Below are 56,889 nucleotides of genomic sequence, written 5' to 3' on the forward strand. Positions count from 1 at the left end.
CAGCACCCGGTCGACCAGTTCGGCCACCTCGTCCGCCGGGGGCGGGTCGGTCCAGCCGAGCGGTGCGCCGGCCCGGACCAGGTCCGCCAGGATCCGGTGCGCCGACGCGGCGAAGTCCGCCGCCCGCTCCGGATCGGCGGTCAGGCGTATCGCGTCGAGGAGGTCCGGCTCGGGGCCCGGCCCGCCGGGAGTCGCAGAAGTCATGACCGGCAGCGTAGGGCGTGCCGGTACGTCCGGTCCGGCTCGTCGGCGAACCGGTACGCGGCTCGCGGGGGCGGCGGGCCGACGGGCTCCGGCCGGACGGGTCGTACGGGCACGGCCCGGGTCCGGTCAGGGGGCGCTCGCCCAGCGGTAGCGGTGTTCGGGGCGGCCGGTGTCGCCGTATTTCAGGGTGAGGGTGATGTGGCCGCTGCGTTCGAGGTGTTTGAGGTAGCGCTGGGCGGTCGAGCGGCTGACGCCGGCGCGTTCGGCGACCTCGTGGGCGGACAGCGGGTGCGCGGCCGCGTCCAGGACGCGGCGGACCAGGTCGACGGTCGCCGCCGAGTGGCCTTTGGGGAGCTCCGTGTGCGGGGCGTCGGTGGTCCGGAAGGCGCCGAAGATCCGGTCCACCTGCTCCTGGCCGGCCTCGCCGCGGCCGCCCACCCCCTCCACGGTCCGGCGCAGCGCCGCGTAGCCGTCGAGTTTGGCGCGCAGCCCGGAGAAGCCGAACGGCTTGACCAGGTACTGCAGCGCGCCACAGCGCATCGCGTCCTGGACCGTGACGACATCACGGGCCGCCGTCACCATGATCACGTCGGCGCGGTGGCCGAGCTGCCGCAGCCGGCGCACCAGCGCCAGGCCCGTTTCGTCGGGCAGATAGTGATCGAGCAGTACCAGATCGACGGGGGTGCGCTCCAGGGCGGCCAGCGCCTGCGCGGCGGTGTGGGCACGGCCGGCGACCCGGAAGCCGGACACCTGGGACACGTACGCGGCATTGATCTCGGCGACGTGGAAGTCATCGTCCACGACCAGGACATCGATCATCGTGCGGCTCCGCTCGGCAGGGGTCTTCGCTCCGGCGGCGCCGCGCGCTCGCGGGTCTCCGGCCATCGTGGCACTCCGGTCATCGTCGTCCTCCGGTCACCGTGGATCTTCCGCCTCACCGTGGCTCTCCCGCGGCGCTGAGCCGGCGGCCGGCCGGCTCGTCGTGCCGCGCGAGGGCCTCGGGGAGGACGACGGTGAAGACCGCGCCGCCGCCCGCACGGGCGGTCACCCGGGCCATCCCGCCGTAGCGCTCGGCGAGCCGGCGCACCAGCGCCAGGCCGATGCCCCGGCCGCGCGGGGAGGGCACCGGAGGCGCGGACGGCCCGGCTCCGGTGGCGGGCGGGACGGCCTTGGTGGAGAAGCCCTCGGCGAAGATCCGCTCCCGTAGTCGCGGCGGCACCCCCGGCCCCGTGTCCGAGACCCGCAGTACGGCGGTGGTGTGCTCGGCCCGCAGCTCCACCTCGACGAACGGCTCGTCGCGGCGGTGCCCGCCGGTGGCGTCCAGCGCGTTGTCGATGAGGTTGCCCAGCACGGTCACCAGGTCGCGCGGGTCGACCACGGCGTCGGGCAGCAGGGTCGTCGGGGACACCCGCAGCGACACCCCGCGTTCGGCCGCGACGGCGGCCTTCCCGACGAGCAGGGCGGAGAGCAGCGGATCGTGCACCCGCTCCGCGATCTGCTCCGCCGAGGCCCGCTGCGCACTGGCCACCTCGCTGACGAACTCCACCGCCTTGTCGTACCGGCCGAGTTCCAGCAGCCCGCGCAGGGTGTGCAACTGGTTGGCGTGCTCGTGGTCCTGGGCCCGCAGGGCGTCCAACAGCCCCTGGGTGCCGTCCAGTTCGCGGCCCAGCAGCTCCAGCTCGGTGCGGTCCCGCAGGGTCACCACCGCCCCGCCGTCCGGCGTCGGCATCCGGTTGGCGACCAGCACCCGTCCGCCGCTGACGGCCAGCAGATCCGTGCCGTCCACCCGCCCGGCCAGCACGTCCGTCGTCCGCCCCGGCGGCAGCACCTCGTCCAGCGCCCGGCCCGCGGCCCCCGCGTCCAGGCCCAGCAGCCGCGCGGCCTCGTCGTTGACCAGCCGGATGCGGCCGCGCCGGTCGAAGGCGACGACGCCCTCCCGGATGCCGTGCAGCATCGCCTCCCGCTCGTCGAGCAGCGCGGAGATGTCGGCGAACGCCACCCCGTGCGTACGGCGTCGCAGCCTCCTGGAGAGCGCGACCGCGGCCAGCACCCCGACGGCCAGCGCCGCACCCGCGTACCGCAGCAGCCCGGGGATGGTGCCGAACAGCCGCCCGCGGACGCTGTCGTAGGCGATGCCGACCGACACCGCGCCGACGATCCGGCCGCGGTGGTCGCGCAGCGGCACCTTGGCGCGGGCCGACCGCCCCAGCGTTCCGGTGTCGATCTGCCGCACCTGCCGCCCGGCGAGGGTACGGCTCGGGTCGGTGGAGACATGCCGGCCGATCTCGTCGGTGTGGGTGTGCGACCAGCGCACTCCGCGGGTGTCCAGCACGACGATGTACAGCGCCCCCGTCGCGGCGCGGATCCGTTCCGCGTCGGCCTGTACCGGCCCGTGCGCCGTGGGTTGGGTGGTGACCAGTTCCTCGGCGAGGTCCGGATCGGCGGCGGTGGTCTGGGCGATGGACAGTGCCCGGCGCATCGCCTGGTCGTCCAGCTCGGAGCTGAGCGGGGCGAGGAACAGGCCGGTGGCCAGCACCATGACCCCGGTGGTCAGGGCGACCTGCGCGGTGAGCACCTGCGCAAAGACCCGTCGGGGCCAGCGGATCCGCATGCGCTCTCCCTCTGTGTCCGGCCCCCCGCACCCGAGCGGAACCGACTCTTCCTTTTCACCTCGCGGTGATCGCACCGTAAGCCGAGGGTGAGCGGACGCCTACCCCTCGGGCACGACCTAGTCGTTCTAGCGTGAGCTAAACGAGCACAACAGGGTCTGCGCGCAGAAAGGCGGCTTGCGCCCACAAGGCTGCCGCTGCGGCCCGGCTCGCTCCTAGCCTCCCGGCCATGAACAGCCACACGAGCCCCGCGATCGAACTGCGGGGTACGAGCAAGTCCTTCCGGACGCCCTCGGGGGCGCTGCACACGGCCGTCCGGGACCTGGATCTGGTCGTCGGACGCGGTGAGTTCGTCGCGGTCGTCGGCCCCACCGGGTGTGGGAAGTCCACCACGCTGACCCTGGTCAGCGGCCTGGAAGAGCCCACGGAAGGCGAGGTACTGGTCGCCGGCGAGCCGGTGCGCGGCATCGGGGACAAGATCGGGTTCGTGTTCCAGCAGGACGCGGTCTTCCCCTGGCGCACCGTGCTGTCGAACGTGATGGCCGGCCCCCGGTTCCGGGGTGTGCCGAAGGCCGAGGCCCGGCAGCGGGCCCGGGAATGGCTCGCCCGGGTCGGTCTCGCGGCCTTCGAGGACCGCTATCCGCACCAGCTCTCCGGCGGCCAGCGCAAACGGGTCGCCCTCGCCGCGACCTTCGTCAACGACCCCGAACTCCTGCTCATGGACGAGCCGTTCTCCGCCCTCGACGTGCAGACCCGGGCGCTGATGTCGGACGAGCTGCTGGAGCTGTGGTCGGGGACCGGCGCCTCGGTCGTCTTCGTCACCCACGACCTGGAGGAGTCCATCGCCCTCGCCGACAAGGTCGTGGTCATGACCGCAGGACCGGCCACCGTCAAGGAGGTCTTCGCGATCGACCTGCCGCGCCCCCGCAAGGTCGAATCGGTCCGGCTGGAGCCGCGGTTCATCGAGATCTACCGGGAGATCTGGTCCTCGCTCGGCGAAGAGGTCCGGATCACCCGCGAGAGGGGTGTCACCGATGCCGCCTGAGACCGCTGCTCCGGTCGCGTCCCCGGCCGGGGCGGACCGTACGGACCGTGCGCAGGCCAGGGCCCGCGCCGCGCGCCGTCACCAGCTCCTGGTGCACGGCACCCGGGTGCTGCTGCTCGTCGCCCTGATCGGGCTGTGGGAGGGGCTGGCCCGCGCCGCCGTCATCGACCCCTTCAACTTCTCCATGCCCTCCAGGATCTGGCACCAGATGAGCCAGTGGGCGCTGCACGGCACCCCGCAGGGCCCGCTGTGGGAGCAGGTCTGGTACACGCTCTACGAAGCGCTCCTGGGTTGGGTCATCGGCGTCGTCGGCGGTGTGGTGCTGGGCATCGCGCTCGGCCGGATCCGCTTCCTCGCCGATGTGCTCGGCCCGTACATCAAGGTGCTCAACGCGCTGCCCCGTATCGTCCTCGCCCCCATCTTCCTCATCTGGTTCGGCCTCGGACCGGCCTCCAAGGTCGCCTCCGCCGTCGTCCTGGTCTTCTTCCCGGTCTTCTTCAACGCCTTCCAGGGCGCACGGGAGGTCGACCGCAACCTGGTCGCCAACTCCCGGATCCTCGGCGCGAGCAACCGCCAGGTGACCCTGCAGGTGGTGATCCCCTCCGCCACCTCGTGGATCTTCACCAGCCTGCACGTCAGCTTCGGCTTCGCGCTGATCGGCGCGATCGTCGGCGAGTACATCGGTGCGACCAAGGGCCTGGGCCTGCTGGTCTCGGCGTCCCAGGGGACCTTCAACGCCGCCGGTGTGTACGCCGCCATGGCGATCCTCGCCGTCGTCGCCCTGCTCGCCGAGGGGCTGCTGGCCTTCCTCGAACGGCGGCTCTTCCGCTGGAAGCCGGCCGACGCCGGCGACGGCCGCTGACCCCGACCCCCTACCCCGTTCCTCCTCACAAGGACGTGACCATGCGCACCTCACGGAAGACCGCGGCCGCCGTCGTCGCCGCCACCCTCGCCCTGACCACCCTCACCGCCTGCGGCGGCTCCCAGGGCGCCGGGTCCGACGACGGGAACGGCAAAATCAAGATCATGGTGGGCGGCCTCGACAAGGTCATCTACCTGCCCGCGAGACTCACCCAGCAGCTCGGCTACTTCGAGGACGAGGGCGTCCATGTCACGCTGCTGACCGAACCGGCCGGCGTGCAGGCCACCACCTCGCTGGTCTCCGGCGACGTCCAGGGCGTCGTCGGCTTCTACGACCACACCCTCGATCTTCAGGTCAAGGGCAAGCAGGTGGAATCGGTGGTCCAGCTCGCGCACGCCCCCGGCGAGGTCGAGGTCGTCTCGGACAAGGCGTCCGGCGACCTCACCTCGGCCGGGGACTTCAAGGGCAAGAAGCTCGGTGTCACCGGGCTCGGCTCCTCCACCGACTTCCTGACCAAGTACCTCGCGGTGAAGAACGGGGTGCGGACCGACGAGTTCACGCCGGTGGCGGTCGGGGCCGGCCAGACCTTCATCTCCGCCCTCCAGCAGGGCTCGATCCAGGGCGGGATGACGACGGACCCGACGGTCGCCCAGATCCTGGACAAGAAGCTCGGAAAGGTCCTCATCGACATGCGCACCCCCGAGGGCTCCGAGAAGGCGCTCGGCGGCCCCTACCCCTCGTCCAGCCTCTACATGAACACCGACTGGGTGAACGGCCACAAGGAGACCGTACGGAGGCTGGCCCGCGCCTTCGTGAAGACCCTCAGGTGGATGTCCACCCACACCGCCGAGCAGATCGCCGCGAAGATGCCGTCCGACTACGCCCAGGGCGGCAAGGAGCTCTACGCCCAGTCGATCAAGGACACCCTGCCGATGTTCACCAAGGACGGGGTGATGCCGGCCGACGGCCCCGCCACCGTCGCACGCGTCCTGAAGGCCTTCAACCCCAACCTCAAGAACGCCACGGTGGACCTGAGGAAGACCTACACCACCGAGTTCGTCAAGAAGTAGGGCCGTTCCCGAGGGCCCTGCGCGAAGGCCCGTCACGAGCGGAGAAGGCCCTCGGGCGCAGTGCCGTGCCCGCCCTCGCTCAGCCGTGCCGCAGCACGATGTCGTCGAGAGACCGGAGCCGTCGCCAGCGCTCCTGCGGGGTGCGGGCGGCGGGCAGCAGATCGGCGGCGGGCAGCGGCCCCAGGTCGAGCGAGGTGAGCTCGGTGACGTCCGTCACCGGCACCTGGAACGTCCGGAAGGCGCCCAGCGGCGGCGGCGCCCCCGGTGTCGCGCCGGCCAGGGCCCGTTCGGCGTCCCAGAGCAGGTCCGGGCTCTGGTCGAGCACGTAGGCCGTCGCCGCCGGCACGCCGTCCTGCCGGCGGAACACCGCCACCTTCCAGAAGCGCAGGGGTACTTGGATTCCCCGGTAGGGCGGGTCCGAGTCGTGCAGTACCGGCCCGGTGAGGACGGCCAGCCGGCGGTCGTGCCCGGCGGCGTGGTCGAGGAGGTGGTCCTCCAGCTCCTGCCAGACCTGTCTGGCCGGGTTGAAGACATCCGCCTGCGGGGCGGCGTTCGGGTAGTGAAAGGTGTCGGCACGGGCCCGGTCCGCCTCCGCGGCCTCGCCCCACCCGGGTGCGAGCCGGTGCACCAGCTGCCCCTTGTCCAGGGAGTTGTCGCGGTACACGGCGTCGCCGGCCTGGCGGTCCTCGGCCACCCGCGGATCGCACCGCCAGCCGCTCTCCGGCGGCGCCTCCGCCGGCGGCCCGTCCGCCGGCCGGCGGGCACCGTCGATGCAGACCGCGGCGGCCGCGGCCATCCGCCGGTCGGGCCGCAGCACCACGGTGAAGTGGGTGTAGGGGAGCAGCACCGTCTCCACGGCGGGGTTGCCGGGCATCGGCAGCGGGACCGGCACTCCGAGGAAGTGCGGGTCATAGCCCGTACGGCCGGCCAGAGCGGGTTCCGGCGCCGTCCCGGCCACGGCCCCGGCGGCCCGTGGGGCATCTGAGGGGATCATGCCGTCACCGCTTCCCGGCGCCGTGGACCGCCGATCGGTGCCCGCCGCGAAGCCACTCGAACAGCCCGGCGGCCCGGCGGGCCGGCGCCCGCGGGGCACATCCGGGGAGGGACGACCGCACGGGACGCGGCGCAGGACGGGGCGGGGCGGCGACGGACGCGACGGACGGGACGCGGCGCCGGGCGCGCGTCCCGTCCAGGGGTATCCACATCCTTCCGCCGTCGGCGGGAACGCGGTTCCTCACTCGGAGGGGTAGATGTCTCCGCTGGCCATACCGCTTTCCTGCTCACTCTGGGACCGGAGCCTGAGGGCCTTCTCCTCCAGCCGCTTCCGCTCCTCCGGGTCGCCCGCGCGTTCCGCGGCCGCCTGCAGTTCCTGGGCCTTGTCGCGCATCTGCTGGATGCGTCCGCGTGATTCTCCTGTTGCACTCATGATCTGTCCTTGACCGGAGTAGGGAGAGCTGCACATACCAGCGAATCAGGCTCGCCGGACCTTGGCATGTCGAAGAGTCACCCCCGGTGAGGGCGGATATCCGGCGGTAACCGGCGGAGCGGCAGGGCGGCGCCGCACCCCGTCCGGCGGTCCGTCCGCCCCGTCCGGAAGCCGCGGGGAGCGGACCTGGCCGGCCGGCGCCGGTCCGCGGCCGCCGAGTGCGGCGCGCCCGGGCGTACCGGCGTGTCTCCACCGTATGGCCTTCCTGAATGGCGGGGGCGCACAAAAGGGACGTTGGCTGAACCACAGCACTCTCAACGTCCGCCGAGTGTCAGCGCTTCTGGTGTTTGACGCTCCCCTCGTTCAGTGGAGTCCCTCCATGACATCCGAACCAGCACTTTGTGGGGGCGACGCCGACCTGTCATCGACAGAACCCGGCGAGCATTTTCCGCCCATGACCACTGAGAAGAATTCGGCCCACACCCTTTTGTGGGAGGCAGTCACCCACCGGCCGCTGGCGGAAGTCGCCGCCCTGGTGGAACTGCTCAAGCGCAGCGGCGACGTTCCCAACCCCGGCGATGAGGCCCTGCGCATGGCCGTGGTCTCCCGGCCGGTGAGCGAGGTCGCCGCGCTCTTCGACATGCTGCGGGCCACCCCGCACACCGCCGAGTCGAGCCACGAGGCGCTGCGCGCGGTGGCCGTCGACCGGCCGGTCGAGGAGGTGGCGCAGCTGATCGAGCTGTTCGACCGTACGCAGGGCGGCGGCTCCGGTCTCTCCGGCATGGCCGACCCCTTCCCTTCCGGCCCTGACGTCTTCGGCGGACCCGGCGGTTCCGGCGGCCCCGGTGGCTTCGGCGAGCCGGAACCCACCGCGTCCATGCACGTCCTCGACCCCGATGTCCGCCCCCTGGACCGCAACGGGCACCCGATGTCCACCGCACAGCGCGAGTCCGTGATGGGCCAGCCGCCCCAGCGTCCGCCCTGGTCCCAGCGGCCCGCCGGCACCATGCCGCAGGGCGCCCCGCCGTGGGCGTCGTCGCCCGAGGCGAGCCCGCAGCCGGGCTATGCGGTCCCCGGCGTGCTGCGGTCCGTACTGCGCTGGCCCGCGGCCGCGGCCCTGGCCCTGTGCGGTCTGAGCCACCTGCCGGTCCACACCTCGCACCTGCAGGGCGCCCAGGCGGCCGCCGGGCTCTCGATGGCCATCGCCGTCGTCTACCTGCTGCTGGCCGGCTGGCTGGCGATGCGCGACACGGCCCTGGTCTGGACGGTGAGCGCCGCCGCCGCGATGATCATCATCGCCCTGCACGCGCTGTCCCGGGCCGGCGTCCTCGCCCCGCTCGGCAGCGGCCTGGGAGAAGCGGGCATGTGGCCCGAGCTGCTGGCGGTGGGACTGGCAGTGGTCAGCGCCGGACTCGCGGGCGCGGCGCTGCTCTACCGCCCGCGCCGGGTGGACCCGGCCGCCGCGCGCGCCTGACGGACGACGGCGCACCGGCCGCCAAGGGCGCGGGCCGAGACCCAGGTCAGGGTCTCGGCCCGCGCCCTTGGCGGCCGTCGGCGTGCGGGGGAGGGGAGCGGCTGCCATGGGTGCCGGCGGGCCGGAGAAACCTGACGGGCCGGAGGCTCCCGCACGGCCGGAAGCCCGCGTCGGGGCGGGGCCCGCTCGTCGCTCACTCCTTGGACGAATACCGGTGCAGGATCCAGGCGGGCAGCGCGAACCAGCAGACCATGAACCAGGCGACCAGCCCCGCGACGACCCAGGGCACGGCGGAGTTGTGCAGGGCGATGCGCAGGATCAGCAGCAGCGCGGAGGCGACCGTGGCCAGCAGCAGGACGATCCCGAGCAGGGCCAGGCGCGAGGCCCACAGCACCGTCTCCGGCTTCAGCCGGTGCCCGGCGACCAGCCGGTGGAAGGTCACCGTGCCGATCAGTGCGCCGGTCGTGGCCGCCCCCAGCAGGACCGTCACCACGTAGATGGTCTTGTCGGCCGGCGGGAGCGTGGCGAAGCGCGGGGTGAAGACGACGGTCAGCAGGAAGGCGAAGAGGATCTGCACACCGGTCTGGATGACCCGGACCTCCTGCAGAAGTTCGTTCCACCGCCGGTCGGCCCGCTCCTCCGGCGACTCATTGCGCCCCTCGGAGGTCTCACGCGGGCCCAGCGCCGCCACCCGCGACCCCCTTCCGCCGCTCGTCGGTGCGGAACGCCAGCTCGTCGTCCTTGACCTCCACGCGCACCGTCTCGCCCGCCGAGAGCGCACCGTCCAGCAACAGCCGTGAGAGCGCGTTGTCGACCTCGCGCTGGATGGTGCGCCGCAGCGGCCGGGCCCCGTATTCGGGCTGGTGGCCGCGGTGGGTGAGCCAGTCCACGGCGCCGGGCGTGAACTCGACGGAGATGTCCTGGGCGCGCAGCCTGCGGGTGGTCCCGTCGAGCAGCAGGCCGGTGATCTGGCGCAGCTGGTCGTCGGTGAGCCGGCGGAAGACGATGATCTCGTCGAGCCGGTTGAGGAATTCGGGGCGGAAGTGTTCGCGCAAGGAGCCCAGCGCCCGTTCCCGCGCGCCGTCGCCCGCCTCCGCGCCCGTGACGTCCGGGCCGAAGCCGAGCACCCCGCGGCCGCCGCTCAGCGCCTCGGAGCCGAGGTTGCTCGTCATCACGATGACGGTGTTCTTGAAGTCGATCCGGCGGCCCTGGGAGTCCGTCAGATGCCCGTCGTCGAGGACCTGCAGCAGGATGTTGAAGACGTCGGGGTGCGCCTTTTCGACCTCGTCGAGCAGCAACAGCGAGTACGGGTGGTGGCGCACCGCCTCGGTCAGCTGGCCCGCGTCCTCGTGGCCGACGTATCCCGGGGGCGCACCGACCAGCCGGCTGACCGTGTGCCGCTCCTGATACTCGCTCATGTCCAGGCGCACCATCCGGTCCTCGCTGCCGAACAGCGCCTCGGCGAGCGCGCGGGCCAGCTCGGTCTTGCCCACGCCCGTCGGGCCGAGGAAGAGGAAGCTGCCGATCGGGCGGTCGGGGTCGGCCAGGCCGGCCCGCGAGCGCAGGATGGCCTCGGAGACCGCCGTGACCGCGTCGTCCTGGCCGATCACCCGGGTGTGCAGCCGGTCCTCCAGCCCCAGCAGCAGCTCCTTCTCCTCCTGGGTCAGACTGCTCACCGGCACACCGGTCTGCCGCGACACGATCTCGGCGATGTCCTCGGCGGTGACCCGCACGATCCGGCGGTCGGTCGGCGGCTCGCCCCGGCCGGCCTCGATCCGCGCGGTGAGGGCGGTGACCCGGTCGCGCAGATCGGTGGCCCGTTCGTACTGCTCGGCGGCGACCGCCTGGTCCTTGTCCCTGACCAGCTGCTCCCGCTCGCGTTCCAGTTCGCGGACGTCGGTGGCCTTGGCGCCCGAGCGGAGCCGGACCCGTGCGCCCGCCTGGTCGAGCAGGTCGATCGCCTTGTCGGGCAGGAAGCGGTGGGCGATGTAGCGGTCCGAGAGCTCGACCGCCGCGAGCAGCGCCTCGTTGGTGTAGCGCACCTGGTGATGCGCTTCGTAGCGGTCCTGCAGCCCGCGCAGGATCTCCACGGTGTCGGAGACGTCCGGTTCGGGCACCAGGATGGGCTGGAAGCGGCGGGCGAGGGCGGCGTCCTTCTCGATGTTGCGCCGGTACTCCTCCAGCGTGGTGGCGCCGATGACATGCATCTCGCCGCGGGCCAGGGCGGGCTTGAGCATGTTGCTCGCTTCCAGGGAGCCGCCGTCCCCGCTGCCGCCGCCGGCGCCGACGACCGTGTGCAGCTCGTCGATGAAGACGATCAGCGATTCGGGGTGCGCGCGGACCTCCTCGATGATGGCGTTCATCCGCTCCTCGAAGTCGCCGCGGTAGCGGGTGCCGGCGATGACGGACGTCAGATCCAGGGCGACGACGCGCCGGCCCGACAGGTTCTCGGGGACGTCGCCGTCGGCGAGCCGCTGGGCCAGGCCCTCGACGATCGCCGTCTTGCCCACCCCCGCGTCGCCGACCAGCACCGGGTTGTTCTTCCCCCGGCGGGAGAGCACCTCGATGGTCTGCTCGATCTGCTCCTCGCGGCCGATGACCGGGTCGATCCGGCCCGCCCGGGCCAGGTCCGTCAGATCGCGGCTGAACTTGTCCAGGGTCGGGGTGTCGTGCTTCGGCGGGGCACCGTGCTCGGGGCCCGGGTGCGGGGCGCCGTGGCCGCTCTGCGGGGAGGCCTGCGGCTCGAAGTGGGCGAGGTTGAGGATGCGCCCCGCTGCCGAGTCCATGTTGGCCGCCAGCGCGTCCAGTACGTGCTCCGGGCCGATGTACGAGGCGCCGTTGTCCCGCGCCAGGTCGTGCGCGCCCAGCAGGGCCCGCTTGACCGCGGGGGTCACCGCGACACTGGACTGCTTGGGCCCCGAACCGGCGCTGCTGTCGATCTCCGCCGCCAGCGCGTCGGGGTCGGCCCCCGCCTGCTGCAGCAGGCTGCGGGTCGGTTCGGCGGCCAGGGCGGCCCGCAGGAGGTGCTCGGTGCCGAGTTCCGGGCTGCCGTGCTCGGCGGCGTAGGCGGCTGCGGAGGTCACCAGCTCCCGGGCGGGCCCGCTCATCATGCGGGCGATGTCCGCCTGCCGGGGCGCGGGCTGGCCCGGCTCGCCGCTCGCGGGCTGCGCGGCGCCGAAGAAGCGCGCGAGGAAGTCACCGAACGAGTCCGGGCCGTAGCCCTCCGGACCCATGAATCCATTGCCCATGTGTGTCCGTTCCGCTGCCACGGCGGTACCGCGACATGCTGCCTTGTCGGGTTCCTTGTGCTGTTGGCTCGTGCTCCTGCCCGGCAGGTGCCCGGGCGATGCGACGCCACACGTCACACACGGCCCCACTGCTTCAGGATCAGGGCCCGCCACCCCATCCGCACCCGGGCGGGCCGTGGTGGGCGCCCGCCGCCCACCCGGTCCCCGCGGGGTGCGCCCGCTGCGCCGAATGGCGCTCCCGGGTGGCGCGGGCGCCCGGGAAACACTTGGCTCACAGTGCTCGGAGGGTGGCAGGTGCTCGGAGGGACGCGCGGATGCCCGTGGAGAGTGTTCCGGCCGGTGACGGCGAGTACCTGCTGCAGGAATTCCTGACGGCCGTCCACACCGCGCCCCCGTCCCGCTTCCCCGCCCTGGTCGACCGCTACGCCGCCCAGATCGGCCTGCGCCGGGTGACCGTCTACCTCGTGGACCTCCAGCAGCGGCAGTTGACGCCCCTCTCCGGCGGGGAACGGCTCCTGGTGGACGCGTCGTGGGCCGGCTGGGCCTACCGCACGCTGGGGCTCCGCGTCGAGGAGAGCCCCACCGGCACGCTGATCGTCTGGCTGCCGCTGGTCGACGGCGCGGACCGGCTGGGGGTGGCGGGGATGCACGTCGACACCCTGGACGGCGCCCTGTTGCGCCGCTGCCGGACGCTGGTGGCGGTCCTGTCCATGGCGATCTCCTCCCAGCGGAGTGTCAGCGACCACCTGGTGCAGCAGACCCGTACGGACACCATGACGCTGCCCGCCGAGCTGGTCCGCTCCCTGCTGCCCCCGCGGACCGTCGGCAGTGCCCGGGCGGTGTCCACCGCCGTCCTGGAACCCGCCTACGAGCTGGGCGGGGACGCCTTCGACCATGCGCTGACCGAGTCGACGCTGCACGCGGTGATCCTCGACGCGATGGGACACAACCTCGCCTCGGGACTGACCACGTCGATCGCCATGGCCGGCTGCCGCAGCGCACGGCGGATGGGCGCCGCCCTGCCCGAACTCGTCAGGACCGTGGACGCGGTGCTCGCCGAGTGGCTGCCCGAGCAGTTCTGCACCGGCATCGCCGCCCGGCTGGACCTCCTCAGCGGGGTGCTGACCTGGTGCAACTGCGGCCATCCGCCGCCCCTGTTGATCCGTGACCACCAGGTCCACAAGGCGCTGGAACGCCCCGGCGAGCCTCCGATGGGCATGCCCGCCACGCTCGCCGACGCCCCGCGCACGGTGCACCGCGAGGCCCTGGAGCCGGGCGACCGGGTGCTGCTCTACACCGACGGGGTGACCGAGGCCCGCACGGCCGGCGGCGGCCGCTTCGGCCTGGCGGGCTTCACCGACTCCATCATCCGTGCCATCGCCGCCGGCGAGCTGCCCTCGGAGGCGCTCCGCCAGCTGATCCACGCCATCCTGGACAGCCGGCAGCAGCGGTTGAGCGACGACGCCACGATCCTGCTCATCGAGTGGCGGCCGCCGGGCACGCGGTGAGCCGGGCGGCGGGCGTCCCCGGTCCGGCGGCGCCGCCCCGAGGCGCCGTTCACATCTCCTTGTGGATCCGGTTCAGGTCGGCGGTGAGCGCATCGAGCCAGATCACCGAGTCGAGGAGCAGCGCGGCCGAGAGCGCGCGGGCCTCCCGGTCCGGACAGTGACGCGGGACGGCCGGGGCCACCGCCAGCAGCGCACGGATGTCGAGCGACCGGGCGTCCTTGCGGGGCACCTCGCTGTCCGTCCGCAGATGCCGGGCGAGGGAACGGTAGTCGGCCGCCGTCCGGTCGGCCGCACGGCGCAGCCAGGCGCCGACCTCCTGCGGGGCGATCCTGCCCGGCCGGCCGGGCAGCAGCCGCTCACCGCGCCGCGCTTCCGCCCCGGCGACCAGCACCGACGGCCAGTCCGGCTGTCCGACGCTCTCGTCCCGCAGTTCGCAGTGGTACTGGGCCAGGCTCTCCTGCGCGAGCACGAGGGCCCGGTTGATCGCCACGCAGTCGGCGCCGCCGGAGCGGTCGACGACCCGCGTGGTGGTGTTCCCGATGGCGTCGGCGATGGCCGAGCACAGGCCCGCCATGCTGCGGCGCACCTCGCGGCCCGCGCCCCGTGGCCAGGCCACCAGCCCGCAGGCCAGCCCGATGAGGCTGCCGACCAGCACGTCCACCAGCCGGACCGGGGCCAGTTGCCAGGTGACGGGGGAGACCTGTGCGAACAGCGTGGCCACCACCAGCGTGAACCCGCCCTGCGCCCAGGCCAGCCCGCGCAGCGGCCCCGCGATGAACGCCACCAGCATCACCACCGGCAGCACGACCGCGTACACCGTGTCCCGGTCGTGGACCAGCACCAGCAGCCCGCCGGCCAGCACCGCGCCGACCAGCGTCCCGAGCAGCGCCTGCCGGACCGCGGACCAGGTCTCCAGGCTGGTGGTCCGGGTCAGGGTGAGCGTCGCCAGCAGGACCCAGAAGCCGTGCTGCAGGTCGAGGAGCCCGGCGACGGCCCGCGCCGCGGCCAGGCCGAGCGCGAACCGGCAGGCGTTCTGGAAGATCACCGAGCGGGGGGTGAGGTGCGTGGTCAGCCGCTGCCACCACAGCTGGTGGGCGCGCGCCCGCGCATAGGTGAAGGCCTGTCCGGCGGGGCTCCGTTCGACGGACCGGTCGCCCAGCATCAGCCGGGTGGCCAGGGCGAGGACGACGGCGCAGTCGGCGGCCTGCACCACCTGGGAACGGCGGCGCAGGTAGACCAGCCGGTCGTCGGTGCTCAACTGCTCCAGGGTGTCCACGGCCCGGTGGGCCCGTACCGGCGCCAGTTCGCTCTGCAGGACGGCGGAGGACGGCCCCTCGCCGGGCCGCAGCCGCTTGCCCCGCCGCAGCGCCTTGGCCGCCTCGCGCGCGGCGTCGCTGATGCCCTCCAGCAGCACCACGGTCTCCGGGTGGTAGGTGTACTGCGGCCCGACCGAGGTGTGCAGGGCCTCCAACCGGGCCAGCAGGGTGCGCACCGCCTCCGTGGCGTGTGCCATGGCCTTGTGGGCGAGGGTGGGGGAGGCGGGCAGGTCGGCCGGCGGCACGCGCGACGGACGCAGGGCGTCCCCGGTCTCCTGCGCCCGGGCGAGCGCCTCACCGGGAAGCGGGCCGCCGTGATGGTCGGCCAGCCGCGCGGCGGCGTCCGCGGCGTCGGCCAGCAGCCGGCGGAAGGACGGGGTGTCCGGTTCGGGCACCAGGAAGCGCTGGGCCAGCGCCAGCAGGACCGCGCCCAGCAGGAAGCCGGAGATCCGCTGGCCCAGCGCTTCCGGGGCGTAGGGCGGGAAGCACGGCAGGATGTAGAGCAGTTGCATCCCGGGGGCGGCCCCGGCGATCCGGGGCCCGGTGGTGCCCGCGTACGCCACGACGAACCCGATGACCAGCATGCCGAGGACGGCGGCCCAGGTCTGCACGGCGAGCAGTGTGCCCAGCGTGATGAGCACCAGCCCGGCGGGGATCGCCGTGAGCACGGTCGTGGCGCGCTGGCGCCCGGACCCCGGGATCCGGGCGAGCACGCCGAGCGACACCACGGTGAACGTGGCGTAGACGGACATGACGGTCAGTCCGAGCGCGTAGCGGCAGAGGTAGAAGGCCACGCACGAGGCCACGGTGACCCGGATCGCGTTGCCGACCACGGAGCGGTGCCCGCGCAGCCCGTGCCGGGCGTGTTCCACCAGGTAGCGCGCTCTGCGCAGCACCGCCCCGGCGGGTCCGCCGGCCGGCTGCCGCGGCCCGGACCGCGGGGTGGTTCCCTGTAGCGGGCTCACCTCTCCACTATTGGCCAGCGGGTCCCGGTCCGCACCGCGCGGCCGGCCACGCCGAGGACGGGGTCCGCCGCCGGGCGGGCCGCCGGCAGCCCTCCGCTGACGACGCGGCGGCGCGCGCCGGACGGGCCGGGGAAGCGCAGGACGCGCGGGGCCCCGCACCGGTACACCTCCCCCGGGGCGGCGGGGACACCGGGAATGCGGGCCGGGGGGACGGGAGTTGACGAGGCGCCGGTCGGGCGGGCGCGGAGGCGGACCGTACACTGCGGAACGTGACGGAGAAGAAGGCGGGCGCCGTGAGCGCCGGCGATGCGGAGCGACCTGCGTTGCCGGCCACCAGTTGGGCGGTGCTGGGCCTGCTCTCCTTCGGTGAGGAGCTGTCCGGCTACGACCTGAAGAAGTGGTCGGACTGGTCGCTGCGCTTCTTCTACTGGAGCCCGTCCTTCAGCCAGATCTACGGCGAGCTCAAGCGCCTGGAGAAGGCCGGGTACGTCAGCGCCCGGATGGTCGCCCAGGAGACCGGCAACCGCGACAAGCGGGTCTATGTGATCACCGACGCGGGGATGGCGGCGGTCCGCCACTGGGCGCGCGAGGCCCCGGTGGAGCCCCCGGTCCTCAAGCACGGTGTGATGCTGCGGCTGTGGCTCGGCCATCTGCTGGAGGCCGAGCAGATGCGTGACGTGCTGGGCCGGCACCGGGAGTACGCGGAGACGATGCGGCAGCGTGCCGAGCACGACGCCCGGGACGCCCCCGCGGACGACGCCTCGGCCTACCCCTCGCTCGTCCTGAAGTGGTCGGAGCGGCACTATGCCTCCGAGCGGGATCTGGCCGACGCGATGCTGGCCGACCTGGAGGAGCTGGACCGCAGGCGCCGGTAGGGGGCGCGGGGTTCTCGCGGGCGGCTCGCAGGGGCCGGTCGGCCGGCCGCCTGCCGGCCCCGGGAACCGGGGACCGCGGACGGGCCGGTGAAACCAGCGAATGGTTTATAGCGGCGATAAAGGGCAATACGGCCTTGGAATCTGAGGTCCGCTACGTCGCTTTTGCGTATTAAGCGCTAACTATGCATGACACTCACGCCACTTTTCCCGCTCCTCGATCGTCAACTGAGTGGCACTCAGTGCCATTTTAGCGTGAGGCGAGTGATTCGCGGGCTGGGGATGGTTGCCCTGAGCGGGATTAGACCATGGAAATCAAGGTTCACCATGGAATTCCTGTCCGTCAGATCCCTATTTCTTACGCTTTGGCTTAAGTGAGGCAAGCGCCACACTTCCGATCGAGGCACGCAGTGACCTTCAGTGCCCTGAACAGCGGATTTGCGTGATCAACTTCCGTTTTGGTCGGTTTGCCGCACGGTAGTGCCGTCCGCACAGGGTGTAGCGGTCGGGATAAGCTCTGCAAAACCTTCGGGTCGTTCGTGCTCTGCCAGCTGGGGGCGCGAACGCCTTCACGGTGCGGGACCGGTTCCCGTGTGGCTGCCGCCCCGACGGGGGTGGGGGGAAGGAGACGGTCTTGAAGATCCTCTTGGGGAGAATTCGGGACCGTTGGAAAGAGCGTTGGTCTCCCGAGATCACCGCGCCGCGAGTGTCGGCATGCGTTGCCGTGGTCATGCTCGTGCTCGCGGTGATCGACAGGGTGAGCAGGCTCTGACGACGAAAGACCCCAGCTGAGGGATCAGCCAGGGCCTTTCGACAACGGTGCGAGGGGTTCCGCAGTCTTCCTCCCGAGTTGCAGCTCGGGAGAGCGGAGCCCCTCGTGGTGTCACATGACGGTATCACCGTAACGAATCCCGGCACCGGGCATCAACAGAGTGTTGACTCGCCCGTTGAGCCTCTTTTGCGCCTCTGACCTGCACGCTTGTCCGGTCGCAAAGTGGAATGGTGAATCCACTCACGTAGCTGACGCCGATGTCAGCCGGTCAGGACGCGCGCGCGGCAGTCGGCCGGGGTGCCCCACGCGTCCCGCAGCGGGCGGGCCTTGCGGATCCACAGCGAGAGGTCCGGTTCGTCGGAGTAGCCGAGGGCGCCGTGCAACTGCAGTGCCGTGCGCGCCGCGGCACAACCCGCCTCGCCCGCCGCGACCTTCGCCGCGGCCACCTCCCGGCCGGCCGACGGCGCGCCAGCCGCCACTGCCAGGGCCGCCGCGTACACCAGCGGCTGGGCGAACTCCAGGCCGATCAGGGTGTTCGCGAGCCGGTGCTTGACGGCCTGGAACGAGCCGATGGCCACCTGGAACTGCGTGCGCTGCTTGACGTGGGACACCGTCGCCGCCAGCAGGGCCCGGCCCAGGCCGAGGCACTGCGCCGCGGTGACGAGCCGGGCGACCTCGACGGCGTGCGCGGCGGCCGCCGTCACCGCGGGGCCCTCGGCCAGTACACCGCCGCCGAGCGGACGGGCCGGCCGCCGGGCGGGATCGAGGGAGGACTGCACGGGGCCGTGGGTGTCGGTGCGGCGCACCGTGTCGCTCTCGATGACGAACACGGCGTCGGCGGCATCCGCGTCCAGGGCGTACGGGCCCCCGGCGCACAGGCTGACGACGGCCTCGCCCGCGGCGATCCGCGGCAGCCAGGCCTCCGCCGGGGCATCTTCGCCCAGGCGCTCCAGGAACGCGGCCGCCGCCACCGTCTCCGCCAGCGGGCCGGGCACCGCATGCCGCCCCAACTCCACGAAGGCCAGGGCCAGTTCGACGGGGAGCAGGCCCGACCCGCCGTACCGCTCCGGGACGGCGAGCGCGCACACGCCCGTCGCCGCGAGCCGCGCCCACAGCTCACGTCCCGGCTTCTGCTCCCCGGCCGCCCAGGCGCGCGCCACGGCCGGGGTGCCGGACGCCGTCAGCATGCCGTCCAGCGAGCGGACGAACTCCCGCTGCTCGGCGGTGAGGAGGAAGCGCATCACCGGCGTCCCTTCGGCAGACCGAGCAGCCGCTCGGCGATCAGGTCGCGCTGGATCTCGTTGGTGCCCGCGTAGATCGGCCCGGCGAGCGCGAAGGTGTAGCCGTCGGCCCAACTCCCGTGCGCGGGGGCCTCGTCGGCGTCGTCGGCGAGCGTGCCGTAGGGGCCGAGCAGGTCCAGGGCCGTCTCGTGCAGGGCGAGGTCGAGTTCGGACCAGAAGACCTTGGTCAGGCTGGACTCGGTGCCGACCGCGCCGCCGGCGGCGAGCCGGGAGACCTGGGCGTAGCCGAACAGCTGGTACGCCCGGGCGCCGATCAGCGCGTCGGCCACCCGCTCGCCCAGCGCCGTACCGGCCGTGCCGCCGGTCTCGCGCCAGAGTGCGGCGAGCCGTCCGGCGGCCGCGGTGAAGCGGCCCGGACTGCGCAGCGTCAGGCCGCGTTCGTTGCCGGCGGTGCTCATGGCGACCTGCCAGCCCTGCCCCGGCGCGCCGATGAGGTCCGCGTCCGGTACGAAGGCGTCGTCGAGGAAGACCTCGGCGAACGCCGGCTTGCCGTCCAGGCGGCCGAGCGGACGGACCGTCACGCCCGGTGCGTCCAGCGGGAACATCAGATAGCTGAGCCCCTGGTGCGGGCGGGCGGCGTCCGGGTCGCTGCGGAACAGCCCGAAGGCGCGATCGGCGAACGCGGCCCGGGACGACCAGGTCTTCTGCCCGTTCAGCAGCCAGCCGCCGGCGGTCCGTACGGCGGTCGAGCGCAGCGACGCCAGGTCCGACCCCGACTCCGGTTCCGACCAGGCCTGCGCCCAGACGACCTCGCCGCGCGCCATGGGGCCGAGGATGCGGGCGCGCTGCTCGTCGGTGCCGTGCTCGAAGAGGGTGGGGGCGAGGAGGTGGATGCCGTTCTGGCCGACCCGCCCGGGGGCGCCCGCGGCGTAGTACTCCTCCTCGAAGAGCAGCCACTGCAGGAGCGAGGCGTCCCGGCCGCCGTGTTCGCGGGGCCAGGAGACCACCGACCAGCGGTCCGCGGCGAGTCGGCGTTCCCACTCCCGGTGGGCGGCGAACCCCTCCGCGGTCTCCAGCGACGGCAGCGGAACGGCGGGCACATGCGCGGCGAGCCAGCCGCGGGCCTCGGCCCGGAACGCCTCGTCGGCGGGGGCGATGTCGAGATCCATCAGGCGCCGGCCTCCCGGGTGGCGGTCGTGGCCGGTGCCTCCCGTGCGTCGGGCGCGGGCTCGTCGTGGCGGGCAGCGGGCATCCGCCCTCCCTTCCCTAACAAGTGTTTGGTAGATTAACGTACCGGCACGAGCGGCGTCGAGGCCCCCGCCACCGTCGGGAGCCTCCGCCGGGGAACCGCAGCGGACTGCGGGAAGAGGAGGCTCATGCATGACAGCGCCGCCCTACGTGCCCGGCCACCATCTGCTCGACGGCCGGACCGCCGTCGTCACCGCGGCCGCCGGGGCCGGCATCGGCGGCGCCACCGCCCGCAGATTCCTGGAGGAGGGCGCCCGGGTGGTCCTCGGCGACGCCCACGCACGCCGGCTGCAGGCCACCGCCGAGGCGCTCGCCGACGAGTTCGGCGCCGCCCACGTGGCGTCCCTGCCCTGCGACGTCACCGACGAGGACCAGGTCAACGCCCTGCTGGACGCGGCCGAGGAGCGCCATGGGCGCCTCGACATCCTGGTCAACAACGCCGGACTCGGCGGCACCGCCGACCTCGTCGAGATGACCGACACCCAGTGGGGCACGGTCCTCGACGTGACCCTGAACGGCACCTTCCGCTGCACCCGCGCCGCCCTGCGCCGGATGAAGGCCACCGGCCGCGGCGGCGTGATCGTCAACAATGCCTCGGTCGTCGGCTGGCGGGCCCAGCGCGGCCAGGCCCACTACGCCGCCGCCAAGGCCGGGGTGATGGCGCTGACCCGGTGCGCCGCCCTGGAGGCCGCCGAGTACGGGGTACGCGTCAACGCGGTCTCGCCCAGCCTCGCGATGCACCCGCACCTGGCGAAGGTGACCACGCCCGAGTTGCTGGCGGAGCTCACCGAGCGGGAGGCGTTCGGCCGCTGGGCCGAACCCTGGGAGGTCGCCAACGTCATCGTCTTCCTGGCCGGCGACTACGCCTCGTACATGACCGGGGAGACGGTGTCCGTCAGCTCCCAGCATGCGTGAGGCGCGGCGGGCCGGTCGCCGCGCGGCACCGGGGACACCGCTCGCCGCCGGCGGCGGACGGCACCGCCTTGCGGAACCGGCCGGGACCTTCGCAGAATCTGACCAAGGAGACGCCATGCCCGAGGCCTATATCGTCGAAGCGGTCCGCACTCCGGTGGGCAAGAAGGGCGGCGGTCTGTCGGCCGTCCACCCCGCCGACCTGGGCGCGCATGTGCTGACGGCGCTGATGGCGCGCAGCGGCGCCGATCCGTCCGCCGTCGAGGACGTCGTCTTCGGGTGTCTGGACGCGGTGGGCCCCCAGGCCGGGGACATCGCCCGGACCTGCTGGCTCGCCGCCGGGCTGCCCGAGGAGGTGCCCGGAGTCACCGTCGACCGCCAGTGCGGCTCCTCCCAGCAGGCCGTGCACTTCGCGGCGCAGGGGGTGCTCTCCGGCACCCAGGACCTGGTGGTCGCGGGCGGTGTGCAGAACATGTCGATGGTCCCGATCGCCTTCGCCAGCCGGCAGGCCGCCGCCCCCCTCGGGCTGACCGACGGCCCGTTCGCCGGCTCCGAGGGCTGGCGGGCCCGCTACGGCGCGGCGCCCGTCAACCAGTTCCACGGCGCCGAACTCATCGCCGACAGGTGGCAGATCTCCCGTGCGGACATGGAGGAGTTCGCGCTCCGTTCGCACCGGCGGGCCGTCCGCGCGCTCGACGAGGGCCGCTTCGACCGGGAGACCGTCCCCTTCGGGGAGGTCACCGCCGACGAGGGCCCGCGCCGGAACACCTCGCGGGAGCGGATGGCGGCGCTGGCGCCGGTCGTCGAGGGCGGCCGGCTGACGGCGGCGGTCTCCTCGCAGGTCTCCGACGGCGCGGCCGCTCTGCTCCTCGCCTCCGAGCGGGCGGTGGCCGACCACGGACTCACCCCGCGCGCCCGCATCCACCATCTGTCGGTGCGCGGCGAGGACCCGATCCGGATGCTGTCCGCCCCGATCCCGGCGACCGCGTACGCGCTGAAGAAGACCGGGATGTCCCTCGGCGACATCGACCTGGTGGAGATCAACGAGGCGTTCGCGCCCGTGGTGCTGGCCTGGCTGAAGGAGACCGGCGCCGACCCGGAGCGGGTCAATGTCAACGGCGGCGCGATCGCCCTGGGCCATCCGCTGGGCGCGACCGGTGTGCGGCTGATGACGACGCTGCTGCACGAACTGGAGCGCACCGGCGGCCGGTTCGGGCTGCAGACCATGTGCGAGGGCGGCGGCCAGGCCAACGTCACGATCATCGAGCGGCTCTGACCGCCGGTCCGCCTGCGGGCCGGTTTCCGGCCGGCCCGCCCGTGCTCGTGGCTCGCCCCTCTCCCGTCGGGCCGCTCAGCGGGGCAGCGCGCCCAGCGTGGCGTGCGCCTCGGCCATGATCCGGTCGACCAGTTCCGCGCAGGTCGGCAGGTCGTCGAGCAGTCCGGCGACCTGGCCGGAGGCCATCACCCCGAGGTCGGTACGGCCGTCCACCATGGACGCCTTGAGCAGCATCGGGGTGTTGGCGGCCAGCAGGACCTGACTCCAGGTGAGCTCCCGGCCGTGCTTCATCGCCAGCCCGTCACGCACCAGCCGGCCCCAGCTCAGGCCGGACAGCTTCCGGAAGGAGGCGGCGCGGCGGACCGCCGTCAGCAGTGCGGTGGCGCGCCCGGACCGCTCCAGCGCCTCGACCAGTTCGCTGCGCAGCATCCGGTGCGGCAGACCGTCCACCTTCGTGGTGACGGTGATGTCCGTGACGCCCGCCGCCAGATAGCGGTCCTGCACGGCCCGGGGCACGGTGCTGTCCGACGTCAGCAGGAAGCGGGTGCCCATGGCGACACCGGCCGCGCCGTAGGCGAGCGCCGCGACCAGGCCCCGGCCGTCGAAGAAGCCGCCCGCGGCGATGACCGGGATGCCGACCGCGTCCACGACCTGCGGGAGCAGCACGGTGGTGGCGACGTTCCCGGTGTGGCCGCCGCCCTCCCCGCCCTGGACGAGGACCGCGTCCGCGCCCCAGGCCGCGACCTTCTCGGCGTGCCGGCGGGCGCCGACGGACGGGATGACGACGATCCCCGCGTCCTTCAGCCGGGTGATCAGCTCACGGGAGGGGGCCAGGGCGAACGAGGCGACCCGGACGCCCTCCTCCACGAGGACGCGCACCCGCTCGCCCGCGTCCCCCGCGTCCGCGCGGAGGTTGACCCCGAACGGCGCCGTGGTGCGGGAGGCGACCTCGCGGACCGCCGCGCGCAATTGCCCGACGGTCATGGTGGCCGACGCGAGAATGCCCAGGGCGCCCGCCTCGGCCGCGGCCGAGACCAGCCGCGGTCCCGCCACCCACCCCATGCCGGTCTGCACGAGGGGGTGGCGCACCCCGACGAGCTCGGTCAGCGGCGTCTCGATCCTCGCCGCCGTCATGCCGCGGGCACCTCGCGCTCGCGCAGCCCCTCAGGGTCGATGACCGTGCGGATCAGCCGTAGTTCGGTGGCGGTGGGCTCCCTCGTGCGGGGCACCTCGTCGGGCACCGCGAGCGGGAAGCCGGTGGCCGCCCGGACCTCCGCGACGCTCACGCCGGGGTGCACACAGGCCAGCCGCATGGTGCGGTCCGGGGTCGCGAAGTCGAAGACCCCGAGGTCGGAGACCACACGCGGGATGCGGTGGAAGCGGGTGGCGGACGGCCCGGCGGCGGCCGCGCTGTCGTATCCGACCCCGCTGATCATGTCGACGCGCGCGACGAAGACCCGCTTCGAATGCTTCGGCACCCAGTAACTGACCGGATTGTTGAGGGTGTTGACCGGGGCGCCGCGGACCCCGAGGAGCTGGCGGTCCGGCCGCTGCCAGTCGCCGATGCAGGAGATGTTCTGGTTGCCGAAGCGGTCGAGCTGGCTCGCGCCCATCATCACATGGCGCCGCCCGCCGGTGACCATGGCGAGGTGCTGACGGTAGGGCAGCCAGCCCTCGACCGAACCGTCGAGCCCGACGATCAGGGCCTCGCCGTCGGTGAGCAGCAGGTCGGGGGAGAAGGTGCGCTTGGCGAGCCGGGCGCCGATCGACGGGATCAGGCCCATCGGGCTCGCCAGCACCTCGCCGTTGTCGCGCCAGGCGTCGGCGCAGGCGATCGCGCAGTACTCGGCCCGGGTCGTCGTGGTGGCGTTCACTGCTGCTCCTCGTGCCAGGACTGGACTGCGGACTGGTACGTCTTCTCGTCCCCGGACAGGAACCGCTCGGCGAAATCCGGCCAGGGCGTGGTCGCGTACAGCTTCTGGAAGGGCTCGTCGCGCCCGTAGTCGGGGGCGCAGGAGGTGAAGTGCGCGCCGTGCGGGGCCTCGACGACGCCGGTGACCGAGTGCCGTTTGACCAGCAGGGTCTGCGGGACGGCCGAGGCGAAGTCGTCCACGATCCGCTCGCAGGAGACGTACGCACTGTCCGCGGCCTCGCAGAACAGGTCGTCGAAGTACGGATCGGGGCCCAGGTACTGGCCGTTGCCGAGCCGGTCGGCGCGGTGCAGATGGACCAGCGCCGCGTCCATCCGCAGGGCCGGCATCGCCACGAAGGTCTCGCCGTCGTCGTAGGGCGAGGTGACGGTCCGCAGCGCGGGGTTGACGCGCATCACGTCCGAGCCGAGGCCGGCGCGCACCGGCAGGAACGGCAGCCGGTGGGCGGCGGCCTGCAGCCCCCACATGAACATCGCCTCGTCGATCTCCCTCAGCTCGAACGCGCCGCGCTGGCGGGCCGCGCGGAAGTGCGGTTCGAGGGGGATGGAGTCGAGGGTCGCGAACGCCGCGACCAGGGTGCGGATGCGGCCGGCGGCGGCGAGCAGGCCGACATCGGGACCGCCGTAGGAGACCACCGTCAGGTCGGTGATGTCGGAGCGCAGCAGCGCCCGCACCAGCGCCATCGGCTTGCGGCGCGAGCCCCAGCCGCCGATGCCGAGGGTCATGCCGCTGCGCAGCCGGGAGACGACGTCCTCGGGGGTCATGGTCTTGTCGGTCACGGATCAGCCTTCCGTCGTCGGGGCGCCCGGCGCACCGAAGGTGTCGCGGACGCGGTCGGCGACCCCGCTGAGGTTCGCCTCGAAGGTGAATCCCTGCTCGAAGCGGTAGCTGCGCCGTACGTCGACGGGGTCGATGCCGTTGAGGGCGGCCTTGGCGAGCCGGAGCAGGAAGCCGTCCTTGCGGGCGATCTCCCGCGCCACGTCCCGGGCGGCGGCGGGCAGTTCGGCGCGCGGGACGACCTGCCAGACGGAGCCGTGTGCCCGCAGTTCGGCGGCGGTGACGGTGCGCGAGGTGTAGTACAGCGTGCGCAGCAGGTGCTGCGGGACCAGCCGGGCCAGGTGGGTGGCCGCGCCGAGCGCCCCGCGGTCCAGCTCCGGAAGCCCGAACGTGGCGTCGTCGGCGGCCACGATCGCATCCGCGTTCCCGACGAGCCCGATGCCGCCGCCCAGACAGAAGCCCTGCACCGCCGCGACGACGGGCACCTCGCACTCGTAGACCGCCGAGAAGGCCTCCGCGCAGCCGCGGTTGGCGCCGAGCAGGGCCCCGTGTCCGCCCGTCGCGGTGTCCCGCTGGAGCTCCTTGATGTCGACGCCCGCGTTGAAGCCGCGCCCGGCCGCGGCCAGGACGACGCAGCGGACGGCGGGGTCGCGGCCGGCCGCGCGCACCGCGTCGGCGAGGTCGTACCAGCCCTGCACGGGAAGGGCGTTGACCGGAGGGTAGTCGGCGGTGACGACGGCGATGCCCTGGCCCGGCTCGGAGGTGGAGACACCCATGAGCAGATCAGCTACCTTTCCACCAAGCGTTTGTTAGGTAGCGAAGTTAGCAGCGGACGGTGCGCTGCGGGAGGGGTGTCCGGTGAGCCTGGCTCTCGATCTGTCCGGTCGGCTGGCCGTCGTCACCGGCGGCACCCGGGGCGTCGGCGCCGGTATCGCCCGCGCCTTCCTGCGGGCCGGTGCGGAGGTGGTGGTCTGCGCCCGCCGGCCGCCGGACGCCCCCGTCACGGCGGCCGGCCGCCGTGCGCACTACCGCCCCCTCGACCTGCGAGACCCGGCCGCCGTCCGTGCCTTCTTCCCGCAACTCGCCGACGAACACGGCCCGTTGGACTGCCTGGTCAACAACGCCGGAGGCACGCCCCACCGGCTGCTCGACCAGGGCGACGCCGAACGGCACGCCCGGGTCGTCGCACTGAACCTCCTCGCGCCGCTGACCGCCTCGCTCGCCGCGTACGAGGTGATGCGGGAGCGGCCGGCCGGCGGCTCGATCCTCATGATCGGCAGCGTCAGCGGCACCCGGCCCTCGCCCGGCACCGCCGCCTACGGCGCGGCCAAGGCGGGCCTGGACCACCTCGCCCGCTCCATGGCCGTCGAATGGGCGCCCCGGATCCGGGTCAACACCCTGGTCCTCGGCATGGTGCGCACCGAACTCGCCGCCGTGCACTACGGCGACGAGGCGGGCGTCGCGGCCGTCGGCGCCACCGTCCCGCTCGGCAGGCTCGCCGAGCCCGCCGAGGTCGGCGACGCCTGCGTCTTCCTCGCCTCCGACCGCGCCGCGTACCTGACCGGCGCCAGCCTGCTCGTCCACGGCGGCGGCGAGCGGCCCGCCTTCCTCGACGCCGCCACCGTCAACCACCCCGCCCCGCCCGACGCCACGAAGGACACCTGACGTGTCCGGAAGAGGAGATACGGACATGACCGGCACCGGAATCTGCACGGGACGCGTGGCGGTGGTCACCGGCGCCGGCCGCGGCCTCGGCCGCGCCCATGCCCTGGCCCTCGCCGCGGAGGGCGCCCGGATCGTGGTCAACGACCTCGGTGTGGCCGCCGACGGGGCCGGCGCCTCGCCCGGACCGGCCCAGCAGGTCGCCGACGAGATCCGTGCCCGCGGCGGCCGGGCCGTCGCGCACACCGGCGACATCACCACCACCGACGGCGCCGCCTCGCTCGTCGCCACCGCACTGGACACCTTCGGCCGCCTCGACGCCCTCGTCAACAACGCCGGGTTCCTCCGTGACCGGATGCTCGTCAACCTCGACGAGGACGACTGGGACGCCGTCATCCGCGTCCACCTCAAGGGCCACTTCCTGCCGCTGCGGCACGCCGCGGCCCACTGGCGGGCCGAGGCCAAGGCCGGCCGGACGCCCGACGCCCGGATCGTCAACACCAGTTCGGGCGCCGGGCTGCTCGGCAGCGTCGGCCAGGGCAACTACGCCGCCGCCAAGGCCGGCATCATCGGCCTCACCCTCGTCGCCGCCGCCGAACTCGCCCGCTACGGCGTCCAGATCAACGCCCTCGCACCGGCCGCCCGCACCCGGATGACCGAGCGGACCTTCGCCGGGGCGATGGCGAAGCCCGCCGCGGGGGAGTTCGACGCGATGGCCCCGGAGAACGTCTCCCCGCTGGTGGTCTGGCTGTCCTCCGCCGACAGCGCCGGGGTCACCGGCCGGGTCTTCGAGGCCGAGGCGGGCCGGATCACCGTGATGGAGGGCTGGCGCCCCGGCCCCACCGCGGACCGGAAGAGCCGCTGGACGCCGGCCGAGGCCGGGCGGGCCGCCCGCGACCTGCTGGCCGCCGCCGGGACCCCGCAGCCGGTCTACGGGGCGCGGTGACCCGCCGGGGCCCGGAGCGCCACCGGCTGCGGGCCCCGCGCCGGGTCGTCAGCCGGGGACCGGAGCGCCCTCGCGCGCCCGCAACCGGGGTGCGGAGATCGCGAACAGCCCGAACGCGCCGAGGAAGGCCAGCAGGGAAGTGCCGCGCAGCACCGTCTCGATGGCGCGGCCGTCGGCGGCCGCGGTCGAGGGGGAGCCGCTGATCAGCTCCAGCACCGTCGCCGCGACCGCCACGCTCACCGCGCCGAACAGCACCAGCGACGTCAGCACCAGCCCCGACGCCGCGCCCGTCCGCTCCGCGGGGACGTGCGCCTGCGTGGCCACGTTCGTCAGCGCCCACCCCAGCCCGATGCCCACCCCGCACACGGCGAAGACCACCGCGTACCAGCCCAGGGGCCGCACCCAGGTCAGCGCCAGCAGCGCGGCACCGCTGGTGAGCATGCCGCAGGCCATCAGCCGCTCGGCGCGCCAGCGCAGGGCCAGCCGCCCCGCCCAGTAACTGGCCGCGCCCACCCCGCAGGAGAGCGCCAGGAAGATCACCCCCGCGACAAACGGCGACAGCCCCCGCGCCTGCTGCAGATAGAGCGCCGAGAGCACCGCGACCAGGCAATACACCACATTCGAGAGCGAGCCGGCCAGGGTGATCACATCGAACTTCCGGTTGCGGAAGAGCGACATGTCGATCAGCGGCTCCGGCCTGCGCCGCTCCACCGCCACGAACAGCACGAGGAGGGCGAGACCGACCGCGGCGGTGGCCAGGGTCGGCGCGGAGGTCCACCCCCAGCCCTGCCCCTGGTCGACGGCGACCATCAGACACGTCAGACCGAGGGCGACGGCCGCCGCGCCGGGCAGGTCGAGACGGCGGGTCGCCTGCTCGTCGCGGGTCTCGGGCACGAAGCGCAGCACCAGCAGCGCCGCGGCCAGACACACCGGCACATTGATCAGGAACACCGCGCGCCAGCTGACGTGTTCGGCGAAGACGCCGCCCACGAACGGGCCCAGAGCGGTGCCGAGGGAACCGAACGCCAGCACCGTGCTGACCGCCCGCCCCTGCCGGTCGTCCCGGAAGTAACTGGTCACCACCGCCACCGAAACGGGGAAGATCATCGCCGCGCCGGTGCCCTGCACGACGCGCGCGGCGATCAGCCAGGGCGCGTTCTGCGCGGCGCTGCACACCACGGACAGGGCGGCGAACACGAACAGGCCGAGCACGATGACCCGCCGCCGACCGTGCAGATCGGCCGCCCGGCCGCCGACGATCATCAACGCGCCGATGGCCACCATGTATCCGCTGACCAGCCACTGGAGGTCGGTCGAGGAGGTACCGAAATCCCTGGCGATCACCGGGAGCATCAGATCGAGCGCGAACCAGTCCATCTGCACGATGAGGATGGACAGCGCGGCAGCGACGATCACTGCCCGGTCCCGGTGCGAGAAGGTACCGCCCGAAGCGGCCTTCGCGACCCGGTCCGCCACGCGATGGCCCACGAGCACTCCTCGGCCGTATCCCGTATCCCCGAACCCACCGGTCCCCGCAGCCGTCTTGCCTCTCAGGATAGAAGTCGGGGTCCGGGGGCGCATGGCGGCGGAACGGTGGTGCCCGGGGGCGCCTACGCAGGCGGGCCGGCGGCCGGAGGGCGGCGCGGCCTCGGACCCGGTGCCCGGCGTCAGCCCGCTCCCGGACGCTCCGGCCCCACGAGTCCGGCGGCGCGGGCGAGCAGCTCGACCAGCATGTCGAAGGTGAGCCGGCCGGTGAACGTGTTGCGCTGGCTGGGGTGGTAGCTCCCGAGCACGTGCAGTTCGCGCCGCGGCCCGGTGGCGGGCAGCGTCAGCTGTACGCCGTGACCGAACGCGGGCCGCGGCCGGGGGACCGCCCACCCCGCCTCGCCCAGTACGGGCAGCAGCGCCTGCCAGCCGAAGGCACCCAGCACCACGACCGTCCGCAGGCCGGGAGCGAGGAGTGCGAGCTCCGCCGACAGCCACGGCCGGCAGGTGCGCCGCTCGGCGGGCGTGGGCCGGTTCTCCGGCGGCGCGCAGTGGACCGGCGCGGTGACCCGCACCCCGTACAGCTCCAGCCCGTCGCCCCGGTGCGTCGCCGTGGGCCGGGAGGCGAGCCCGACCGCATGGAGCGCGGCGAAGAGGAAGTCGCCGGAGGCGTCCCCGGTGAACATCCGCCCGGTGCGGTTGCCGCCGTGCGCGGCAGGCGCCAGCCCGACGATGGCGATGGGGGCGTCCGCCGGCCCGAACCCCGGGACCGGCCGTGCCCAGTACTCCTGGTCCCGGAACGCCGCCCGCGGATGCGCCGCGGTCTCCTCCCGCCACTCCACCAGCCGGGGGCAGGCGCGGCAGCGGACCACCTGCGCGTCGAGCTCCGCGAGCCCGCCGCACCGCCCCGCGTGAAACGCGGGAAAGTCGCTCTCACCAGGCCCCGGCGGCGACCCGGCGGTCCCGGTCTCGTTCATCCCTCCAGGCTAGGGGGTGCCTCATGGATCCCGCCCGACCGGGGCGACGTCCCCTGGCCGGGGCGTGTACGGCCGCTCCTCGCCCGGCGGCGCGCGAGACCGCCAACGCCTGGCGGACCTCCTCCGTGGCGTAGCGGGCGGCGAGAGCCCCATGTGCCGGGCCGGGTGTTCCGGCGGAAGCGCCCGGAAGCCCGCTCTCAAGTCCCCTTTTCCGAGCCTGTGTTGTGTGACATATTACTGATGTGCCCACGAGACACGGACAGTTCCTGGACGCTCCGGATGTGATCGTCGTCGGGGCCGGAGTGGTCGGCGCCGCCTGCGCCTACTACGCCGCCCGGTCCGGCCTCTCCGTCGCCGTCGTCGACCGCGGGCCCGTCGCGGGCGGTACCACCGGCGCCGGTGAGGGGAACCTGCTCGTCTCCGACAAGGAACCGGGCCCCGAACTCGCACTCGCCCTGCTCTCCACCCGGTTGTGGCGCGACCTCGCCGCCGAGCTCCCGCCGGAGATCGAGTACGAGACGAAGGGCGGGCTGGTCGTCGCCTCCGACGAGCCCGGCATGGCGGCGCTGCGTGCCTTCCGCGCGGCGCAGGAAAGGGCGGGCGTGCGGAGCGACTGCCTCCCCGCCGACCGGCTGCGGGACGCCGAACCGCATCTGGCGCCCGGCCTCGCCGGCGGCGTCCTCTACCCGCAGGACGCCCAGGTCCAACCCGCCCTGGCCGCCGCCCATCTGCTGCGTGCCTCCGGGGCCCGGCTGCACCTGGGGGCGGAGGTCACGGCCGTGCTGCGGGGACCCGGTGACGCCGTCCGGGGCGTGCGCACCCCGCGGGGCGACCTGCTTGCCCCCGCGGTCGTCAACGCCACCGGCACCTGGGCCGGCCGGCTGGCCGCCCTCGCGGGGGTGACCGTTCCCGTCCTGCCCCGTCGGGGAGTTGTCCTGGTCACCGAGCCGCTGCCGCGTGTCGTACGGCGCAAGGTCTACGCCGCGGACTATGTCGCCGATGTGGCCAGCGGATCGGCCGCGCTGCAGACCTCCGCCGTCGTCGAGGGCACCCCGGCGGGGCCGGTCCTGATCGGAGCCAGCCGTGAACGCATCGGCTTCGACCGCACGCTCTCGGTCGGGGTGCTGCGCCGGCTCGCCGCCCAGGCCGCTGCCCTGTTCCCCGTATTGGCGGGCGTCCAGGTGCTGCGCACCTACCAGGGATTCCGCCCCTACCTCCCGGACCACCTCCCGGCGATCGGCCCCGACCCCCGCCTCCCCGGCCTGCTGCACGCCTGCGGCCACGAGGGCGCGGGCATCGGCCTCGCCCCGGCCACCGGCCGGCTGATCGCGGCCGCGCTGACCGGGGCGCCCGCTCCGCTCGACGCGCGGCCGTTCCGGCCGGAGCGGTTCGCCGGCGGGGCGGGGGAGGGATGAGCCCGGCCGGGGCCCCGCGCCGCCCGTTCACCCGTACCGAGAGGAGCCCGCGCATGACCCCTCGCCGTACCCCCGCCGACCTCGTACGGGCCGTGCCAGGACCGGCGTTCGAGATCCGCCTCGACGGGCGGCCGCTGACCGCGCTGCCCGGTCAGAGCGTCGCCGCCGCGCTCTGGGCGGCCGGTGTGCTCTCCTGGCGGACCACCCGGCGCGGCGGCCGCCCGCGCGGGGCCTTCTGCGGGATCGGCTCCTGCTTCGACTGCCTGGCCACCATCAACGGCCGGCCCAACCAACGGGCCTGCCTGGTACCCGCCCGGCCCGGGGACGCGGTCACCACCCAGGAGGGACACGGACGTGCCGATCTCACCGTCTGACCGCCGCGACCTCGTCGTCATCGGCGCGGGGCCGGCCGGGCTCGCCGCCGCCGTCACCGCCGCCGGGTTCGGGCTGCGGGTGGCGCTCGTCGACGCGGCCGACCGGCCCGGCGGACAGTTGTACCGGCAGCCGGCCCCGGGCCTCGGCGCCACCCGCCCCGAGGCCCTGCACCACTCCTGGCGCGCGTTCACCCGGCGCGCCGCGCGGCTGGACGAGGAGCGCGCGGCGGGCCGGATCCGGTTCCTCGCCGCCCACCATGTCTGGGCCGTCACCCGGGACCCGGAGCACTGGACCGTGCACGCGGTCACCGGGCCCGACGGCGCGCAGGGCCGGGCCGAGGTGAGCGGGCGCCAAGTGCTCCTCGCCACCGGCGCGCACGAGCGCCAACTCCCCTTCCCCGGCTGGACGGTGCCCGGTGTCGTGGGTGCGGGCGGGGCGCAGGCCATGCTCAAGGCGGGGCTGGTGCTGCCGGGCCGGCGGATCGTGGTCGCCGGCAGCGGGCCGCTGCTGCTCGCCGTGGCCGGGGCGTTGGCCGCGGCCGGTGCCACGGTGCCGGTCGTCGCCGAGGCGGGCGGTTACGCCGGATACGCCCGCGCCCCGCGCACCCTGGCCGCCAACCCCGGCAAGCTCGCCGAGGCGGCCGTCCACGGGGCCGCCCTGCTCCGCCACGGCGTACGCCTGCGTACCCGCAGCGCGGTCACCGCCGTGCACGGCACCGACCGGGTCGAGGCCGTCACCCTGGCCCGGCTCGACCGGGACTGGCGGCCGGTGCCCGGAACCGGACGGCGCATCCCCTGCGAGGCGCTCGCCGTCGGGTACGGGCTGGTGCCGCAACTGGAGCTGGCCACCACACTGGGCTGCGCCGTCCGCCGCGGCCCCGACGGCACCTGGGTGCTGCGGCTCGACGGGCGGCAGCGGACCTCGGTCGAGGGGGTCTGGGCGGCCGGTGAGGCCGGCGGCGTGGGCGGCGCGGAACTCGCCTTCACGGAGGGCGAGGTGGCGGCCCACGGCATCGCGCGGCGGGCCGTGCCCGATGCCCTGTGCCGCCGTCGTGACCGGCTGCGCCGGTTCGCCCGGACCATGGCCGCGGCCCATGCCCCGCGCCCCGGCTGGACCGGCTGGCTGCGCGAGGACACCGAGGTCTGCCGGTGCGAGGAGGTCACGGCCGGGCGGATCCGGGAAGCCGTCGCCGGGCTCGGCGCCCGCGACACCCGCACCGTCAAACTCCTCACCCGGGCCGGAATGGGCTGGTGCCAGGGGCGGATGTGCGGGCCCGCGGTGGCCCGGCTCGCGGGGGAGGCCGGACCACCGGCCGACCGCAGACCCCTCGCCTGTCCCGTCGTCCTCGGCGAACTCGCCGACGGGCAGGACTAGTTCGCCTCCAGGGGGCCTTGGCAGCCCCCTGGGACACTCAATAAAATGTCACACCTCATAGAAGGAGCTTCGTATGGTCACGCGCACCCGCCCCTGGCACGGCATCATGGTCGCCACCACCCTCCCCTTCCGTGACGACCTCTCCGTCGACCACGACGCCTACGCGGCACAGGTCGCCCGGCTCCTCGCCGCGGGCTGCGACGGCGTCGTCCCCAACGGCTCCCTCGGGGAGTACCAGACGCTCACCGACGCCGAGCGCGCCCGCGTCGTCCGTACCGCCGTGGAGGCCGCCGGGGACGGCGACCGGGTGATGCCCGGCGTCTCCGCCTACGGCAGCGCCGCCTCGTGCCGCTGGGCCGAGCAGGCGGCCGAAGCGGGGGCCGGTTCCGTCCTGCTGCTGCCGCCCAACGGCTACCGCGCCGAACGGGACGCCGTCCGCGCCCACTTCGCCGACGTGGCCGCGGCCGGCCTGCCCGTCGTCGCCTACAACAACCCCGTCGACACCAAGGTCGACCTCACGCCCGGTCTCCTCGCCGAACTGCACGCCGACGGCAGCATCGTCGCCGTCAAGGAGTTCAGCGGCGATGTCCGCCGGGCCTACGAGATCGCCGAAACCGCCCCGGAACTGGATCTGCTGATCGGCGCCGACGACGTCCTGCTCGAACTCGCCCTCGCCGGGGCCGTCGGCTGGATCGCGGGCTGCCCCAATGCCCTGCCCGCGGCGTGCGCCACCCTCTACCGGGCCGCCGTCGCCGGTGACCTCGACACCGCGCTGTCCCTCTACCGCACCCTGCACCCGCTGCTGCGCTGGGACTCCCGGACCGAGTTCGTACAGGCCATCAAGCTCGCCACGGACCTCGCCGGACACCGCGGCGGCCCGACCCGCCCGCCCCGTACCCCGCTCACCGCCGACCAGTCGGCCGCGCTCCGCGCCGTCACCGGGAAGCTCCTCGCCGACGGCCACCACTGAGAGAGGGCCCCATGCGCACCCGCCACGTCTTCCACGCCGTCGACTCCCACACCGAGGGCATGCCCACCCGGGTCATCACCGGCGGCGTCGGCACCCTCCCCGGCGCCACCATGGCCGAACGCCGGACGTACTTCGCCGAGCACCGCGACGCCGTCCGCACGCTCCTGATGAACGAGCCGCGCGGCCACGCCGCCATGAGCGGGGCGATACTCCAGCCGCCGACCCGCCCCGACGCCGACTACGGCGTCCTGTTCATCGAGGTCTCCGGCTATCTGCCGATGTGCGGACACGGGACGATGGGGGTGGCCACCGTCCTCGTCGAGACCGGCATGGTGGAGGTCGAGGAACCGGTGACGAGGGTGCGGCTGGACACCCCCGCGGGACTGGTCACCGCCGAGGTGCAGGTGCGGGACGGTGCGGCCACGGCCGTCACCCTCACCAACGTGCCCGCCTTCTGTGCCGGACTCGACCGCACGATCGCCGTCCCGGGCTACGGCACCCTCGGCTACGACCTGGCCTACGGCGGCAACTTCTACGCGATCCTGCCGCTGGACAGCGTCGGCCTGCCCTTCGAGCGGGCCCGCAAGAACGACATCCTCGCCGCCGGACTGGCCCTCATGGACGCGGTGAACGCCACCGACCGGCCGGTCCACCCCGAGGACGAGCGGATCGGCGGCCTCAAACACGTCTACTTCGCCGCGCCGGGATCGGACGCCACCCGCTCCCGGCACGCGATGGCCATCCACCCCGGATGGTTCGACCGCTCGCCGTGCGGTACCGGCACCTCGGCGCGGATGGCGCAGCTGCACGCACGCGGCCAACTGCCCCTCCACCAGGACTTCGTCAACGAGTCCTTCATCGGAACGGAGTTCACCGGCCGCCTCGTCGCCACGACCGCGGCGGGCCCCTGTCCGGCCGTCGTCCCCACGGTCACCGGGCGGGCCTGGGTGACCGGCACCGCGCAGTACTTCCTCGACCCGTCCGATCCGTTCCCCGCGGGGTTCGTGCTGTGAACCAGGGCCTTGTGACGCAGGGCCTGGTGACCCAGGGCCTCGTGGCCAACGGCCGTGCGTCCGGCGGCCGTCCGCCACCAGCGGGTTTGCGCAACGTGACATTGTACGCTGGCACTCCGCGTCAACTCGGAGGACCACGATGGGCGAACTCAAGCACCGCAGCCTGATCACCGCGCAGGAGCGGCTCCGCGATCAGGTGGCCCATCAACTGCGCGCGGCCCTGATCGCGGGGGAGCTGCGCCCGGGGTCGGTCTACTCGGCCCCGGGCCTCGCCGCGGACTTCGGCGTCTCCGCCACTCCGGTGCGCGAGGCGATGCTCGACCTGGCCCGTGAGGGGCTGGTCGAGCCGGTCCGCAACAAGGGATTCCGGATCACCGAGGTGAGCGAGCGCGACCTCGACCAGTACACCGAGATCCGTGCCCTGATCGAGGTCCCGGTCGTCGGCCAGGTCACCCGCACCGCCGGCCGTGCCCAGCTGGAGGCGCTCCGCCCGGCCGCCCTGGAGATCGTGGCCGCCGCCCGTGCGCACGACCTCATCGGCTACCTGGAGGCCGACCGCCGCTTCCACCTCGACCTGCTCGGTCTCAGCGGCAACGACCGCCTCGTCGAGACGGTCGGCGATCTGCGCAAGCGCTCCCGGCTGTACGGGCTCACCCGGCTCGACGAGCGCAACCAGCTGCTGCCCTCCGCCGAGGAGCACGTCGAGCTGCTCGACGTGATGCTGACGGGCGACGCCGAGGCGGCCGAGGCCTGTATGGCCCGCCACCTCGGTCATGTCCGCTCGCTGTGGGCCCAGGGCCGCGACGAGCCGTTGGTGCCGCGACCGCAGCAGCGGCCGGTCGCCCGCCGGGGGTGACCGGCCGGGCCGGTCAGGGGCGTCCGGCGAGGAGCCCGTCCATCCACTCCTCCACCGCGTCGGCGGTGCGCGGCAGCGCCGACGACATCAGCCGGGCACCGTCCGCGGTGATCACCAGGTCGTCCTCGATGCGCACCCCGATGCCGCGCAGTTCGGCCGGCAGCGTCTCGTCGTCGGGCTGGAGGTAGAGCCCCGGTTCGACCGTCAGGACCTGTCCCTGGGTCAGGACGCCGTCGAGGTACTGCTCGGCGCGGGCCCGGGCGCAGTCGTGCACGTCGAGGCCGAGCATATGGCCCGAACTGCACAGCGTGTAGCGCCGGTACAGGCCGCTGTCCGCGGCGAGCGCCTCCCGCGCCGGGATGCGCAGGACACCCCAGTCGGCCAGCCCCTCGGCCAGGACGCCGCTGCAGGCCCGGTGGAAGTCGCGGAAGCTCGCTCCCGGTTTGAGAGCGGCGATCCCCGCGTCCTGCGCGGCGAGCACCAGCTCGTAGACCCGGCGCTGGACGGGGGAGAAGCGACCGGACAACGGCAGGGTGCGGGTGAGGTCGGCGGTGTACAGCGCGTCGGTCTCCACCCCGGCGTCCAACAGCAGCAACTGGCGCGGGTCGAGCGGCCCGTTGTTGCGGGTCCAGTGGAGCACGCAGGCATGGGCGCCGGCGGCGGCGATGGTCTCGTACCCGGTGCCGTTGCCCTCGGCGCGGGCGCGCAGCTGGAAGACCCCCTCGATCCAGCGTTCGCCGCGCGGGTGACGCAGGGCGGCGGGGAGGGCGCGTACGACGTCCTCGAAGCCGGTGGTGGTGTGCGCGACGGCCTGCTGGAGCTGGGCCACCTCCCAGTCGTCCTTGACCAGCCGCAACTCGCTCAGTGTGCAGGCGAGTTCGGTGTCCCGGGCGGCGTCCCGGCCGGTCCTGCGGTGGCGGTCGAGATCCTCCAGGTGCGCACAGCGCAGGCCGGTGCGCCGCTCGGCCTCGGCGAGGTCGGGGCGGCGGCCCACCCAGAACTCGCCGTGGCGGCGGTCCCGGTAGAAGGCGCCGCCGCCGTCCCGTGGCGGCCGCGGCCGCAGGTACAGCACCGCCTCGCCGTCCGGCTCCAGCACCAGGACGTGCCCCGGCTGGTCCTCGCCCGTGAGGCCGGTGAGCCAGGCGTAGGCGCTGTGCGGGCGGAAGCGGTGGTCGCAGTCGTGGGAGCGGACCTTCAACTCGCCCGCCGGCACGAGGAGTCGCTCGCCGGGGAAGCGGGCGGCGAGCCGGGCACGGCGGCCGGCGAACCGGGCGGGGTCCGGCACGGGAGGCTCGTCGGGGAGCGGGGCGGTGGTGGCCCACCCGCCGGTCATGAAGGCGGCGAGGGCGTCCGACACCGGCAAGTCATGGCTGCCGGTGTGGAGTTGGGGGGCGCGCGAGGTCATGGACACCTCCGGCAAAGAAAGTTACCTGAAGCCTTGTCAGTGCAATTTCACATTACTATGTTACGGGTCACACCTCGTGGAGTGAAGGCCATGGCCTCAGCCCCTCAACCCCCCACCCCCTCCCGGAGGTTCAGGTGTCCCATCCCCGCATGCCGCGCGGCATCCTGCTGGCCGCGACCCTCGCGGCCGCCCTCGCGCTGCCGGCCGTCCAGCCCGCCCAGGCGGCGCCCCACCCGTCGGCCGCCTCGCCGCGAACCCCGGCGGCGCAGCCGGGGCACCGGCCCGCCGCCCCCACCGCCAACCCCTTCGACCATGCCCAACGCCTCGCCGGCGCGCCGAAGTCCGGCGCCGCCCCGGCACCAGCACCACGCGCCCTGGTCGAGAGAGGCCGCATACCGGGCCCGCAGACCAAGCCCGCGGGGCCGCCGCGGAGCCCCGGACCCGAGGTCGCCCCGTGCACCCTCGACGGCATCACCGGCCTGGGGCCCGAGCAGTTCGCGGACTTCCTCGCCGACCCCGCCGTCACGGCCGACGACTGCCTGCGCACCCTCGTGTGGACCTGGGACCCCCGGCTGATCCCCGTCATGTCCGACGCGCACGTCCAGGCGGTCGCCCGTCGCATCACCGGCCTCGCCGCCGCCCATGACGGCAAGAACACCAGCCATCTGTACGAGATGTTCACGTACTTGCACGCGGTGGCCTACCAGGACTTCTCGCACGACGAGATCGACACCACCGACGCACCCACCGTCGACGCCGTGCGCCGCGCCGTCGGGGCCTTCGGCACCGCGGCCCGTACCTTCGACGTCACCCGGGCCAACGCCGACACCCTGCGCGAGGCCCTGTACGCCGCCAGCGCCCCGGGCCTGCGGCAGCACCAACTCGACCTGATCCAGAAGGTCCTGGCCACCCTGGACCCGGCCCACTCCGCCACGTACCAGGACCCGGCCTGGGGCAACGCCGCCCTCGCCGCGCTGTCCGTCAACTACCTGGGGGTCTACCCCGGCAACAAGGACACCGCCTTCCAGTACGCGGCCGCCGCCGACCCCGCCTACCGCGCCGTCTTCAAGGCGTTCGCCGGATACACCCACCTCAAGGGGACGCCCAACGCCTGGGTCGTGCGCGACGCGCTCGGGGAGTACGGCCGCTTCGGCCAGATCGCCTCCCTCAAGAAGGCCATCGTCACCGACCTCGGCACCTCGCTCCTCCCCACCACCGTGCGCAACTTCGGCGACGGCAGCGAACCCTGGGCCAAGGTCGCCGGCTGGCTCATCTTCTTCGACGCCTGCAAGCCGTACACGGTGTGCAAGGACGACATCGAAAAGCGGATCTTCCCGCGCACCTACTCCTACGACAACGGCGCCATCAAGGTCCGCACCGCCCTCGACCGCGTCGTCGTCGACCAGCTCTACTATGCGTCGAAGCAGGTCAAGGCCCAGTTCCACCGGGTGCTGGGGACCAGTGAACCGCTGGCCGGCGACCCCAACACCACCCTCACCATCGTCCTGTACGCCTCCCGCGCCGACTACGAGGTCTACCACCCGCTGCTCACCGGCATGGACACCAACAACGGCGGCGTCTACATCGAGCAGGGCGCGACCTTCTACACCTACCAGCGCCGCGTCCCCCAGGACTCCAGCCTCACCCTCGAAGAGCTCTTCCGGCACGAGTACGTCCACTACCTCAACGGCCGCTTCGCCGTGCCCGGCTTCTTCGGTGAAGGCCCCTGGTACGAGGGCGACCGCACCACCGCCATGGACGAGGGCAGCGCCGAGTTCTTCGACGGCTCGACCCGCGACAACGGCATCGCCGTCCGCCGGTCACTGGTCCGCGACATCATCGCCGACACCGCCGGCGGCACACCCCGGATGTCCGTCGACGCGTTCTTGCACGCGACGTACGACCACGACGGCTTCCGCTTCTACTCCTACGCCGGGACGTTCTTCGAGTTCCTGTGGCGCGACCACCCCGCCAAGCTCCAGGAGATGTACCGCTACCTGCGCGCCGACGACCCGGCCGGGTTCGACTCCTGGCGCAACCGCATGGGCTCCGACGCGGGGTTGCAGCAGCAGTACGACGCCTTCCTCGACGCCCAGATCGCCGACGTCGACGACCTCTACGTACCGGACACGACGTTCACGCCCAACGGCTCCCTGAAGCTCGCCACCCCCGACGAGGTCCGCACCGCCTTCGCCGCCGCCACCGCCAACACCCCCGTCTGCAAGGACGAGGGCGACCCGGGCTACGGCCGGTTCACCTGCACCGGCCGGATCACCGCCAACCTCGCCGACTCCGGCGACCCCGGCCGGGTCTTCAAGGACATGGCCGAGACCGTCGACTACTTCATCCTCGACCGCACCGGCCCCGCGGCGAACAACTTCACCGACATGAACTGCTCCTTCGGCCCCACCGACATCTGGTCCTCGGGCCGGGCCGGCAGCGCGGACTACCGCTGCGAGGGCCCCCTGCGGCGATGACGCAGCCGCCCTCCCCGGCAGTCGCACGGCCCGCCGCCCCGCGGACGGGCCGTGTCCGGCCGGGCGCCCCGGCTCCGCTCAGTCGCCGGGCAGATCGAGCCGGCGGGAGGTACCGGGCGGCAGGGAGAACGAGCGGTCGCGCAGCCTGACCCGCACCGCGGCGTTCTCGGAGGCCGGTACCGCGATCCGCACCTGCTCGGCGCGGATGCGCAGATCGATGTCCCAGTGGCGCCGGAAGCGGATGCGGACCCCGAACTTCGAGAGCTCCGGCAGCGGCGCGGGATCGAGCCACAGCGCCCGGTCGCGGGTTTCCAGTCCGGTCATACCGCGCTGGATGAAGTCCAAAGTGCCGGCCATCGCGCCCAGGTGGATGCCCTCCGCGGTGGTGCCGCCCTGCACGTCCGCCACGTCCCCGGCCAGCGCCTCCTCGCAGAAGGTCCAGGCATCGGGCCGGTGGACGCGGGCCAGGACCCAGGCGTGGACCAGGGCGCTGAGGGTCGATCCGTGGCTCGTGCGGTGCAGGTAGTGGTCGACGGTGGCGTGCCAGATGTCGTCGTCGAGGGGGTGGCCGAGCCGGCGGAAGACCGAGGCGAGTTCCGACGGCGAGAAGAGATAGCCCAGCATCAGCACATCGGCCTGTTTGGAGGCCTGGTAGCGGTTGACCGTATCGCCCTCCGCCTCCAGGATCCGGTCCAGCCGGCGGATGTCACCGTAGCGGTGCCGGTAGCCGTGCCAGTCGAGTTCGGCGAGGTCCCCGTAGCCGGCGAACTGGCTGATCACCCCCCGGTGGTAGGGCACATGGAGCCGGTGCGCGATGTCCTCCCAGCGCTCGGGCTCCTCCGGCTCGAGCTGGAGGCGTTCGCACAGCTGCCGCCGGTGGGCCTCGGGCAGCGTGCGGCAGAGTTCGAGGGCACGCGTCAGCACCCAGGCCGCCGTGACGTTGGTGTAGGCGTTGTCGTCCACTCCCGGCTCGGCGGCGCCCGGATAGGCGTCGTGGTACTCGTCGGGCCCGACGACCCCGCGGATGCGGTACCGGCCCAGGCCGGCGTCCCAGGTCGTGGACGCGGCCCAGAAGCGGGCGATCTGCAGCAGCATCTCCGCGCCCCTGGTGTGCAGGAACTCCGTGTCGCCGCTGGCCTGTCCGTACTGCCACACGTTGTACGCGATCGCCGACCCGACGTGGTGCTGGAGCCGGGAATAGTCGGGCAGCCAGCGCCCCGAGCGCGGGTTGAGGTGGAGCTGCTGGGTCTCCTCCCGGCCGTCGCCGGCGCTCTGCCACGGGTACATCGCGCCGGTGCGGCCGGCTTCCCGTGCCGCATGGCAGGCGGCGGGCAGCCGCCGGTAGCGGTAGTCGAGCAGCGCCCGGGAGACCTGCGGGAGGTGCAGGTTCAAGAACGGCAGCACGAACAGTTCGTCCCAGAAGACGTGTCCGCGGTACGCCTCGCCGTGCAGGCCCCGCGCCGGCACCCCGACATCCAGCTCGGCGGTGTGCGGCGAGAGGGTCTGCAGGACGTGGAAGAGGTGCAGCCGCAGGATCCCGCCGGCCTCCCCGGGGACCTCCAGCTTGGCCTGCCGCCACAGGTTCTCCCAGGCGCGGCGGTGCGAGGCCCGCAACTGCCGGAAGTGCGGGGCCAGGGCCACGCAGTCCACCGCCGCGTGCCGCGGGCTCTCGATCGCCGGGTCGCGGGAGGTGTACAGCGCCACGGTCTTCTCGACGACGGCGGGGGAGCCGGGGGCGACGGGCAGCACCAGCGTGTGGAACGCCCGCAGCGCGGTGAGCTGCGGCAGCGGCGCACCGCCCCGGCCGGAGGAGGCGCGGGTGCGTGCGGCCAGCGCGATACGGATGTCCGAGTCGAGGGTGCGGCAGCTCAGCCACACCGTGTCCGGCAGCTCGGTCCCGGTCTCCCACCCCGTCAGATGCTGGTCCTCCAGCTCCCGGTAGCGCGCGACCCCGGCATTGCGCACCGCACCGTCGATCCCCGATTCCACCTCCACGGTGCCCGCCCACCCGTCGGAGGAGAAGCAGGTGCGCAGCGCCGCCAGGTGGGGTTCTCCCATGTGCACCAGGCGGCACTGTTCCACGGTCAGCCGGTGGCCGGCCCCGTCCTCGTAGACCGACCAGCGGGTCAGGGTGCCGTGCCGCAGGTCCAGGGTCTGCCGGTGCTCCGTCAACTGCGGGTGGTCGGGGGAGAGCCAGGGGCCGGGGGCCGCGTCGGCGGGGCAGATCCGGTAGCGCAGCGGCAGCCAGTTGGGCAGGTTGACCATGTCCTCGTTCTCGACCGGGCGGCCCGCCACGAGGGAGGTGAGCCGGTTGTAGCAGCCGGCGGCGTAGGTGCCGGGGTAGTGCGCGGGCCCTGCCGGTACCTCGGACGCCGCGCCACGGGTGGCGAAGTAGCCGTTGCCGAGTGTGCAGAGCGACTCGCGCAGCCCTTCCGTCGCCGGGTCGTAGCCCTCGTACGACCAGGCCCAGGGGCGCGTCATCCGCCCGCCCCGGCCGTCGTACGGCCAGGCCCAGCCGCTCGTCACCCCTCCTCCCCGGGCGTCAGCAGCTCGCCGGGGTCGGCCACGACCACATCGGCGCCGCGGCGGCGCAGGGCGGTGGCGCTGTACGGTCCTGCCGTCCGGTCCACGCCCACCACCAGGCCGAACCCGCCGCGGCGGCCCGCCTCGACGCCGGCGAGCGCGTCCTCCACCACGGCGGTGTCCCCGGCCGGGACACCGAGCCGCCGGGCCGCCTCCAGGAAGAGCGCCGGGTCCGGCTTGCCCGGCAGACCGAGCCGCTGTGCCTCGTTGCCGTCCACCACGGCCGCGAAGAGCCCGAGCACCCCGGCCGCGGACAGCAGCTCGGTGGCATGGCGGGACGCCGAGACGGCGGCGCACGGCACCCCCAGGTCCCCCAGCACCCGCAGCAGGCGTACGGTGCCGGGCCAGGTGGGGACGGCAGCGGTCCGCAGGCTCGCGGTGAACAGCTCGTCCTTGCGGGCCGCGACGGCGCCGACGGTGTCCGTGCCCGGCGCGTCGTCCGGTGTGCCGGGCGGCAGGTCGAGGCCCCGTGCGCGCAGGAAGGCGGCGGCCCCGTCCTGCCGGGACCGGCCGTCGACATGACGCAGGTAGTCGTCCACCGGGTCGAAGGGGCGCTGCCCGCCCGCGGCCGCCAGACACGCGTCGAAGGCGCCCTTCCAGGCGGCGGCATGCGCCGGCGCGGAGTCGATGATGACCCCGTCGGTGTCGAGGACCACGGCCCGCAACGAGTGCAGGCAAGCGGCCAGGGACGGCGTGCCGCTCATGGTGACGTTCCGTTCGTCGGTGTCCCTTCCATGGCACCACGGCCGCGGGCCGGGGGCGCGCCGCGCCCGGTCTCCCGCCCCGGCCCGCGGCCGTGGTGCGCCTGTGTCCGCTGCGCGCACCGCGGCACGGTGCGACGGTGGCAGTAGGGCCTGGTCGCCGGCGAGCGGAAGGAGGCGAGGGCGATGGAGCATCCGCTGACCGTCGGAACCGATGGGTCGGATGCCGCGTTCCGGTCGCTGGACTGGGCGGCGGACGAGGCGGCGCGCCACGGGCTGCCGCTGCGGATCGTCCATGCCTCCCGCTGGGAGCGCTACGAGGGCACCTCGTCGGCGCCGGACCAGGAGCGCCCCGGTGAGCAGGTGCTCGCCGAGAACATCGTGGAGTCCGCCGCCGCACACGCCCGCCGCCGGCACGCCGACCTGGAGGTTTCGGGCGAAGTGCTGGCCGATGACGCGGTCACCGCCCTGCTGAACGAGGCCCTCCACGCCTCGGTGCTGGTCCTGGGGTCGCGGGGGCTCGGGGAGATCACCGGCCTGCTGCTGGGGTCGGTCAGCCTGACGGTCGCCGCCCGCGCCCGGTGCCCGGTGATCGTGGTACGCGGCGACCCGGCCGGGCTCGCGGGCACCCATGAGCACATCCTCCTGGGCGTCACCGACCCGGCCGCCGAAGGGGCGGCCGTCCGCTTCGCCTTCCGCGAGGCGGCGGCCCGCCGCTGCACGCTGGACGCGGTGTGCGCCTGGCGCCGCACGGCCCCCGACCCGCAGCCCCCCGCCGACGCCCACCGCGACCCCGAGGAGCGGGCGGCGGAGCTGCTCGACGCCGCACTGGCGGAGGCGGCCGCGGCGCACCCGGACGTGCGGGTGCGCCGCTCCCTGGTCGAGGGCCCGGCGCACAAGGTGCTGGTGCACCGCGCGGCCGCCGCCGATCTGCTGGTGGTCGCCGCCCAGCGCCGCCAGGGGCACTTCGGCCTGCAGCCCGGGCGGGTGGCGCACACCGCGCTCTGCCACGCCGACTGCCCCGTGGCGGTGGTGCCCCAGCACGCCGAGCCGGCCCCGCGCTCCCCCGACTGACCCGCCCGCCCTGCCGGCCCTAACCCTCCAGCCCCGCCGCATGATCGGGAACGTAGGTCTGCAGGTCCCGCGGCGGCCGCTGGTAGCCGGTGGCCGGGGGCCGCGGCGGCAGGGTGAGCTGCGGCGGGGTGACATCGCGGTACGGCACCGTCGACAGCAGGTGGGCGATCATGTTCAGCCGGGCCCGGCGCTTGTCGTCGCTCTCGACGACGAACCACGGTGACTCCGCGATGTCCGTGTGGACGAACATCTCGTCCTTGGCCCGCGAATACTCCTCCCAGCGGGTCAGCGACTCCAGGTCCATGGGCGAGAGCTTCCAGCGCCGGGTGGGGTCCTGCAGCCGCCGCCGGAACCGCTGCTCCTGCATCTCGTCGCTCACCGAGAACCAGTACTTGCGCAGCAGGATCCCGTCCTCCACCAGCATCCGTTCGAAGACCGGGCACTGCCGCAGGAACCGCTGGTGCTCGGCCGGTGTGCAAAAACCCATGACCCGCTCGACGCCGGCCCGGTTGTACCAACTGCGGTCGAACAGCACGATCTCGCCCGCCGCGGGGAGGTGCTCCGCGTAGCGCTGGAAGTACCACTGGGTGCGTTCCCGCTCGGTGGGCCGGGGCAGCGCCGCGATCCGGGCCACCCGGGGGTTGAGGTACTGGGTGACCCGCTTGATCGTGCTGCCCTTGCCGGCCGCGTCCCGTCCCTCGAAGACCACCACGATCCGGGCGCCCTCGGTGCGCACCCACTCCTGGAGCTTGACCAGCTCCGTCTGCAGCCGGTACAGCTCCCGCTCGTACAGCGCCCGCGGCAGCTTCCTGGGGCCGTTGCCGCCCTGTTTGTCCGCCATACGACGACGGTACGGAGAAAAGCCGGCGGGGGCTCAGGCGTGCGAGCCGAACGGGGCCAGCGGGCGGCTCGCCGATCGGGCCGGGCTCGCGGGGACGCCCCCCAGCGCCTCGCGCTCGATCCGCCGCCGGACGTGCTCGGTCAGGACGGCGAGCCGCTTGGAGACCTTCGCCCGCACCGCCTGTGGCGACCGGATGGCCCGCGCGGCCGCGGGCAGCTCCGCGAGGTCCGCGGCGACCCGCCGCCGGGCGTCCTCGGTGCGACCGCGCGGCGCACCGCGCTCGCCCCCGCGCATCAGCGTCTCCAGCAGCGGCGTGCTGCCGGGCGGGACCGGCTCGTCGGCCAGCCCGATCACATCGTGGCACCCGGGCCGGCGGAAGACCTGCTTGCGGCCCGGTGCGGTCGCCTTCGCCGACGACAGCTTCATCACGGGGCGGCCGTCGTAGGCGACGAGCTTGTACGCCGAATCCAGCGAGGGGGCGTCGGCGCTGACCCCGACGCGGGTGCCCACGGCGAAGACGTCGATGGGCGCTCGGGCCTGCGCCAGATCGTGCACGGCGAACTCGTCCAGCCCGCCGCTGGCGACGATGCGGACCTGCGGAAGCCCCGCGTTGTCCAGGATCGCGCGGGCACGGAAGGCCAGTTCCGCCAGGTCACCGCTGTCCAGCCGGATGGCCGACCCGTCGCCGCGCCCCAGCGCGTTCAGCACCCGGGCCGCCGCCGCGACGCCGGACTCGGTGGCGTAGGTGTCCACCAGCAGGGTCACCGGCCCGGGATGGCAGAGCGCGAACGCCGTGAACGCCGCCTCCTCGTCGCCGAACGCCTCGATGTACGAGTGCGCCATGGTGCCGACCGCCGTCAGGTCCTCGGCGTGGGCCGCCGCGACGTTGCTGGTGCCCGCGAATCCGGTCATGGCGCCCAGCCGGGCCACCTGGCAGGCGGCCGCGGTACCCGGGGCGCGCCGCAGCGAGAAGTCCACGACGGAGCGTCCCCGTGCGGCGAGCACGCACCTGACGCACTTGGACGCGACGGTCGTCTGATGGGTGAGGTGGTTGAGCACATACGACTCCACGAGCTGCGCCTGCGGCAGGGGAGCGGTGATCTCCAGCAGCGGTTCTCCGGCCAGCACCACCCGCCCCTCCGGCACGGCCCTGACCTCCCCGGTGAAGCGCATCCCCAGCAGCGGCGCCAGATCCCTGGCCGGGCGCTGCAGTGCCTCGGCGAACACCTCGACGTCGTCGCGGCCGACGGCGAAGCCGGAGAGGAAGTCGAGGACCGTCTCGGCCCCGGCGGCGACCAGGAACCCCCGCTCCGGCGGCAGGGCCCGGACGAAGCAGCTGAACGTCGCCGGCTCGGTCATGCCCTCCTGGAGGTACGAGAGGGCCATGGTGACTTCGTACAGGTCGGTGAGCGTCGCATCCGACATGGCCGACTCCTTCCACACAGCGCCGTAGGCCCGGCCGGCCGGGGCGGCACCCCGCACCGGGCTCACGCCATCGCGTCGGCCCAGCCGTAGGCGGCGCGGTGCTCGCGCCGGGGCGGCCCGGCGCCCACGCCTTCGAGATCGAGGTCCGCCACCCGCTGCAACTGCCCGGCGAGGTCCTTCATCGCGCGCCCGGCCGCGATCTCGTCGCCGATCTCCGGCACGTCCGGGTCCCCGGGGCTGCAGCGGGCCGTGCCGTGCCCGGTCAGCGTGGTGGTCCCGGTCCGGAGCACCACCCGTGCCTTGGTCGTGCCGTCCTCCTCGAAGAGGTAGAGACGGACGGGCCATTCGACTGTCTGTGCCATGGCTCACCTCTGCCTTCCACCGGGGGCCGCCGCCTCGGGGCCCCGGACGAAGCCGTCGTGCCCTGGGCAGCCGGCCCCGCCGGTACGAGCTCTCACCGTCATCATCCGCCTTCCGCCGCGGGGCGTCATGGCGCCGGCCACCGGCCGTCTCAGACCGTGGACGCCACCGTCTTGTGGTCACTCGTGCGGCACCACGGCCACCGGACACGGAGCGTGGTGGACGGCCGCCTGGACGACATGACCGATCCGCTGGCCGGGCAGCCGGTGCCGGTGCCGCCGGCCGACGATGAGCAGCCCGGCGTCCGCGGCGCTGTGCAGCAGGGCCGGCGCCGGACTCTCCATCACCACGCGCGCATCCACCGTCAGGTCCGGGTACTTCTCCTGCCACGGCCGCAGGGCGGCGGCCAGCTCCTGCCGCGCGTCCTGCGCCGCCTCCTCGGCGGCGACCGGCTCCACGCCGCCGCCCCGGTTGTAGGCGTACGAGGGCAGGTGCCTGCCGTGCACGACGCGCAGCGGGGCACCGCGCCGTGCGGCGCTGTCGAAGGCGAAGGCGAGCAGCGCCTCGCACGGCTCGTGCAGGCTCAGCCCCGCCATCACCTCCCCGCCCGGCTCGTCCGCCTTGGTGCCCCGCCGGGCGCGCACCAGAACCGTGGGGCAGTCGGTGTGCACCATCAGCTTCAGGCCGAGCTCGCCGAGGGCGAAGCGGGACACCGGGCCCAGGTCCCGCGAGCCCAGGACCAGCAGGTCCGACTCCGCCGCGGCCTCCTGCAGGGCCTGCTGGGGGTCCTTCGCGACCAGGGCCGGATCCACCGGGAGGTCGGGGAAGCGGGTGCGCACCGCGGTGACGGCCTCGTCCATCATCCGGTAGGGCCAGTAGTTCTGGTCGCCCTCCGGAACGGGCCCGGGCGCCGGCTCGGGCGCGAGCAGCACCCAGGCGTGCAGCAGCCGCAGGCGCGCACGCCGCAGCCGGGCTTCCTGTGCCGCCCACACGATCGCGGACAGGGACTCGGGCGTACCGTCCACACCGGCGGTGATGACATCCTTCATGGCCTCGCTCCCTTCCTGGGCGCTCGGCGCATGTGCGCCCATACCTCCAGGGTGCTCGACCTCGCGCGCTCCGGCATCAGCCACTCGGCCCGGATCCGGCGCGGGTCAGTGCGGGCCGTGCCCGGTGCCGTCCCGTCCGGTGCCGTCGCGGCCGGTGCGGTCGCGCCCGGCGGCGCCGGACGCGGACCGCGTCCCGGGGCTGCCGGCCGGCGCCCCGCCCATCATCGCGAGCATGGCCCGGCCCCCGGTGCGCACGAAGCGGTGGACCAGTGCGGCGGCGAGGACGAGGAAGGCGATGTTGAGCCAGGTGGTGTAGTTCCAGGAGACCCCGGCCATGGGGATCGTCGCGTCGGCCTGGCGGGGGATCAGCCCCAGCCCGCCGAAGACGAATTCGACGGCGTAGCCCGCGACGACGACGGCCGCGTAGAACGTGACCAGCAGGAACAGGGCCATCCTGGTCCCGTAGTACTTCCGGTAGATGTGCAGGATCGGCAGGATCAGCAGGTCGGCGAAGATGAAGGCGACCACCCCGCCGAAGCTGATCCCGCCCTTCCACAGGACCACCGCCAGCGGCACATTGCCGATGGAGCAGACGAACGAGGCGATCGCCACCAGCGGCCCGATCAGCGGCCCCCACACCTTCGCGGCCAGCGGATGTCCGTCGAAGAAGAAGGCCCGCCAGAAGCTGTCGGGCACCCAGGCCGCGATGGCCCCGGCGATCAGCAGGCCGATCACCAGGTCCTTGATGATCGCGGCCCACTCCATGACGAAGACGTGCGAGGTCGCGGTCCAGCCCTCGGAGGAGAAGAGCCGCCGCGCGAAGGACCCCTCGCGGTGTACGGACATGTCCATCGCGGCATGCCCCTCCATGGAGCCGGCCAGCCCCCGTTCGGCCTGCGCACGGGCCGGCCGCAGCAGCCGGTCGGACAGGAAGAGGCGGAACAGCACGGCCAGCACGACGATCATGACCGGGCCGCCGGTGAACTCGGCGAGGGTGAACTGCCAGCCCATCAACAGGGCCAGGATGACGCCGAGTTCGACCACCAGGTTGGTGGAGGCGATCTCGAACGCCATGGCGGCCGTGAAGTGCGCGCCCTTGCGGAACAGGGACCGGGCCAGGGCGACCGCCGCGTACGAGCAGGAGGACGAGGCGGCGCCCAGCGCGGCGGCCAGCGTCAGGGTGCGGGGACGGTCGTCGCCGAGCAGGCCGACCACGGTGGAGGTGCGCACCACCGCCTGGACGACCGCGGACAGCGCGAAGCCCAGGATCAGTGCCCAGGTGATCTCCCAGGTCATGGATCCGGCGATGGACAGTGCGTGCAGGACCGGGTGCATCGGCTGAGGTGTTCCGTGGCGTACCGCGGCTCAAACGCCCGCGCGTCCGGCGCCGGGTCAGACCCGCCCGTGCGCCTTCTGCGCCCGCCGCGACAGCGAGTCGATGACCACGGCGATCAGCAGCACCCCGCCGGTGATCATGAATTGCACGGCCGTGCGGATGCCCATGAGGGCCACGCCGGAGGCGATCGACTGGATGACCAGGACACCGAGCAGGGCCGACCAGGTCCGGCCCCGTCCGCCGAACAGGCTGGTGCCGCCGATGACCGCGGCGGCGATGGCGTCCATCAGCAGCAGGCCGGCGCCGGACGTCTGACTGGCCGAGGTCACGCGCGAGGCCAGGAACAGGCCGCCGATCGCGGCCATCGTCCCGGACACCATGAAGACCGAGATCCGGACCAGGTCCACATTGAGGCCGGTGCGGCGGGCGGCCTCGACGCTGCCGCCGAGCGCGAAGATCATGCGTCCGTAGCGCGTACGGCGCAGCACGCAGTCGAGCCCGACGAGCACCACGAGGAAGATCAACAGGGCCAGCGGGAGCCCCAGGAACTGGTTCAGGACCACGGCCGCGGCGAGGGAGATCACCGCCAGCACTCCGGTGCGCAGGAGGATCTCGCTCAGCGGCCGGGCGGGCACCCCGGCGGCCCTGCGCCGCCGCACATCGCGGTAGGAAACGAGGAAGTAGCCGGCCGTGCCGAGCGCCGCCAGGCCGTACGCGGCGGCCACATTGTTGAAGTAGTAGCTGGTCAGCATCGCGAGCAGGCCCTTGTCGTCGATGTTGATCGTGCCGTTGACGCCCAGGATGTAGAGCATCAGGCCGTTCCAGCCCAGCAGGCCCGCCAGGGTGACCACGAACGCCGGTACCCCGACCTTGGCGAAGAAGAACCCCTGCACCGCCCCGATCGCCGTGCCGCCGAGGACCGCGACCAGCAGCGCGAGCCCCTCCGGTACGCCGTGGTTCACGGTCAGCACCGCGAAGGCGGCGGCCGCGAGGCCGCTCACCGAGCCCACCGACAGGTCGATCTCGCCGAGCAGCAGGACGAAGACGACGCCCACCGCGATCATGCCGGTGCCGACGATGTCCACGGTCAGGTTGGACAGGTTGCGCGGCGAGAGGAAGTTCTCGTTGAGGCTCTCGAAGATGATCCACACCACGATCAGGCCGAGGGCCACCGGGACCGAGCCGAGCTCGCCGCTGTGGAACCTGCGCCGGAGCAGGTCGAGGGGGTTCTGCGCCCCGAAGGCGGGTGCGCGCCGTCCGGCGGCGGTCGCCGTCCCGCCCGCGGCGCCCTGCCCTCCGGGCGGTTTCTGCTTCCTGAGCGCCCAGGTCCGGCTCACGGCTGCACCTCCCACCCGGGTGTCTTGCGGCGTGTCACGGCGTTGTCCGTGGCTCCGGTGATCGAGGAGATGATCTGCTCGTGGGACGTGGTCGTCACATCGAAGAAGCCGTTGTTCCGCCCCAGCCGCAGGACGGCGACCCAGTCCGCGACCGCCTTGATGTCCCCCATGTTGTGGCTGATGAGGAGCACCCCGAGCCCGCGTTCGCGGAGCTGGTCGACGAGGTCGAGGACCTGGGCGGTCTGCTCGATGCCCAGGGCCGCGGTGGGTTCGTCGAGGAGCACGAGCCGCGGCTCGCCGAGGAGCGAGCGGGAGATCGCGACGGTCTGGCGCTGGCCGCCGGAGAGCGAGGCGACCGGGAGGCGTACGTCGGGCATCCGGATGGCCAGCATGTCGAGCAGGTCCAGGGTGAGGCGCTCCATCTCCACCTCGTCCAGCACCCCGGCCCGGTGGATCTCGCGGCCGAGGAAGAGGTTGCCGACCACGTCGAGGTTGTCGCACAGCGCGAGGTCCTGGTACACGGTGGCGATGCCCAGGTCCTGGGCCTCGTGGGGGCGGGTGATCTGGACGGGCCGGCCGTCCCACTCGATCACGCCCTCGTCGGCGGAGTCGACCCCGGCGACCACCCTGATCAGGGTGGACTTGCCGGCGCCGTTGTCGCCCACGAGCGCGACGACCTGACCGGCGCGCACCTCCAGTTCGACATCGGCCAGCGCCTGGACGGCGCCGTACCGCTTGGAGATGCCGCGCAGCGCCAGCAGGGGCGGCGCGGGTGTCGGTCGCCGGAGGGCTGAGCCGGGCTCCATGGGTACCTGCCTCACCTGGTGAGTCCCGCCTTCTGGCAGGCGGCCTCGAACTTGGGGGTGCAGATCTGCTCGATCGTGTACATGCCGTCCTTGACCACGGTCCCCTTGATGCGGTGCACCGTCACGGAGAGCGGGGTGAGCAGCACCGCCGGGATGCCCCGGGTGGTGGGGCTGTTGACCGTGTGTGTCGTGATGCCGTCGAGCTTCTTGCCGCGGCCCAGCGCGACGGCCATGGCGGCGGCGGTGCCGGCCTCGGGCGCGAAGGGCTTGTAGACGGTCATGTACTGGTCGCCGGCGACGATGCGCTGGATGGCGGCGAGTTCGGCGTCCTGGCCGGTGACGGGCGGCAGCGGAGAGATCTTGGCGGCCTCCAGGGCGGAGATGATGCCGGCCGCCAGCCCGTCGTTGGCGGAGTAGACCCCGTCGATGTGCCCGGCGCCGAGGGCCGAGATGGCCGCGGTCATGTTGCTGTTGGCGTTCTCCGGCCGCCACCCGGCGGTCTCGTAGGCCTTCCCGATCTTCACCTTGCCCTGGAGCACCGCGAGCGCGCCCTGCCGGAACCAGGCGGAGTTGGGGTCCGTCGAGTCGCCGTTCATCATGACGATCTGCGCGCCGCGCGCCTTGCTGCCGAGCGCCTTGAGCAGCGCCTCGCCCTGCAGCTCGCCGACCCTCCTGCCGTTGAAGGAGACATACGCCGACACCGGTCCCTCGACGAGGCGGTCGTAGGCGACGACCGGGATCCCCGCCGCCCGCGCGCTCTCGACCGGCGAGCGGAGCGACTTGGAGTCGACGGCGTCCAGGATCAGCACCCGGACCCGCTTGGTGATCATCGCGTCCATCTGCTGCTGCTGGGTGGCCACGTCGTGCTCCGCGCTGACGACCTCCACCGTGCACTCGGGGCACAGCTGATGGATCTTCTTCTCGATCAGCGGCTTGTCGAAGTGGTAGAGACGCGAGGTGTTGTCCGGGAGCAGCACGCCGATCTTCAGCGCGCCGCCGGCGGCGGGCCCGTCCGCCTCGTGCACCCCGCCGGCCTTCCCGCAGGCGGCCGGCCCGGCGACCAGGCACAGCCCGGCCAGGACGGCGGCAGCTCCGCGCAGACGACCACGCACCTCAGGGGACCTCCTCACCCTCGCGCGGGCCCGCCGTGCCGGCCGGGTCCCCCTCGGCGCCGAGCCGCTCGTCCGGCTGCAGGCTGATCTCGCTCCACACCTGCTTGCCACCGCTCAGCGGCACCGAACCCCAGGTCGCCGACACCGCCTCGACGAGCAGCAGCCCGCGGCCGCCGGTCGACTCCCAGTCCACGCTCGTCGGCTTGACGGGCGCCCGGGGCGAGGCGTCGTTCACCGCGATCCGCAGCCGGTCGGCGGCCAGGGTCAGATCCAGCCGCACCTCCCCCTGGGTATGGGCGATGGCGTTGGTGACCAGCTCGGACACCACCAGCAGGGCCACGTCCAGCTCCTCGGCCACGGTCCACGAGCGCAGCGTGCGGGCGGTGAAGCGGCGGGCGTGCATGACCGCGTCGGGCAGCCGCCACACCGTCCAGTGCGCCCGGGTCGGGCGGACGCGCATCCCGTCGTAGCGCAGGACCAGCACCGCCACATCGTCGTCGCGCCGTTTGGTCTCGCCGAGCAGCTGATCGGCGAGCTGCCCGGCATCGGCCGGATCGGCCCGCGCGAGCAGCTCGCGCACCCGGCGGAGGCCGTCCTCCAGGGGGAGCGCGGCCGATTCGGCCAGCCCGTCCGTGAGCAGTACGAGCACGGTGCCGGGGGCCAGGCCCACCTCGGTCAGCGGGAACTCGCCGTCCGCGGCCACCCCCAGCGGGGGACCGCCCTCGACCGACAGCTCCTCGGTGCTGCCGTCGGGGAACCGCAGCAGCGGCGGCAGATGCCCGGCCCGGACGAACCAGGCGATGCCCTCCTCCATGTCGAGGTCCACATAGCAGCAGGTCGCGAAGAGATCGGTCTCCATGCCGAGGAGCAGCCGGTTGGCGTGGGAGAACACCACATCGGGCGGGTGGCCCTCGACCGCGTAGGCCCGGATGGCGGTCCGCATCTGGCCCATGATCGTGGCGGCGCCGGCGCTGTGGCCCTCCACATCGCCGATGACGAGTGCGATATGGCCGTCGGACAGCGGGATGACGTCGTACCAGTCGCCGCCCACTTCGAGCCCCATCGTGGCGGGCAGGTAGCGGGCGACCGCCACCCCGCCGGGCAGCGACGGCAGCTTGCGGGGCAGCAGACTGCGCTGGAGCATCGTGGCGAGCTCGTGCCCGGCGTCCAGCGCATGGGCACGGACGAGGGCCTGGCCCACCAGCCCCGCCGTCGCGGTCAACAGGGACCGTTCCTCCGGTCCGAACCGGTGCTCCTCGTCCCAGCCGACCAGGCACACCCCGACGATCCGGCCCTCGGACGGCAGCGGCAGGACGGCGAGCCCGCCGGGCCCGATCCCCGCCAGGCCGGGTTCGAGCGCCGCGTCGGGAGGCCACAGGGCCACATGGCCGGCCCGCAGCATGCTCTCCAGCGTGGGCATCGCATGGCACGACGCGTCGGGCCACTCGGAGCGCCATTCGGAGCGCCACGCCGCGGGCCAGGCACCGGGCTCCGGCGGGTCGAGGACGGACACCACGAACCGGTCGGCCTCCAGCTCCGCCACCGCCACCCGGCTCGCCTCCAGGGGCGCCCGCAGGGTGGCGACCACCACCCGGCCGACGTCGCGGATCGTCGTGGCGCCGGCCAGCGCGGCGGACAGCTGCTGCACGAGGGAGACCTCGTCCGCGCTGGGACGCAGGTAGGAGGCGTCGGCGACCACGCCCAGCATCCGTTCCGGGGTCCCGGCGGCGTCGACCAGCACCCGGCAGCGCAGGCTCAGCCAGCGGAGTTCGCCGTTGGGCCGGCGGATCCGGATCGACAGCTGCTGGCCGGGGGAGGGCAGCCGGCCCGGCTCGACGATCGACATCAGCGCGGGCAGATCGTCCGGCGCGGTGTGTGCCAGCAGCGTCTCCACCCGCCGGTCGAACTGCTCCGGGGCGACCCCGAACAGCTCCAGCACGTGGACGTCCGCGTCGATCCGCCCGGTGGCCAGCGTCAGGGTGAACGCGCCGCCCCGGAGGGTGTCCAGCCCCGGCCCCAGCAACGACCGCCGCTCCGTACGGGCCATGACCCGGGCCGCGACCGCCTCCAGCCCCGCGGACACCTGGTCGGCGTGCAGCTCCAGCAGATGGCGGCGGTCGGCGTCGAAGGCGTCCGGTGCCTTGTCCATGACGACCAGGCACCCCAGCCGCTTGGCGTCCCCGCCGAGCGGCAGCACGGCCAGCGAGACATCGGACGGCAGCATCCCGGCGCCGTCCCAGGGCGGTGCGTCCGCGCCGCCCGGAGTGGTGACGCCGTAGTGCGCGAGCTCGGCCGGGCTCAGCCAGAGGGGGAGGCCGGTGCGGAACGACGCGGCCACCGGGGAGTTGCCGGACAGCGGGAAGCCGGTCGGTAGTCCGTGGAGGCCGCCGGAGCCGCCGACCATCTCGGCCAGCTGAAGATCGCCGCCCCCCTCGGCGGGCACATAGACGGCGGTCAGCTCAGCCCCGGTGGACCCAAGGATCCGTGCGGTCACTGCCTGCACCGCCTCCGTGTGCCGGAAGCCGTCGTCGTAAGCCACGGTCGCCGTATCCGCTCTCCGGGGCCGGAGCGTCCACCCCGCCACCGGCTCGCCGGACATGTCGTCATTCACGGCCTCCTCTCCATGGTGCGGCACGCAGCAAGGGAGCAGCTAGTCGGAGCGGGGGCCACGGCGGGCGGCCGGCGGGCTCCCGCACGGGGCTGGCGACCGCCGGGGCGGGGAGCCTCCGCACTGCTGACGCACCGGACGCCCGGCGCGTCAGTCCGGCGTCAGGACGGCGGCCCCCTGCACCCGGTCGGCGGCCAGGTCCTCCAGCGCCTGCGGAGCCCGGCTCAGCGGGTAGGGGCTGACGGTGACCCGGATGCCGATCCGTGCCGCGGTCGCCAGGAACTCCCGGCCGTCCTGCCGGGTGTTGGCGGTCACGCTGCGCAGGTTCCGCTCGTAGAAGAGATGCCGCTGGTAGTGGAGCGCGGGGATGTCGGAGAGATGGATACCGGCCACGGCGAGGGTGCCCGCACGGTCGAGCGCCTCCAGCGCCACCGGCACCAGCTCGCCCACGGGGGCGAAGAGGATCGCCGAGTCCAGCGGTTCGGGAGGGCGGTCGTAGGCGCCGCCGGCCGAGGACGCGCCCAGCGCCAGGGCGAGTTCACGGGCCCGCGCCGACCGGGTCAGCACATGCACGGTCGCGCCCTCGGCCAGGGCGACCTGGGCGGCCAGATGGGCCGAGGCACCGAAGCCGTAGATCCCGAGCCGGCCACCGGAGGGCAGCGCGCTGCGGCGCAGCGCGCGGTACCCGATGATCCCAGCGCACAGCAGCGGCGCCAGCAGCGTCGCGTCCTGGCCGTCCGGGAGCGGGTAGGCGTAGTCGGCGGGCACGAGAGCGGTCTCCGTGAAGCCGCCGTCGGCGTCCCAGCCCGTGTAACGCGATTCCGGGCAGAGGTTCTCGTGGCCCGCCCGGCAGTACCGGCAGACCCCGCAGGTGCCGCGCAGCCAGGCGCCGCCGGCCCGGTCACCGGCCCGGAACGCCGTCACCGCCTCGCCGACGGCGACCACCCGGCCGACGATCTCATGGCCCGGGACGGTCGACGGACGGTGCGGCGGCAGGTCCCCCTCCGCCAGATGCAGGTCCGTACGGCACACCCCGCAGGCCTCCACGCTGAGCACCAGGTCCCCGGGGCCCGGCTCGGGGACCGGACGGCGGACGGGGGCCAGCGGCCCGGAGGCGATCGGGCCGGGACGCCGGACGACCCAGCCGGACACCGTGTCCGGGCCTGCAACGGGGGCCATGTCCCCAGGATGGCGCCCCTCGCGGGGCCGGACAAACGGTGCCCCGCCGGAGCCCGTCGGCAGGCCGGAGCCCTCGCCGCGCGGCGTCACCGGGCGCCGGCGAGCGTGCCGCCGCGCGCCCGGGTCACGGGCCGGGGATCCGGCTGGAGTGTTTCCGCGATCGGCCTGGCCGGGGAGCCCTAGCCGAAGAGCGTCGTCAGCTTCTGCCGCATCCTGGCCAGCAGGCCCTTCCGGGCCGGGGGCACGGGCGCGGGGACGGCCGTCGGCGGCTCGGCCTGCGGGCGCGCCGGGGTGCGCGGCCGCGGCGTGGTGGCCTCGTCGGCGGGGGTGGGTGCGGGCACCTTCTTCGTGCGGACGGCCTCGGCGCGGACGAGCGCGCCCAGGGCGGCAAAGACATCGAGGGGCATGCCAGATCTCCTGCGGTGGAAGTCCCGAGAGCTGATGACGGCAGACCGCGCTCGCCCCATGGCCCGCTTGCGGGGTGGGGTGGGGGACGCGGCCGGGCCGGCTCAGCAGCGCAGGACGGCCACGCGGGGTGGCGATGCGGGGGCGGCGGCCAGGACGGCGGCCCCCGAAGAGAGGTCCCGGGACGCGGTGAGGGGCAGGGCGGCGGGGGAGTCCCCGAGCGCCTTGCCGCCGGACCCGGTGGGGACCTGATGGCGCAGATGGCAGGCGGAGGCGTCGCACAGGCGGCGGACGCCGCTGCCCGGATGTTTCCCGCCGCCGGTGGACGCCGGCACCGGGCCCGCCGTGACGCAGGGCCGGGC

49 protein-coding genes (2 of these 49 only partly in view) are annotated in these 56,889 nt (G+C 73.7%); 18 read left to right on the plus strand and 31 right to left on the minus strand.

Going from position 1 to position 56,889, the window contains the following annotated elements:
- The 3 genes from AB0411_RS11905 to AB0411_RS11915 form a co-directional block, all read right to left on the minus strand.
- On the minus strand, nt 1-204 hold the 5' end (the start) of the coding sequence (locus AB0411_RS11905) for a GNAT family N-acetyltransferase (protein WP_366417123.1). It extends 408 nt beyond the left edge of the window; only the first 204 of its 612 coding nucleotides appear in the window; its start codon is at nt 202-204; the stop codon falls past the left edge of the window.
- 126 nt (nt 205-330) lie between these two features.
- The gene (locus tag AB0411_RS11910; protein WP_366417124.1) at nt 331-1,023 is read right to left on the minus strand and encodes a DUF7342 family protein; all 693 of its coding nucleotides are present in this window, start codon (nt 1,021-1,023) and stop codon (nt 331-333) included.
- A 115-nt stretch (nt 1,024-1,138) separates the two neighbouring features.
- Complete coding sequence (locus AB0411_RS11915) at nt 1,139-2,815, minus strand: sensor histidine kinase (RefSeq protein WP_366417125.1); 1,677 nt, start codon at nt 2,813-2,815, stop codon at nt 1,139-1,141.
- A 227-nt stretch (nt 2,816-3,042) separates the two neighbouring features.
- On the opposite strand from AB0411_RS11915, the gene AB0411_RS11920 reads away from it, so the two are divergent.
- Genes AB0411_RS11920 through AB0411_RS11930 form a run of 3 tightly spaced genes read left to right on the plus strand, consistent with a single transcriptional unit; the run spans nt 3,043 to nt 5,790 of the window.
- Nucleotides 3,043-3,858: an ABC transporter ATP-binding protein gene (locus AB0411_RS11920; RefSeq protein ID WP_366417126.1), complete on the plus strand. Its 816-nt coding sequence runs from the start codon at nt 3,043-3,045 to the stop codon at nt 3,856-3,858.
- On the plus strand, nt 3,848-4,720 hold the full coding sequence (locus tag AB0411_RS11925) for an ABC transporter permease (RefSeq protein ID WP_366417127.1): 873 nt from the start codon (nt 3,848-3,850) through the stop codon (nt 4,718-4,720). The genes AB0411_RS11920 and AB0411_RS11925 overlap by 11 nt, the downstream gene beginning before the upstream one ends.
- Nucleotides 4,721-4,761: 41 nt before the next feature.
- Nucleotides 4,762-5,790 carry an ABC transporter substrate-binding protein gene (locus AB0411_RS11930; RefSeq protein WP_366417128.1) on the plus strand — a complete coding sequence of 343 codons (1,029 nt, stop codon included), beginning with the start codon at nt 4,762-4,764 and terminating at the stop codon, nt 5,788-5,790.
- Between the two features lie 79 nt (nt 5,791-5,869).
- Here AB0411_RS11930 and AB0411_RS11935 read toward each other — a convergent pair whose 3' ends face one another.
- Together AB0411_RS11935 and AB0411_RS11940 are read right to left on the minus strand one after the other, a co-directional pair.
- The gene (locus AB0411_RS11935) at nt 5,870-6,784 is read right to left on the minus strand and encodes a DNA/RNA non-specific endonuclease (RefSeq protein WP_366417129.1); all 915 of its coding nucleotides are present in this window, start codon (nt 6,782-6,784) and stop codon (nt 5,870-5,872) included.
- A gap of 240 nt (nt 6,785-7,024) precedes the next feature.
- On the minus strand, nt 7,025-7,216 hold the full coding sequence (locus AB0411_RS11940) for a DUF6381 family protein (RefSeq protein WP_086720901.1): 192 nt from the start codon (nt 7,214-7,216) through the stop codon (nt 7,025-7,027).
- 454 nt (nt 7,217-7,670) lie between these two features.
- Between AB0411_RS11940 and AB0411_RS11945 the strand changes: the two genes are divergently transcribed.
- Nucleotides 7,671-8,690: a hypothetical protein gene (locus AB0411_RS11945; protein ID WP_366417130.1), complete on the plus strand. Its 1,020-nt coding sequence runs from the start codon at nt 7,671-7,673 to the stop codon at nt 8,688-8,690.
- Between the two features lie 193 nt (nt 8,691-8,883).
- On the opposite strand, the gene AB0411_RS11950 is transcribed toward AB0411_RS11945, so the two are convergent.
- Both AB0411_RS11950 and AB0411_RS11955 read right to left on the minus strand, forming a co-directional pair.
- Nucleotides 8,884-9,381 carry a DUF6328 family protein gene (locus tag AB0411_RS11950; RefSeq protein ID WP_366417131.1) on the minus strand — a complete coding sequence of 166 codons (498 nt, stop codon included), beginning with the start codon at nt 9,379-9,381 and terminating at the stop codon, nt 8,884-8,886.
- The gene (locus AB0411_RS11955) at nt 9,359-11,938 is read right to left on the minus strand and encodes an ATP-dependent Clp protease ATP-binding subunit (RefSeq protein WP_366417133.1); all 2,580 of its coding nucleotides are present in this window, start codon (nt 11,936-11,938) and stop codon (nt 9,359-9,361) included. Before AB0411_RS11955 ends, AB0411_RS11950 begins: the two co-directional genes overlap by 23 nt.
- A 314-nt stretch (nt 11,939-12,252) precedes the next feature.
- Between AB0411_RS11955 and AB0411_RS11960 the strand changes: the two genes are divergently transcribed.
- Nucleotides 12,253-13,446, plus strand: coding sequence for a PP2C family protein-serine/threonine phosphatase (locus AB0411_RS11960; RefSeq protein WP_366417135.1), 1,194 nt, complete (start codon nt 12,253-12,255; stop codon nt 13,444-13,446).
- Nucleotides 13,447-13,495: 49 nt separating this feature from the next.
- Here AB0411_RS11960 and AB0411_RS11965 read toward each other — a convergent pair whose 3' ends face one another.
- Nucleotides 13,496-15,727, minus strand: a complete 2,232-nt coding sequence (locus tag AB0411_RS11965) for an FUSC family protein (RefSeq protein WP_366417136.1) — start codon at nt 15,725-15,727, stop codon at nt 13,496-13,498.
- Between the two features lie 269 nt (nt 15,728-15,996).
- Here AB0411_RS11965 and AB0411_RS11970 point away from each other — a divergent pair, with 269 nt between their 5' ends.
- The gene (locus AB0411_RS11970) at nt 15,997-16,602 is read left to right on the plus strand and encodes a PadR family transcriptional regulator (protein ID WP_366417137.1); all 606 of its coding nucleotides are present in this window, start codon (nt 15,997-15,999) and stop codon (nt 16,600-16,602) included.
- Between the two features lie 1,029 nt (nt 16,603-17,631).
- On the opposite strand, the gene AB0411_RS11975 is transcribed toward AB0411_RS11970, so the two are convergent.
- Together AB0411_RS11975 and AB0411_RS11980 are read right to left on the minus strand one after the other, a co-directional pair.
- Nucleotides 17,632-18,612: an acyl-CoA dehydrogenase family protein gene (locus AB0411_RS11975; RefSeq protein WP_366417138.1), complete on the minus strand. Its 981-nt coding sequence runs from the start codon at nt 18,610-18,612 to the stop codon at nt 17,632-17,634.
- A complete protein-coding gene (locus AB0411_RS11980) occupies nt 18,612-19,781 on the minus strand; it encodes an acyl-CoA dehydrogenase family protein (RefSeq protein ID WP_366417139.1) in 1,170 nt (389 codons plus the stop codon). The genes AB0411_RS11975 and AB0411_RS11980 overlap by 1 nt, the downstream gene beginning before the upstream one ends.
- 211 nt (nt 19,782-19,992) lie before the next feature.
- On the opposite strand from AB0411_RS11980, the gene AB0411_RS11985 reads away from it, so the two are divergent.
- Entirely contained in the window at nt 19,993-20,775 is a 783-nt protein-coding gene (locus tag AB0411_RS11985) for an SDR family oxidoreductase (protein WP_366417140.1), read from the plus strand.
- A 115-nt stretch (nt 20,776-20,890) separates the two neighbouring features.
- The gene (locus AB0411_RS11990; RefSeq protein ID WP_366417141.1) at nt 20,891-22,048 is read left to right on the plus strand and encodes an acetyl-CoA C-acetyltransferase; all 1,158 of its coding nucleotides are present in this window, start codon (nt 20,891-20,893) and stop codon (nt 22,046-22,048) included.
- A 75-nt stretch (nt 22,049-22,123) separates the two neighbouring features.
- On the opposite strand, the gene AB0411_RS11995 is transcribed toward AB0411_RS11990, so the two are convergent.
- From AB0411_RS11995 to AB0411_RS12010, 4 genes are read right to left on the minus strand one after another with little or no spacing between them, the layout of a single operon-like run.
- Nucleotides 22,124-23,182 (minus strand): NAD(P)H-dependent flavin oxidoreductase, encoded by a 1,059-nt coding sequence (locus tag AB0411_RS11995; protein WP_366417142.1) that lies wholly within the window; start codon nt 23,180-23,182, stop codon nt 22,124-22,126.
- The gene (locus AB0411_RS12000; RefSeq protein WP_366417143.1) at nt 23,179-23,922 is read right to left on the minus strand and encodes a CoA-transferase subunit beta; all 744 of its coding nucleotides are present in this window, start codon (nt 23,920-23,922) and stop codon (nt 23,179-23,181) included. The genes AB0411_RS11995 and AB0411_RS12000 overlap by 4 nt, the downstream gene beginning before the upstream one ends.
- Nucleotides 23,919-24,758, minus strand: coding sequence for a CoA transferase subunit A (locus AB0411_RS12005; RefSeq protein ID WP_366417144.1), 840 nt, complete (start codon nt 24,756-24,758; stop codon nt 23,919-23,921). Before AB0411_RS12005 ends, AB0411_RS12000 begins: the two co-directional genes overlap by 4 nt.
- A 3-nt stretch (nt 24,759-24,761) precedes the next feature.
- Nucleotides 24,762-25,532, minus strand: coding sequence for an enoyl-CoA hydratase family protein (locus AB0411_RS12010; RefSeq protein ID WP_366417145.1), 771 nt, complete (start codon nt 25,530-25,532; stop codon nt 24,762-24,764).
- 82 nt (nt 25,533-25,614) lie between these two features.
- Here AB0411_RS12010 and AB0411_RS12015 point away from each other — a divergent pair, with 82 nt between their 5' ends.
- Together AB0411_RS12015 and AB0411_RS12020 are read left to right on the plus strand one after the other, a co-directional pair.
- The gene (locus tag AB0411_RS12015; protein WP_366417146.1) at nt 25,615-26,421 is read left to right on the plus strand and encodes an SDR family oxidoreductase; all 807 of its coding nucleotides are present in this window, start codon (nt 25,615-25,617) and stop codon (nt 26,419-26,421) included.
- Nucleotides 26,422-26,446: 25 nt separating this feature from the next.
- A complete protein-coding gene (locus AB0411_RS12020) occupies nt 26,447-27,364 on the plus strand; it encodes an SDR family oxidoreductase (protein WP_366417147.1) in 918 nt (305 codons plus the stop codon).
- Between the two features lie 48 nt (nt 27,365-27,412).
- Here the strand turns inward: AB0411_RS12020 and AB0411_RS12025 are convergent, their stop codons facing one another.
- Both AB0411_RS12025 and AB0411_RS12030 read right to left on the minus strand, forming a co-directional pair.
- Complete coding sequence (locus AB0411_RS12025) at nt 27,413-28,852, minus strand: MFS transporter (protein WP_366417148.1); 1,440 nt, start codon at nt 28,850-28,852, stop codon at nt 27,413-27,415.
- A gap of 179 nt (nt 28,853-29,031) precedes the next feature.
- Entirely contained in the window at nt 29,032-29,826 is a 795-nt protein-coding gene (locus tag AB0411_RS12030; protein ID WP_366417149.1) for a uracil-DNA glycosylase, read from the minus strand.
- A gap of 242 nt (nt 29,827-30,068) precedes the next feature.
- Here AB0411_RS12030 and AB0411_RS12035 point away from each other — a divergent pair, with 242 nt between their 5' ends.
- The 6 genes from AB0411_RS12035 to AB0411_RS12060 all read left to right on the plus strand — a co-directional run bounded on the left by AB0411_RS12035 (nt 30,069) and on the right by AB0411_RS12060 (nt 35,829).
- A complete protein-coding gene (locus tag AB0411_RS12035; RefSeq protein WP_366417150.1) occupies nt 30,069-31,241 on the plus strand; it encodes an NAD(P)/FAD-dependent oxidoreductase in 1,173 nt (390 codons plus the stop codon).
- A 53-nt stretch (nt 31,242-31,294) separates the two neighbouring features.
- Nucleotides 31,295-31,615, plus strand: coding sequence for a (2Fe-2S)-binding protein (locus AB0411_RS12040; protein ID WP_366417151.1), 321 nt, complete (start codon nt 31,295-31,297; stop codon nt 31,613-31,615).
- Complete coding sequence (locus tag AB0411_RS12045; protein WP_366417152.1) at nt 31,596-32,990, plus strand: NAD(P)/FAD-dependent oxidoreductase; 1,395 nt, start codon at nt 31,596-31,598, stop codon at nt 32,988-32,990. Before AB0411_RS12040 ends, AB0411_RS12045 begins: the two co-directional genes overlap by 20 nt.
- Before the next feature lie 73 nt (nt 32,991-33,063).
- Nucleotides 33,064-33,960, plus strand: a complete 897-nt coding sequence (locus AB0411_RS12050) for a dihydrodipicolinate synthase family protein (protein ID WP_366417153.1) — start codon at nt 33,064-33,066, stop codon at nt 33,958-33,960.
- Nucleotides 33,961-33,971: 11 nt separating this feature from the next.
- Nucleotides 33,972-34,973, plus strand: coding sequence for a proline racemase family protein (locus tag AB0411_RS12055; RefSeq protein ID WP_366417154.1), 1,002 nt, complete (start codon nt 33,972-33,974; stop codon nt 34,971-34,973).
- Nucleotides 34,974-35,112: 139 nt separating this feature from the next.
- Nucleotides 35,113-35,829 (plus strand): GntR family transcriptional regulator, encoded by a 717-nt coding sequence (locus tag AB0411_RS12060; protein ID WP_366417155.1) that lies wholly within the window; start codon nt 35,113-35,115, stop codon nt 35,827-35,829.
- Between the two features lie 13 nt (nt 35,830-35,842).
- Here AB0411_RS12060 and AB0411_RS12065 read toward each other — a convergent pair whose 3' ends face one another.
- Nucleotides 35,843-37,234, minus strand: a complete 1,392-nt coding sequence (locus AB0411_RS12065; protein WP_366417156.1) for an aminopeptidase P family protein — start codon at nt 37,232-37,234, stop codon at nt 35,843-35,845.
- Nucleotides 37,235-37,383: 149 nt separating this feature from the next.
- Here AB0411_RS12065 and AB0411_RS12070 point away from each other — a divergent pair, with 149 nt between their 5' ends.
- Nucleotides 37,384-39,711, plus strand: a complete 2,328-nt coding sequence (locus AB0411_RS12070) for a collagenase (RefSeq protein WP_366417157.1) — start codon at nt 37,384-37,386, stop codon at nt 39,709-39,711.
- Between the two features lie 78 nt (nt 39,712-39,789).
- On the opposite strand, the gene AB0411_RS12075 is transcribed toward AB0411_RS12070, so the two are convergent.
- The gene (locus AB0411_RS12075) at nt 39,790-42,192 is read right to left on the minus strand and encodes a glycoside hydrolase family 65 protein (protein WP_366417398.1); all 2,403 of its coding nucleotides are present in this window, start codon (nt 42,190-42,192) and stop codon (nt 39,790-39,792) included.
- 41 nt (nt 42,193-42,233) lie between these two features.
- Nucleotides 42,234-42,998 (minus strand): HAD family hydrolase, encoded by a 765-nt coding sequence (locus tag AB0411_RS12080; protein WP_366417158.1) that lies wholly within the window; start codon nt 42,996-42,998, stop codon nt 42,234-42,236.
- A 183-nt stretch (nt 42,999-43,181) separates the two neighbouring features.
- Between AB0411_RS12080 and AB0411_RS12085 the strand changes: the two genes are divergently transcribed.
- On the plus strand, nt 43,182-44,069 hold the full coding sequence (locus tag AB0411_RS12085; protein WP_366417159.1) for a universal stress protein: 888 nt from the start codon (nt 43,182-43,184) through the stop codon (nt 44,067-44,069).
- Between the two features lie 19 nt (nt 44,070-44,088).
- Here AB0411_RS12085 and ppk2 read toward each other — a convergent pair whose 3' ends face one another.
- The 12 genes from ppk2 to AB0411_RS12145 form a co-directional block, all read right to left on the minus strand.
- Nucleotides 44,089-44,910 carry a polyphosphate kinase 2 gene (gene ppk2 / locus AB0411_RS12090; RefSeq protein ID WP_366417160.1) on the minus strand — a complete coding sequence of 274 codons (822 nt, stop codon included), beginning with the start codon at nt 44,908-44,910 and terminating at the stop codon, nt 44,089-44,091.
- Nucleotides 44,911-44,943: 33 nt separating this feature from the next.
- Nucleotides 44,944-46,335, minus strand: a complete 1,392-nt coding sequence (locus tag AB0411_RS12095; protein WP_366417161.1) for a nicotinate phosphoribosyltransferase — start codon at nt 46,333-46,335, stop codon at nt 44,944-44,946.
- A gap of 62 nt (nt 46,336-46,397) precedes the next feature.
- A complete protein-coding gene (locus AB0411_RS12100; protein ID WP_366417162.1) occupies nt 46,398-46,697 on the minus strand; it encodes a dsRBD fold-containing protein in 300 nt (99 codons plus the stop codon).
- A 177-nt stretch (nt 46,698-46,874) separates the two neighbouring features.
- A complete protein-coding gene (locus tag AB0411_RS12105) occupies nt 46,875-47,744 on the minus strand; it encodes a universal stress protein (RefSeq protein WP_366417163.1) in 870 nt (289 codons plus the stop codon).
- 105 nt (nt 47,745-47,849) lie between these two features.
- On the minus strand, nt 47,850-49,079 hold the full coding sequence (locus tag AB0411_RS12110) for a permease (RefSeq protein ID WP_366417164.1): 1,230 nt from the start codon (nt 49,077-49,079) through the stop codon (nt 47,850-47,852).
- Between the two features lie 57 nt (nt 49,080-49,136).
- Nucleotides 49,137-50,417: a sugar ABC transporter permease gene (locus AB0411_RS12115; RefSeq protein WP_403147983.1), complete on the minus strand. Its 1,281-nt coding sequence runs from the start codon at nt 50,415-50,417 to the stop codon at nt 49,137-49,139.
- A complete protein-coding gene (locus tag AB0411_RS12120; protein ID WP_366417165.1) occupies nt 50,414-51,223 on the minus strand; it encodes an ATP-binding cassette domain-containing protein in 810 nt (269 codons plus the stop codon). The genes AB0411_RS12115 and AB0411_RS12120 overlap by 4 nt, the downstream gene beginning before the upstream one ends.
- 11 nt (nt 51,224-51,234) lie before the next feature.
- Complete coding sequence (locus AB0411_RS12125) at nt 51,235-52,335, minus strand: sugar ABC transporter substrate-binding protein (protein ID WP_366417166.1); 1,101 nt, start codon at nt 52,333-52,335, stop codon at nt 51,235-51,237.
- Between the two features lies 1 nt (nt 52,336).
- Complete coding sequence (locus AB0411_RS12130) at nt 52,337-54,934, minus strand: SpoIIE family protein phosphatase (protein ID WP_437041910.1); 2,598 nt, start codon at nt 54,932-54,934, stop codon at nt 52,337-52,339.
- Between the two features lie 159 nt (nt 54,935-55,093).
- On the minus strand, nt 55,094-56,122 hold the full coding sequence (locus AB0411_RS12135) for a zinc-dependent alcohol dehydrogenase family protein (RefSeq protein WP_366417167.1): 1,029 nt from the start codon (nt 56,120-56,122) through the stop codon (nt 55,094-55,096).
- A 179-nt stretch (nt 56,123-56,301) separates the two neighbouring features.
- Nucleotides 56,302-56,529: a hypothetical protein gene (locus tag AB0411_RS12140; protein WP_366417168.1), complete on the minus strand. Its 228-nt coding sequence runs from the start codon at nt 56,527-56,529 to the stop codon at nt 56,302-56,304.
- Nucleotides 56,530-56,631: 102 nt separating this feature from the next.
- Nucleotides 56,632-56,889: the 3' portion of a hypothetical protein gene (locus AB0411_RS12145; RefSeq protein ID WP_366417169.1), read on the minus strand. It continues 180 nt past the right edge of the window; the window shows 258 of its 438 coding nt (coding positions 181-438); its start codon lies beyond the right edge, outside the window; its stop codon occupies nt 56,632-56,634.

The sequence above is a fragment of the Streptomyces angustmyceticus genome (genome assembly GCF_040701845.1).
In the GTDB taxonomy this organism is placed as follows: Bacteria; Actinomycetota; Actinomycetes; order Streptomycetales; family Streptomycetaceae; genus Streptomyces; species Streptomyces angustmyceticus_A.

Bases quoted from the DNA above. Each gene is read 5' to 3' on its own strand.
- AB0411_RS11955 (WP_366417133.1), bottom strand. From the start codon at position 11,938: ATGGGCAATGGATTCATGGGTCCGGAGGGCTACGGCCCGGACTCGTTC.
- AB0411_RS12105 (WP_366417163.1), bottom strand. From the start codon at position 47,744: ATGAAGGATGTCATCACCGCCGGTGTGGACGGTACGCCCGAGTCCCTG.
- AB0411_RS12110 (WP_366417164.1), bottom strand. From the start codon at position 49,079: ATGCACCCGGTCCTGCACGCACTGTCCATCGCCGGATCCATGACCTGG.
- AB0411_RS12080 (WP_366417158.1), bottom strand. From the start codon at position 42,998: ATGAGCGGCACGCCGTCCCTGGCCGCTTGCCTGCACTCGTTGCGGGCC.
- AB0411_RS12085 (WP_366417159.1), top strand. From the start codon at position 43,182: ATGGAGCATCCGCTGACCGTCGGAACCGATGGGTCGGATGCCGCGTTC.
- AB0411_RS11920 (WP_366417126.1), top strand. From the start codon at position 3,043: ATGAACAGCCACACGAGCCCCGCGATCGAACTGCGGGGTACGAGCAAG.
- AB0411_RS11940 (WP_086720901.1), bottom strand. From the start codon at position 7,216: ATGAGTGCAACAGGAGAATCACGCGGACGCATCCAGCAGATGCGCGAC.
- AB0411_RS11945 (WP_366417130.1), top strand. From the start codon at position 7,671: ATGACCACTGAGAAGAATTCGGCCCACACCCTTTTGTGGGAGGCAGTC.
- AB0411_RS11995 (WP_366417142.1), bottom strand. From the start codon at position 23,182: ATGACGGCGGCGAGGATCGAGACGCCGCTGACCGAGCTCGTCGGGGTG.
- AB0411_RS12140 (WP_366417168.1), bottom strand. From the start codon at position 56,529: ATGCCCCTCGATGTCTTTGCCGCCCTGGGCGCGCTCGTCCGCGCCGAG.
- AB0411_RS12055 (WP_366417154.1), top strand. From the start codon at position 33,972: ATGCGCACCCGCCACGTCTTCCACGCCGTCGACTCCCACACCGAGGGC.
- AB0411_RS12075 (WP_366417398.1), bottom strand. From the start codon at position 42,192: ATGACGCGCCCCTGGGCCTGGTCGTACGAGGGCTACGACCCGGCGACG.
- AB0411_RS11985 (WP_366417140.1), top strand. From the start codon at position 19,993: ATGACAGCGCCGCCCTACGTGCCCGGCCACCATCTGCTCGACGGCCGG.
- AB0411_RS12060 (WP_366417155.1), top strand. From the start codon at position 35,113: ATGGGCGAACTCAAGCACCGCAGCCTGATCACCGCGCAGGAGCGGCTC.
- AB0411_RS11975 (WP_366417138.1), bottom strand. From the start codon at position 18,612: ATGCGCTTCCTCCTCACCGCCGAGCAGCGGGAGTTCGTCCGCTCGCTG.
- AB0411_RS11980 (WP_366417139.1), bottom strand. From the start codon at position 19,781: ATGGATCTCGACATCGCCCCCGCCGACGAGGCGTTCCGGGCCGAGGCC.
- AB0411_RS11925 (WP_366417127.1), top strand. From the start codon at position 3,848: ATGCCGCCTGAGACCGCTGCTCCGGTCGCGTCCCCGGCCGGGGCGGAC.
- AB0411_RS11990 (WP_366417141.1), top strand. From the start codon at position 20,891: ATGCCCGAGGCCTATATCGTCGAAGCGGTCCGCACTCCGGTGGGCAAG.
- AB0411_RS12130 (WP_437041910.1), bottom strand. From the start codon at position 54,934: ATGTCCGGCGAGCCGGTGGCGGGGTGGACGCTCCGGCCCCGGAGAGCG.
- AB0411_RS11915 (WP_366417125.1), bottom strand. From the start codon at position 2,815: ATGCGGATCCGCTGGCCCCGACGGGTCTTTGCGCAGGTGCTCACCGCG.
- AB0411_RS12065 (WP_366417156.1), bottom strand. From the start codon at position 37,234: ATGACCTCGCGCGCCCCCCAACTCCACACCGGCAGCCATGACTTGCCG.
- AB0411_RS12040 (WP_366417151.1), top strand. From the start codon at position 31,295: ATGACCCCTCGCCGTACCCCCGCCGACCTCGTACGGGCCGTGCCAGGA.
- AB0411_RS12020 (WP_366417147.1), top strand. From the start codon at position 26,447: ATGACCGGCACCGGAATCTGCACGGGACGCGTGGCGGTGGTCACCGGC.
- AB0411_RS12135 (WP_366417167.1), bottom strand. From the start codon at position 56,122: ATGGCCCCCGTTGCAGGCCCGGACACGGTGTCCGGCTGGGTCGTCCGG.
- AB0411_RS11960 (WP_366417135.1), top strand. From the start codon at position 12,253: ATGCCCGTGGAGAGTGTTCCGGCCGGTGACGGCGAGTACCTGCTGCAG.
- AB0411_RS11910 (WP_366417124.1), bottom strand. From the start codon at position 1,023: ATGATCGATGTCCTGGTCGTGGACGATGACTTCCACGTCGCCGAGATC.
- AB0411_RS12010 (WP_366417145.1), bottom strand. From the start codon at position 25,532: ATGGGTGTCTCCACCTCCGAGCCGGGCCAGGGCATCGCCGTCGTCACC.
- AB0411_RS12070 (WP_366417157.1), top strand. From the start codon at position 37,384: ATGCCGCGCGGCATCCTGCTGGCCGCGACCCTCGCGGCCGCCCTCGCG.
- AB0411_RS12100 (WP_366417162.1), bottom strand. From the start codon at position 46,697: ATGGCACAGACAGTCGAATGGCCCGTCCGTCTCTACCTCTTCGAGGAG.
- AB0411_RS12050 (WP_366417153.1), top strand. From the start codon at position 33,064: ATGGTCACGCGCACCCGCCCCTGGCACGGCATCATGGTCGCCACCACC.
- ppk2 (WP_366417160.1), bottom strand. From the start codon at position 44,910: ATGGCGGACAAACAGGGCGGCAACGGCCCCAGGAAGCTGCCGCGGGCG.
- AB0411_RS11935 (WP_366417129.1), bottom strand. From the start codon at position 6,784: ATGATCCCCTCAGATGCCCCACGGGCCGCCGGGGCCGTGGCCGGGACG.
- AB0411_RS12030 (WP_366417149.1), bottom strand. From the start codon at position 29,826: ATGAACGAGACCGGGACCGCCGGGTCGCCGCCGGGGCCTGGTGAGAGC.
- AB0411_RS11930 (WP_366417128.1), top strand. From the start codon at position 4,762: ATGCGCACCTCACGGAAGACCGCGGCCGCCGTCGTCGCCGCCACCCTC.
- AB0411_RS12095 (WP_366417161.1), bottom strand. From the start codon at position 46,335: ATGTCGGATGCGACGCTCACCGACCTGTACGAAGTCACCATGGCCCTC.
- AB0411_RS12120 (WP_366417165.1), bottom strand. From the start codon at position 51,223: ATGGAGCCCGGCTCAGCCCTCCGGCGACCGACACCCGCGCCGCCCCTG.